Annotated in this window: 52 protein-coding genes, 1 tRNA gene and 1 pseudogene (2 of these 54 running past the window's edge); 25 read left to right on the forward strand and 29 right to left on the reverse strand. The window is 66.4% G+C overall.

Going from position 1 to position 55,764, the window contains the following annotated elements; genetic code table 11:
• The 3 genes from AC30PD_RS02015 to AC30PD_RS02025 form a co-directional block, all read right to left on the reverse strand.
• Positions 1-197: the beginning of an ABC transporter permease gene (locus tag AC30PD_RS02015; protein WP_489533962.1), read on the reverse strand. It extends 1,519 nt beyond the left edge of the window; 197 of the gene's 1,716 nt are visible here — the first part of the coding sequence; it begins with the start codon at positions 195-197; its stop codon lies off the left edge, out of view.
• 18 nt (positions 198-215) lie between these two features.
• Positions 216-1,433: an ABC transporter substrate-binding protein gene (locus AC30PD_RS02020; protein WP_489533963.1), complete on the reverse strand. Its 1,218-nt coding sequence runs from the start codon at positions 1,431-1,433 to the stop codon at positions 216-218.
• Positions 1,434-1,515: 82 nt separating this feature from the next.
• A complete protein-coding gene (locus tag AC30PD_RS02025) occupies positions 1,516-1,959 on the reverse strand; it encodes a DUF1499 domain-containing protein (protein ID WP_489533964.1) in 444 nt (147 codons plus the stop codon).
• A 346-nt stretch (positions 1,960-2,305) separates the two neighbouring features.
• On the opposite strand from AC30PD_RS02025, the pseudogene AC30PD_RS02030 reads away from it, so the two are divergent.
• Together AC30PD_RS02030 and AC30PD_RS02035 are read left to right on the forward strand one after the other, a co-directional pair.
• Positions 2,306-2,578 (forward strand): annotated as a pseudogene (locus AC30PD_RS02030) (sulfonate ABC transporter substrate-binding protein); the annotation flags it as partial.
• Between the two features lie 253 nt (positions 2,579-2,831).
• Positions 2,832-3,845: a sulfate ABC transporter substrate-binding protein gene (locus tag AC30PD_RS02035; protein ID WP_489533965.1), complete on the forward strand. Its 1,014-nt coding sequence runs from the start codon at positions 2,832-2,834 to the stop codon at positions 3,843-3,845.
• Here AC30PD_RS02035 and AC30PD_RS02040 read toward each other — a convergent pair.
• Both AC30PD_RS02040 and AC30PD_RS02045 read right to left on the reverse strand, forming a co-directional pair.
• Positions 3,830-5,314, reverse strand: coding sequence for a UdgX family uracil-DNA binding protein (locus tag AC30PD_RS02040; RefSeq protein ID WP_489533966.1), 1,485 nt, complete (start codon positions 5,312-5,314; stop codon positions 3,830-3,832). The genes AC30PD_RS02035 and AC30PD_RS02040 overlap by 16 nt on opposite strands.
• A gap of 2 nt (positions 5,315-5,316) precedes the next feature.
• On the reverse strand, positions 5,317-6,585 hold the full coding sequence (locus AC30PD_RS02045; RefSeq protein ID WP_489533967.1) for a putative DNA modification/repair radical SAM protein: 1,269 nt from the start codon (positions 6,583-6,585) through the stop codon (positions 5,317-5,319).
• Between the two features lie 141 nt (positions 6,586-6,726).
• On the opposite strand from AC30PD_RS02045, the gene AC30PD_RS02050 reads away from it, so the two are divergent.
• From AC30PD_RS02050 to AC30PD_RS02070, 5 genes are all read left to right on the forward strand, one after another.
• Positions 6,727-7,761 carry a VWA domain-containing protein gene (locus tag AC30PD_RS02050; protein WP_489533968.1) on the forward strand — a complete coding sequence of 345 codons (1,035 nt, stop codon included), beginning with the start codon at positions 6,727-6,729 and terminating at the stop codon, positions 7,759-7,761.
• Between the two features lie 156 nt (positions 7,762-7,917).
• Positions 7,918-8,952, forward strand: a complete 1,035-nt coding sequence (locus tag AC30PD_RS02055; RefSeq protein WP_489533969.1) for a sulfate ABC transporter substrate-binding protein — start codon at positions 7,918-7,920, stop codon at positions 8,950-8,952.
• Positions 8,953-8,961: 9 nt separating this feature from the next.
• Complete coding sequence (cysT, locus tag AC30PD_RS02060; RefSeq protein ID WP_489533970.1) at positions 8,962-9,804, forward strand: sulfate ABC transporter permease subunit CysT; 843 nt, start codon at positions 8,962-8,964, stop codon at positions 9,802-9,804.
• A 7-nt stretch (positions 9,805-9,811) separates the two neighbouring features.
• On the forward strand, positions 9,812-10,720 hold the full coding sequence (cysW, locus tag AC30PD_RS02065) for a sulfate ABC transporter permease subunit CysW (RefSeq protein ID WP_489533971.1): 909 nt from the start codon (positions 9,812-9,814) through the stop codon (positions 10,718-10,720).
• Positions 10,721-10,730: 10 nt separating this feature from the next.
• The gene (locus AC30PD_RS02070) at positions 10,731-11,840 is read left to right on the forward strand and encodes a sulfate/molybdate ABC transporter ATP-binding protein (RefSeq protein WP_489533972.1); all 1,110 of its coding nucleotides are present in this window, start codon (positions 10,731-10,733) and stop codon (positions 11,838-11,840) included.
• Here AC30PD_RS02070 and AC30PD_RS02075 read toward each other — a convergent pair.
• Both AC30PD_RS02075 and AC30PD_RS02080 read right to left on the reverse strand, forming a co-directional pair.
• Positions 11,837-12,781, reverse strand: a complete 945-nt coding sequence (locus tag AC30PD_RS02075; RefSeq protein ID WP_489533973.1) for a CysB family HTH-type transcriptional regulator — start codon at positions 12,779-12,781, stop codon at positions 11,837-11,839. The genes AC30PD_RS02070 and AC30PD_RS02075 overlap by 4 nt on opposite strands.
• 165 nt (positions 12,782-12,946) lie before the next feature.
• A complete protein-coding gene (locus AC30PD_RS02080; RefSeq protein WP_489533974.1) occupies positions 12,947-14,188 on the reverse strand; it encodes a TetR/AcrR family transcriptional regulator in 1,242 nt (413 codons plus the stop codon).
• A gap of 174 nt (positions 14,189-14,362) precedes the next feature.
• Between AC30PD_RS02080 and AC30PD_RS02085 the strand changes: the two genes are divergently transcribed.
• From AC30PD_RS02085 to AC30PD_RS02095, 3 genes are all read left to right on the forward strand, one after another.
• Complete coding sequence (locus AC30PD_RS02085) at positions 14,363-15,127, forward strand: SDR family oxidoreductase (protein ID WP_489533975.1); 765 nt, start codon at positions 14,363-14,365, stop codon at positions 15,125-15,127.
• A gap of 9 nt (positions 15,128-15,136) precedes the next feature.
• Positions 15,137-15,970 carry a Crp/Fnr family transcriptional regulator gene (locus tag AC30PD_RS02090; protein ID WP_489533976.1) on the forward strand — a complete coding sequence of 278 codons (834 nt, stop codon included), beginning with the start codon at positions 15,137-15,139 and terminating at the stop codon, positions 15,968-15,970.
• Positions 15,971-16,143: 173 nt separating this feature from the next.
• Positions 16,144-17,289 (forward strand): ABC transporter substrate-binding protein, encoded by a 1,146-nt coding sequence (locus tag AC30PD_RS02095; RefSeq protein ID WP_489533977.1) that lies wholly within the window; start codon positions 16,144-16,146, stop codon positions 17,287-17,289.
• Positions 17,290-17,305: 16 nt separating this feature from the next.
• Here the strand turns inward: AC30PD_RS02095 and AC30PD_RS02100 are convergent, their stop codons facing one another.
• The 3 genes from AC30PD_RS02100 to AC30PD_RS02110 all read right to left on the reverse strand — a co-directional run bounded on the left by AC30PD_RS02100 (position 17,306) and on the right by AC30PD_RS02110 (position 19,498).
• Complete coding sequence (locus AC30PD_RS02100; protein WP_489533978.1) at positions 17,306-18,097, reverse strand: SDR family oxidoreductase; 792 nt, start codon at positions 18,095-18,097, stop codon at positions 17,306-17,308.
• A 53-nt stretch (positions 18,098-18,150) separates the two neighbouring features.
• Positions 18,151-19,137: a tripartite tricarboxylate transporter substrate binding protein gene (locus tag AC30PD_RS02105; protein ID WP_489533979.1), complete on the reverse strand. Its 987-nt coding sequence runs from the start codon at positions 19,135-19,137 to the stop codon at positions 18,151-18,153.
• A 103-nt stretch (positions 19,138-19,240) separates the two neighbouring features.
• Positions 19,241-19,498 carry a cold-shock protein gene (locus AC30PD_RS02110; protein ID WP_489534115.1) on the reverse strand — a complete coding sequence of 86 codons (258 nt, stop codon included), beginning with the start codon at positions 19,496-19,498 and terminating at the stop codon, positions 19,241-19,243.
• A gap of 207 nt (positions 19,499-19,705) precedes the next feature.
• On the opposite strand from AC30PD_RS02110, the gene clpS reads away from it, so the two are divergent.
• Both clpS and clpA read left to right on the forward strand, forming a co-directional pair.
• Positions 19,706-20,062, forward strand: coding sequence for an ATP-dependent Clp protease adapter ClpS (clpS, locus tag AC30PD_RS02115; protein WP_489533980.1), 357 nt, complete (start codon positions 19,706-19,708; stop codon positions 20,060-20,062).
• Positions 20,059-22,365 carry an ATP-dependent Clp protease ATP-binding subunit ClpA gene (gene clpA / locus AC30PD_RS02120; protein WP_489533981.1) on the forward strand — a complete coding sequence of 769 codons (2,307 nt, stop codon included), beginning with the start codon at positions 20,059-20,061 and terminating at the stop codon, positions 22,363-22,365. Before clpS ends, clpA begins: the two co-directional genes overlap by 4 nt.
• Before the next feature lie 59 nt (positions 22,366-22,424).
• Here the strand turns inward: clpA and AC30PD_RS02125 are convergent, their stop codons facing one another.
• The 5 genes from AC30PD_RS02125 to AC30PD_RS02145 form a co-directional block, all read right to left on the reverse strand.
• Complete coding sequence (locus AC30PD_RS02125; RefSeq protein ID WP_489534116.1) at positions 22,425-23,198, reverse strand: M90 family metallopeptidase; 774 nt, start codon at positions 23,196-23,198, stop codon at positions 22,425-22,427.
• Positions 23,198-23,983 (reverse strand): UDP-2,3-diacylglucosamine diphosphatase, encoded by a 786-nt coding sequence (locus tag AC30PD_RS02130; RefSeq protein ID WP_489533982.1) that lies wholly within the window; start codon positions 23,981-23,983, stop codon positions 23,198-23,200. Before AC30PD_RS02130 ends, AC30PD_RS02125 begins: the two co-directional genes overlap by 1 nt.
• 21 nt (positions 23,984-24,004) lie before the next feature.
• Positions 24,005-24,505: a peptidylprolyl isomerase gene (locus AC30PD_RS02135; RefSeq protein WP_489533983.1), complete on the reverse strand. Its 501-nt coding sequence runs from the start codon at positions 24,503-24,505 to the stop codon at positions 24,005-24,007.
• 2 nt (positions 24,506-24,507) lie between these two features.
• Complete coding sequence (locus AC30PD_RS02140) at positions 24,508-25,041, reverse strand: peptidylprolyl isomerase (protein WP_489534117.1); 534 nt, start codon at positions 25,039-25,041, stop codon at positions 24,508-24,510.
• Between the two features lie 76 nt (positions 25,042-25,117).
• Positions 25,118-25,669 carry a tetratricopeptide repeat protein gene (locus tag AC30PD_RS02145; RefSeq protein WP_489533984.1) on the reverse strand — a complete coding sequence of 184 codons (552 nt, stop codon included), beginning with the start codon at positions 25,667-25,669 and terminating at the stop codon, positions 25,118-25,120.
• A 229-nt stretch (positions 25,670-25,898) separates the two neighbouring features.
• Between AC30PD_RS02145 and cysS the strand changes: the two genes are divergently transcribed.
• The 10 genes from cysS to AC30PD_RS02195 all read left to right on the forward strand — a co-directional run bounded on the left by cysS (position 25,899) and on the right by AC30PD_RS02195 (position 34,755).
• Positions 25,899-27,272, forward strand: a complete 1,374-nt coding sequence (gene cysS, locus AC30PD_RS02150) for a cysteine--tRNA ligase (RefSeq protein WP_489533985.1) — start codon at positions 25,899-25,901, stop codon at positions 27,270-27,272.
• A gap of 5 nt (positions 27,273-27,277) precedes the next feature.
• Positions 27,278-27,949 carry a DNA-3-methyladenine glycosylase family protein gene (locus AC30PD_RS02155; protein ID WP_489533986.1) on the forward strand — a complete coding sequence of 224 codons (672 nt, stop codon included), beginning with the start codon at positions 27,278-27,280 and terminating at the stop codon, positions 27,947-27,949.
• A 39-nt stretch (positions 27,950-27,988) separates the two neighbouring features.
• Positions 27,989-28,960 carry an acetyl-CoA carboxylase carboxyltransferase subunit alpha gene (locus tag AC30PD_RS02160; RefSeq protein ID WP_489533987.1) on the forward strand — a complete coding sequence of 324 codons (972 nt, stop codon included), beginning with the start codon at positions 27,989-27,991 and terminating at the stop codon, positions 28,958-28,960.
• Between the two features lie 11 nt (positions 28,961-28,971).
• Positions 28,972-30,282, forward strand: a complete 1,311-nt coding sequence (gene tilS, locus AC30PD_RS02165; RefSeq protein ID WP_489533988.1) for a tRNA lysidine(34) synthetase TilS — start codon at positions 28,972-28,974, stop codon at positions 30,280-30,282.
• 87 nt (positions 30,283-30,369) lie between these two features.
• Complete coding sequence (locus AC30PD_RS02170) at positions 30,370-31,644, forward strand: aspartate kinase (protein WP_489533989.1); 1,275 nt, start codon at positions 30,370-30,372, stop codon at positions 31,642-31,644.
• 52 nt (positions 31,645-31,696) lie between these two features.
• Positions 31,697-31,789 (forward strand) — tRNA-Ser (locus AC30PD_RS02175).
• Positions 31,790-31,970: 181 nt separating this feature from the next.
• Positions 31,971-32,132, forward strand: coding sequence for a hypothetical protein (locus tag AC30PD_RS02180; protein WP_489533990.1), 162 nt, complete (start codon positions 31,971-31,973; stop codon positions 32,130-32,132).
• Positions 32,133-32,162: 30 nt separating this feature from the next.
• Positions 32,163-32,687 carry a pyridoxamine 5'-phosphate oxidase family protein gene (locus tag AC30PD_RS02185; protein WP_489533991.1) on the forward strand — a complete coding sequence of 175 codons (525 nt, stop codon included), beginning with the start codon at positions 32,163-32,165 and terminating at the stop codon, positions 32,685-32,687.
• Between the two features lie 8 nt (positions 32,688-32,695).
• A complete protein-coding gene (locus AC30PD_RS02190) occupies positions 32,696-33,577 on the forward strand; it encodes a transglutaminase family protein (RefSeq protein WP_489533992.1) in 882 nt (293 codons plus the stop codon).
• 62 nt (positions 33,578-33,639) lie between these two features.
• Complete coding sequence (locus AC30PD_RS02195; RefSeq protein ID WP_489533993.1) at positions 33,640-34,755, forward strand: PA0069 family radical SAM protein; 1,116 nt, start codon at positions 33,640-33,642, stop codon at positions 34,753-34,755.
• Positions 34,756-34,766: 11 nt separating this feature from the next.
• Here the strand turns inward: AC30PD_RS02195 and AC30PD_RS02200 are convergent, their stop codons facing one another.
• The 9 genes from AC30PD_RS02200 to AC30PD_RS02240 form a co-directional block, all read right to left on the reverse strand.
• On the reverse strand, positions 34,767-35,678 hold the full coding sequence (locus AC30PD_RS02200; protein ID WP_489533994.1) for a cation diffusion facilitator family transporter: 912 nt from the start codon (positions 35,676-35,678) through the stop codon (positions 34,767-34,769).
• Between the two features lie 30 nt (positions 35,679-35,708).
• The gene (locus tag AC30PD_RS02205; protein ID WP_489533995.1) at positions 35,709-37,376 is read right to left on the reverse strand and encodes a phosphoethanolamine transferase; all 1,668 of its coding nucleotides are present in this window, start codon (positions 37,374-37,376) and stop codon (positions 35,709-35,711) included.
• A gap of 43 nt (positions 37,377-37,419) precedes the next feature.
• Complete coding sequence (locus AC30PD_RS02210; RefSeq protein WP_489533996.1) at positions 37,420-39,048, reverse strand: response regulator; 1,629 nt, start codon at positions 39,046-39,048, stop codon at positions 37,420-37,422.
• Between the two features lie 118 nt (positions 39,049-39,166).
• Positions 39,167-40,312, reverse strand: coding sequence for a molecular chaperone DnaJ (gene dnaJ, locus AC30PD_RS02215; protein ID WP_489533997.1), 1,146 nt, complete (start codon positions 40,310-40,312; stop codon positions 39,167-39,169).
• 122 nt (positions 40,313-40,434) lie between these two features.
• Positions 40,435-42,390: a molecular chaperone DnaK gene (dnaK, locus tag AC30PD_RS02220; protein ID WP_489533998.1), complete on the reverse strand. Its 1,956-nt coding sequence runs from the start codon at positions 42,388-42,390 to the stop codon at positions 40,435-40,437.
• 88 nt (positions 42,391-42,478) lie between these two features.
• Positions 42,479-43,015, reverse strand: coding sequence for a nucleotide exchange factor GrpE (grpE, locus tag AC30PD_RS02225; protein WP_489533999.1), 537 nt, complete (start codon positions 43,013-43,015; stop codon positions 42,479-42,481).
• A gap of 116 nt (positions 43,016-43,131) precedes the next feature.
• The gene (locus AC30PD_RS02230) at positions 43,132-43,554 is read right to left on the reverse strand and encodes an RNA-binding S4 domain-containing protein (protein ID WP_489534000.1); all 423 of its coding nucleotides are present in this window, start codon (positions 43,552-43,554) and stop codon (positions 43,132-43,134) included.
• On the reverse strand, positions 43,555-44,958 hold the full coding sequence (locus AC30PD_RS02235; protein ID WP_489534118.1) for a sensor histidine kinase: 1,404 nt from the start codon (positions 44,956-44,958) through the stop codon (positions 43,555-43,557).
• 54 nt (positions 44,959-45,012) lie between these two features.
• The gene (locus AC30PD_RS02240) at positions 45,013-45,699 is read right to left on the reverse strand and encodes a response regulator transcription factor (RefSeq protein WP_489534001.1); all 687 of its coding nucleotides are present in this window, start codon (positions 45,697-45,699) and stop codon (positions 45,013-45,015) included.
• A gap of 149 nt (positions 45,700-45,848) precedes the next feature.
• Between AC30PD_RS02240 and AC30PD_RS02245 the strand changes: the two genes are divergently transcribed.
• From AC30PD_RS02245 to AC30PD_RS02255, 3 genes are read left to right on the forward strand one after another with little or no spacing between them, the layout of a single operon-like run.
• Positions 45,849-46,808 (forward strand): Bug family tripartite tricarboxylate transporter substrate binding protein, encoded by a 960-nt coding sequence (locus tag AC30PD_RS02245; RefSeq protein WP_489534002.1) that lies wholly within the window; start codon positions 45,849-45,851, stop codon positions 46,806-46,808.
• Positions 46,809-46,810: 2 nt separating this feature from the next.
• Complete coding sequence (locus AC30PD_RS02250) at positions 46,811-47,305, forward strand: tripartite tricarboxylate transporter TctB family protein (RefSeq protein WP_489534003.1); 495 nt, start codon at positions 46,811-46,813, stop codon at positions 47,303-47,305.
• Positions 47,305-48,792, forward strand: a complete 1,488-nt coding sequence (locus AC30PD_RS02255) for a tripartite tricarboxylate transporter permease (protein WP_489534004.1) — start codon at positions 47,305-47,307, stop codon at positions 48,790-48,792. The genes AC30PD_RS02250 and AC30PD_RS02255 overlap by 1 nt, the downstream gene beginning before the upstream one ends.
• A gap of 9 nt (positions 48,793-48,801) precedes the next feature.
• Here the strand turns inward: AC30PD_RS02255 and hemH are convergent, their stop codons facing one another.
• The 5 genes from hemH to AC30PD_RS02280 all read right to left on the reverse strand — a co-directional run.
• Positions 48,802-49,893: a ferrochelatase gene (hemH, locus tag AC30PD_RS02260; protein WP_489534005.1), complete on the reverse strand. Its 1,092-nt coding sequence runs from the start codon at positions 49,891-49,893 to the stop codon at positions 48,802-48,804.
• A 5-nt stretch (positions 49,894-49,898) separates the two neighbouring features.
• Positions 49,899-50,873, reverse strand: coding sequence for an adenylate/guanylate cyclase domain-containing protein (locus tag AC30PD_RS02265; protein ID WP_489534006.1), 975 nt, complete (start codon positions 50,871-50,873; stop codon positions 49,899-49,901).
• A 120-nt stretch (positions 50,874-50,993) separates the two neighbouring features.
• Positions 50,994-53,219, reverse strand: a complete 2,226-nt coding sequence (gene rpoD, locus AC30PD_RS02270; RefSeq protein WP_489534007.1) for an RNA polymerase sigma factor RpoD — start codon at positions 53,217-53,219, stop codon at positions 50,994-50,996.
• A 337-nt stretch (positions 53,220-53,556) separates the two neighbouring features.
• Positions 53,557-55,392: a DNA primase gene (dnaG, locus tag AC30PD_RS02275; RefSeq protein WP_489534008.1), complete on the reverse strand. Its 1,836-nt coding sequence runs from the start codon at positions 55,390-55,392 to the stop codon at positions 53,557-53,559.
• A gap of 43 nt (positions 55,393-55,435) precedes the next feature.
• On the reverse strand, positions 55,436-55,764 hold the end of the coding sequence (locus AC30PD_RS02280; RefSeq protein WP_489534009.1) for a bifunctional diguanylate cyclase/phosphodiesterase. The gene runs 2,692 nt beyond the window's last position; the window shows 329 of its 3,021 coding nt (coding positions 2,693-3,021); the start codon falls outside the window, past its right edge; its stop codon occupies positions 55,436-55,438.

The following is a 55,764-nucleotide window of genomic DNA, read 5'->3' on the forward strand; positions in this document are numbered from 1 at the left end:
CCCGGCTGCTCCGCCAGCGCGCGCCAAGGCTCGACCGACAGGTACTCCCCACCGATCGCCGGAAGGTAGCCGAAGGCGGGAAGCAAGGTTCCCACCAGCCCCGCCACGACCGGCAGCAGAAACGCCGCGATCGTGATCCACGGCGCAATGGCCCAGACACCGCCCGTCTGCGTGACAGAAGGCGAGCGCGGATTCATAACGTGGTGACCACGACTTCAGCGTGAATAGCGCTTCTCCCACTCGGCGGTGATGCGCGTCATCCAGCTCGGGTGCGGCTCGAGCAGCGGCGAGCCGAGTTCGGCGTTGGTCGGCAGGCCCGGCATGCCGGCCTTCGGCGCGAACATCGCGCGCTGGCTGGCCGGCACCTTCGCCAGATCGAGCACGGTCAGGTTGCCCCCCCAAGCCGGGTCCTGTGCGCGCGCCTGCGTGGCGGGTTCGAGCAGGAAGTCGGCGACGACCAACGCGGCTTCCTTGTGCGCGGCGTTGTACGGGATCGCGACGAAACTCGTGTTGCCGATCGTGCCCCTGGCCATCACGAAGGTGCGCGCGCCGGGCGGCAGCGTCTGGTTCGCGATCGACACGGCCGCCTCGGCCGGGTCGAAGGCCATGTGGATGTCGATCGCGCCGTCGTTCATCAACTGGCGCTCCGCGGGGCCGGTTTCGGGGAACTCCCGGCCCGCCCGCCAGAGCGAAGGTCGCAGCTGGTCGTACCAGGTCCACAGCGGCGCGGTAACCGGTCCGAAGCTGGCGTCGGTCACGGGCTGCTGCAGCACCGACGGATCGGGCAGCAGGTCGTAGAGGGCCTGCTTCAAGAAGGTGGCGCCCAAGAAGTTGCGCACGGTCGGGTGCGTGACGCGCCCGGGGTGCTGGCGCGCGAACGCCAGCAGCGCGGGAGCAGAGGTCGGCATGTCGGCGAGCTTGTGGCGGGCGCTGTCGTAGATGTAGACGAACTGGGCCAGGCGCCAGGGCGCCGCCATGCCGTCGATCGGCACGGTGAAGTCAATCAGGTTGGAGCGCTTGTGTTCGGTGTCGACGTAGCGGTAGTTGGGCAGCGACTGCGTGATCGGACCGTAGAGCAGTCCCTGCGATTTCATCGCAAGAAAATTCGGGCCGTTGATCCAGATCAGGTCGACGCTGCCATTCGCGTTGCGGCCCGCGCTCTTCTCCGCCACCACACGCGTGACCGCCTCGGCGGTGTCTTTCAGCTTGACCTGGCTGACTGTGACGCCGTAGCGCCGCTTTACTTCGTCGCCGACCCAGGCGATGAACGCGTTGGTGCGCTCGTCGCCGCCCCACGCGTTCCAGTAGACCGTCTGCCCCTTAGCGCGCGCCAGAATGTCCGGCCATGGCCGGCTTTCTGGCGCCGCGTTGAGGGGCGCTGCCGCAGCGAGCATGGCGGCGAGAAAGGCGGTGCGGACGATGTTGGGAATCATGGTGGGGAGGAATTCTGGTTGCGCTGGATGTGTTCTTCGGCAGAGCCGGGACGCACCGACGTCGCGCCGAGAAGAGCACGCGTCAGCGCTGGCTCGACTGCTCGAAGCGCTTGGTGAAGTCGCTCATGCGAGATCGGTTCTTACTGAAGTCGAACAGGCCAAACAGGGAACGCGATCGAAAACTGATGAATTGGGCCACCGCGTCGATTCTGAAATCGACCTCGTCCCTGAACCCGACCGGCGTCGTGAAGACCAGCTGCAACCCGAGCGGATCGGCACGGACAATGCTGGCCTCGGGAAAGGTCGCCACGGTGGCCCGGAGCAGTTCCAGCGCTTGCGCCTGTGTGCCGGCAAATCTGAGCGGCATCGGGTCGCCGGTCTCCTGCGAGCTCACGCAGTTGCTTGGAATTGTGCACGTGAGCTGAGCATTGCCGAACACTGTCGAAGCACTCCCACCCAGCAGGACCACCAGTGCCGAGATCCCGCACGCAGACGTCAGTCGAACAAAGTTGAGTGCAAGTGTCATGTCTTAATCGAACATCAACCCGACCCGCAGCCCAAAGAACAGCAGGTTGAAGCTGCGCGTATAGCGCAGATACGGCATTCATTCTGACCGTAGATTGAATGACGTGCACCGCGCAGTTCGACGAGCGACTGCCTCACTGCTTCACGACCGGCTGCAAGGGGTCGATAGCGTTCGTTCCTTCTGGCCGAAACTTGAAAGAGGCAAGTTGACCGAATTCGCCATTCGCACAGCCAGCCCCGCCACCCATAATCGTTTTCCCCCCATCGACAACTGAAACCCTTCGTTGTCGCGGCGCAGTGCGCTCCGTACCGTGTGGTCTTGTTGAACTTTCGGCGGACCCGCCACCATGCGCACACTGCCTCTCGCTTCTACTCGCCGCGCGCTGCTCGGCCGCATCACCAGCACCCTGTTCGCCGTCGCACTGACCGGCGCGAGCACGCTGGCCAGCGCTCAACCCAAGACCGAAACCCTGCGCATCGGCTATCAGAAGAGTGCGAGCCTGTTCGTGCTGCAGAAGGCGCAGGGCACGCTCGAAAAGCGCCTGGCGCCGCTTGGCGTGGACGTGCGCTGGGTCGAGTTCCCGGCCGGGCCGCAGTTGCTGGAAGGGTTGAACGTCGGCTAGGTCGACATCGGTCATGTGGGACGCGATCGAGCAACGGGTGCTTCAGCGTGTGCTCAGCCGGCCGGGCGAAGTGCCCGAGCTGGTGGCGGCGGCTGTGCCCGCCGGTGCGTGGCGCTGGGCCATCTGAGGCTTGCGCGTCTTCTGCATATGCATCGGTGATTTGATTCGTTCCCCGATGCAAGGCGCGTCCATAGCATGGGCTCAGACGGTCGGAACACCGGCCGATGAACCATCAAAGGACGCTTCTCTCATGACGACGGCTCGAACCTTTCTTCGCACCGCGGCCACGCTGGCACTCGCCGCCGCAGCCGGCCTGGCGGCCGCCAAAGACATCACCTTGCTCAACGTGTCTTACGACCCCACGCGCGAGCTCTACCAGGACTACAACGCCGCGTTCGCCAAGTACTGGAAGGCCAAGACCGGCGACAACGTGAGCGTGAAGCAGTCGCACGGCGGTTCGGGCAAGCAGGCCCGCTCGGTGATCGACGGCATCGAAGCCGACGTGACCACGCTGGCGCTGGCCTACGACATCGACGAGATCGCCGAGCGCGCCAAGCTGTTGCCGGCCGACTGGCAGAAGCGCCTGAAGCACAACAGCTCGCCCTACACCTCGACCTACATCTTCCTGGTGCGCAAGGGCAACCCGAAGGGCATCAAGGACTGGGGCGACCTGGTCAAGCCCGGCGTGTCGATCATTACCGCCAATCCCAAGACCTCGGGTGGTGCGCGCTGGGGTTACCTGGCCGCCTACGGCTACGCGCTGAAGCAGCCGGGTGGCAACGACGCCAAGGCCAAAGAGTTCGTCGGCAACTTGTTCAAGAACGTGCCGGTGCTCGACTCGGGCGCGCGCGGTTCGACCGTGACCTTCGCCGAGCGTGGTATCGGCGACGTGTTGCTGGCCTGGGAAAACGAAGCCTGGTTGTCGCTGAAGGAATTCGGCAACGACAAGTTCGACATCGTCTACCCGCCCACCAGCATCCTGGCCGAGCCGCCGGTGGCCGTGGTCGACAAGGTGGTCGACAAGCGTGGCACGCGCGAGGTGGCCAACGCCTACCTCGAATACCTGTACAGCCCGGAAGGCCAGGAGATCGCGGCGCGCAACTTCTACCGGCCGATCGACGCGACGGTGGCGGCCAAGTACGCGAAGAACTTTCCGAAGGTCTCGCTGTTCACGATCGACGAGGTGTTCGGCGGCTGGGCCAAGGCGCAGAAGACGCACTTCGCCGACGGCGGCGTGTTCGACCAGATCTACACCAGGAAATAAGGCTCGTCGCCTGCGAGTGCGAGGTCGGCCAGCCACTGCGCGAAGGCCGCCTCCTGGTCCGCCTTCTCCAGACGAAGCAGGGCCGAAGGGTGGAATGTGACGAGCACGCGCAGCCCGTCTTCGCGCGTGATCCATTGCCCGCGTTCGTGTGTCACGGCCACGTGGCGCCCCAGGAGCGCGCGCGCCGCGGTTGCGCCGAGAGCGATGGCGGCATCTGGTTTCACGATGGCGATTTCACTTTCGAGCCAGTGCAGGCAGGCCGCGGCCTCCTGCTGTGCCGGGGTCTTGTGGATGCGGCGCTTGCCGCGCAGCTCGAACTTGAAGTGCTTGACGGCGTTGGTCAGGTAGAGGCGGTCGCGTGGCCAGCCGAGTTGTTGCAGCGCGCGGTCCAGCAACTGGCCCGCCGGGCCGACGAAAGGGCGGCCCTGCAGGTCTTCGCGGTCGCCAGGCTGTTCGCCCACGAGCATCAGCCGCGCGTGCTCGTTGCCTTCGCCGTGCACGGCTTGTGTGGCGTGCGCGCCGATGGCGCAGCTGCGGCAGAGTTCGGTCGTGCTGCGCAGTTCGGCGAGCGAGCCGGGCGTATGCACGACGACGGGCCGCGCGTCGACCGCGAGCGCCTTCGACAGGGCAGGGCGGCGCCGCGCCGGCTCGCTCGCGGCTTGTTTGACCATCGTGCGTTCGCGTTGCGCGGCACTTGCCGCGAGCGGCTGGATCAACACGGCTTCGGGCAGGTTCTTCCAGTAGCGGCGCGGCATTTCCTTCTGCATCATCGCGAGCTTCAGGCGCGCCGGGTTGAAGATGCTCGCGTAGTAGGTCAGCCACAACTGTTCGGCCGCGTCGGCCGGTGGCGCTTCGCTGCGGTCGGCGCCGGGGCCGAAGCCGAGGGCTCGGCCGTCCCAGTGCACGCAGCGCTCGGGCGTGAGGATGGCCCAGCGCATCTGCGCGAACCGGCGAGCGAAGAAGGGCGCGGTGGCTTCGACGATGTGGTGCTCGGGCTCGAACCAGGCCACGTGCTGCGGCGCTTGCCCGTCGGCGAACGCGAGCGGGCGGAAGCGCACGAAGGCGGTCATCTTGTGCATGTCTCGCCGCACGGCGCGTGCCATCAACTCGAGCTGCTGGCGATCGGCGTCGAGCGGGTCGTGGCGCAAGCTGCGCTCGTGCACCAGGCGCCACAAGTAGCGGTAGAGCAGGCCGAAACGGTTGGGGTCGGAATGCAGCCCGGCACGTTCCGCGACCGGCACGAAGAGCGCAGGCACCTTGACGAGCGAGGCCTGCTCGTCTCCGTTGGTTGTGTCGTCGACGTCAGGCCGATTGCCGAACAGGTCGGGCTCGGCGCGTGTGGCCACGCGCCACTCGAGTTGTGGTGGTTCCACACCGTCGATCAGGCCCTGGCGCGCGTGCCGGCGAAACCCTTCGAGGTCGGTTTCGTCGGCGAGCCAGGCCGTTCGCCCGGCGCTCGGCTTCGTCACGCTCACACGCCGAACAGCGTTCGCTGACGTGGCTGCGGCCTCAAGCGCGTGGCCAGGTCGGCGGCGTCGAGCGGCGTGTCGCGCGCGCCGTGCCCCGGCAGCGTGACGAAGGGCAGCACGTTCTTCAACGCCACGTTGAGCCGCGACAGATCGTCGATGCGCAGCGTGCGAACGCGCCGCGCCTGCAACAAGCGCTTGACCGAGGTGGTGCCGAGCCCCGGCACGCGCAGCAGCACTTCTTTCGGCGCACGGTTCAAGTCGACCGGAAAGCGCTCGCGGTGCGCGAGTGCCCAGGCGAGCTTGGGGTCGATGTCGAGCGCGAGCATGCCGCTGGCCTCGCCGACGATCTCGTCGTGTGCAAAGCCGTAGAACCGCATCAGCCAGTCGGCCTGGTACAGCCGGTGCTCGCGCACCAGCGGCGGCTGCGCCATCGGCAAGGCCCGCGACGCATCGGGGATCGGGCTGAAGGCAGAGTAGTAGACCCGCTTCAGGCCGTAAGAGCCGTACAGGTTGGCGCTCGCCGAGAGGATGCTGCGGTCGTCTGCCGCGTCGGCGCCGACGATCATCTGCGTGCTTTGCCCTGCGGGCGCAAAGCGCGCGGGTTTGGCACGGCGCGGCGCCACCGCCATCTGCGAAGTTGCAGGCGCGGGCTTCGCCGCGGCCTTGGCGTCTTCGATGTGGATGCGCAGGCGCGCCATCGACCGGCGGATCGCCTGGCCGTCTTTTTCGGGCGCGAGCGCGAGCAGGCCTTCGTTGGTCGGCAGCTCGATGTTGATGCTCAGGCGGTCGGCGTAGCGCCCGGCGCGCGCGAGCAATTCGGGGCTGGCCTCGGGGATCGTCTTCAGATGGATGTAGCCGCGAAAGTCGTGCACCTCGCGCAGCACGCGGGCCACTTCGACCACCTGCTCCATCGTGTGGTCGGCGCTGCGGATGATGCCGCTGCTGAGAAACAGGCCCTCGATGCAGTTGCGACGGTAGAAGTCGAGCGTGAGTTGCACCACTTCATCGACCGTGAAACGCGCGCGCTCGACATTGCTCGTGACGCGGTTGATGCAGTACAGGCAGTCGTAGAGGCAATAGTTGGTCAGCAGCACCTTCAGCAGCGAAATGCAGCGGCCGTCGGGCGCGTAGCTGTGGCAGATGCCGGCGCCCTCGGTCGAGCCGATGCCGCGCCCGCCGCGTGAGTCGCGTTTTGTGGTGCCGCTCGAGGCGCACGAGGCGTCGTACTTGGCTGCATCGGCCAGGATCGCGAGTTTGCGTTGAGTGTCCAAGGTGGGTGCCCAATAACTGTATGAATATACAGTGACAGCGACACCGCACGTGGCGCATGGATTTGTTGCCAAGCGTCTGCCAGAAGGCCCGAGGCGGCGATTGCCGCTACGATGAAACATCCCCTGAGCGTGTCGTCAACCATGAACTTCTTGTGGCCCCAGTTGCTGTGGTTGATGCTGGTGCTGCCGCTGCTGCCGGCGTTCTACCTCTGGCTGCTGCGCCGGCGCGGCAAGCCAGCGCTGCGTTACAGCAACCTCGACGTCGTGCGCGCCGCGGCCAGCAACCCGTGGCGGCGGCACGTCCCGCCGGTGCTGCTGCTGCTGGCCTGTGGCTTGTTGTTGTTCGCGCTGGCGCGCCCGGCCGCGCCGGTGACGCTGCCGTGGGCCAGAACGACCATCATGCTGGCGATGGACGTGTCGCTGAGCATGCGCGTGGCCGACGTCCAGCCGACCCGAATGGCCGCCGCGCAAGAAGCGGCGAAGATGTTCCTGCGCGAACTGCCCCGCAACATCGATGTCGGGCTCGTCACCTTCGCCGGCAGCACCCAGGTGGCGCAGCAGGCCACGCTCGACCGCGAGTCGCTGGTCGGCGCGATCGATGCCTTTCAGATGCAACGCGGCACGGCCATCGGCAACGCGATCGTGATGTGCCTGTCGGAGCTCTTTCCCGAGCACGGCATCGATCTCGGAGACATGACCTTCGGGGCACGAAAGATGGCGACCCGCGCCGGTGAGAAGGAAAAGCCGTCGCCGAAGGCGATTGAACTGGTCGCGCCGGGCTCCTACGCCTCTGCCGCCATCATCCTGCTGAGCGACGGCCGCCGCACGATGGGAATCGACACCTTGCAGGCGGCGAAGATGGCCGCCGACCGGGGCGTGCGCATCTACGTGGTGGGCCTGGGCGTGGTCGACGGCGAGGCGTCGATGGACGACGGCATGGCCATGTACATGAAGCTCGACGAACCCACGTTGCGCGAAGTGGCCCGCATGACGGGCGGCGAATACCACCATGCCGGCACGGCAGAGATGCTGCGCAGCGTCTACCGCGACCTCGGTTCGCGCATGCAGATGCAGAAACGCGAGACCGAACTCACCGCGTTGCTGTCGTTGCTGGCGGCGGCCTTCGTGGTGGCCGCGGCCTTGCTGTCGGCGCGCTGGTTCGGGCGCATCGCCTGACCGTTCAGCTGGCGCGAGCCGCCGGGTGAGGGCGCTTGCCGGCGGGGGCAGCCTTAGTCAGTTTGCTCATATGCAAGTTGATTTTGAGTCGTTTGCTGTGGGTGAAGGCGTCTCTAAGATGCGGCGCTTCGCCTCCTGCGGCCCAGACGTCTTCTCATGCGCACCCCCAACCTGCTTCTTTCGACCCGCCGCACCGCTTTGCAACTTGCCGCCGGCACGGCGCTGTTCGGCCTCGGCGGCATCGCGCGCGCCGCGAGCCAGACTTTGCTCAACGTGAGCTACGACGTGTCGCGCGAGTTCTACAAGGACTACAACGCGCTCTTCGCAGCCTACTGGAAGAAAACCGCGGGTGACGACCTCACGTTGAACCAGTCGCACGGCGGCTCCAGCAAGCAGGCGCGCAGCGTGGTCGACGGGCTCGAGGCCGACATCATCACGATGAACCAGGCCAACGACATCGACGTGCTGCACGACCGCGGCAACCTGATCCCGGCCGACTGGGCCAAGCGCCTGCCCGACAACGCGTCGCCGACCACCTCGACCTCGGTGATTCTGGTGCGCAAGGGCAACCCGAAGCAGATCCGCGACTGGGACGACCTGGGCCGCGCCGGCATCTCGGTGATCATCCCGAACCCCAAGACCTCGGGCAACGGCCGCTACACCTACCTGGCTGCGTGGGGCGCGGCGCTGAAGAAAGGCGTGAACCCGGCCGCCGCGCAGGCGCTGGTGCGCCGCATCTTCGCCAACGTGCCGGTGCTCGACGGCGGCGGGCGCGCCGCCACCACCACCTTTGCCCAGCGCAAGCTCGGTGACGCGCTGGCCACCTTCGAAAGCGAAGTGCCGCTGATCCTGCGCGAGTTCGGCAACGACTTCGAGGCGGTGTACCCGAGCTGGAGCATCCTGGCCGAGAACCCGGTGTCGATCGTCGACAAGGTCGTCGACAAGCGCGGCACGCGCAAGGCCGCCGAGGCTTACCTGAAGTACCTGTGGTCCGACGAAGGCCAGGAGCTTGCCGCAAAGCACAGCCTGCGGCCACGCTCGGCCAAGGTGCTCAGCAAGTACGCGAAGCAGTTCCCCAAGCTGCAGCTCTTCACCGTCGACGAACTCTTCGGCGGCTGGAAAAAAGCGCAGAAGGAGCACTTCGACGACGGTGGTCTGTACGACCAGATCGTCGCCAGCGCCAAGCGCTGAAGGCGCGCCGTGTTCCTTTCGCGCACCCTGCTCAAGCGGCACAGCGTGCTGCCGGGCTTCGACCTGGCGCTCGGTTTCACGCTGCTGTACCTCGGGCTGATCGTTCTCGTCCCGCTGTCGGCGGCCTTCCTGAAAACATTCACGATGACCTGGCCGGCGTTCTGGGACGCCGTCACGTCGCCGCGTGTGCTTGCCTCGTACCGCCTGACCTTCGGTGCCTCGCTGGCAGCCGCCTTGCTGAACGCGGTGTTCGGGCTGATCGTCGCCTGGGTGCTGGTGCGCTACGAATTCCCGTTCAAGCGCATCGTCGATGCGCTCGTCGACCTGCCTTTCGCTTTGCCCACCGCGGTGGCCGGCATCGCGCTCACCGCGCTGTACGCAGCCAACGGGTGGATCGGCCAGTACCTCGCAATGGTCGGCATCAAGGTTTCGTACACGCCGCTGGGCGTGTTCGTGGCGCTCACCTTCATCGGCCTGCCGTTCGTGGTGCGCACGGTGCAGCCGGTGCTCGAAGACCTGCAGAAGGAACTGGAAGAAGCGGCGGCCACGCTCGGCGCGAGCCGGGCGCAGACCTTCACCCGCGTGATCCTGCCGATCCTCACACCCGCGTTGCTCACCGGCTTTGCGCTCGCGTTCGCGCGTGCCCTCGGCGAGTACGGCTCGGTCATCTTCATCGCCGGCAACATGCCGATGATCTCGGAGATCACGCCGCTGCTGATCATCACCAAGCTCGAGCAATACGACTACCAGGGGGCGACTGCGATCGCCGTCGTCATGTTGGTGGCCGCCTTCGCCATGCTGCTCGCGATCAACCTGCTGCAGGCCTGGGCGCGCAAGCGGCAAGGGCGCTGAACACACCATGTCGAGCACCACCACCCTGGCCGCAGCGCCCGCCGTGCGCCCGTCCATCGCCCCGCGAATGGCACTGGCCCCCACCGCCGAGCCGCCCTGGGTGCGCCGCGCGCTGATTGTCGTGGCGCTCTCGTTCCTTGCGTTCTTCCTGTTCGTGCCGCTCGCGGCCGTGTTCTTCGAAGCGTTCAAGAAAGGCTGGGGCGTGTACCTCGCGGCCATCACCGAACCCGACGCGGTGTCGGCGATCTGGCTCACGCTGATCGCCGCGGGCATCTCGGTGCCGCTGAACCTGGTGTTCGGCATTGCCGCGGCCTGGTGCATCGCCAAGTTCGACTTCCGCGGCAAGAACGTGCTGCTGACGCTGATCGACCTGCCGTTCTCGGTGTCGCCGGTGATCGCCGGCCTGATCTACGTGTTGATCTTCGGCCTGCAGGGCTGGTTCGGCGAGTGGTTGCGCGACCATGACCTGAAGGTGATCTTCGCGGTGCCCGGCATCGTGCTGGCCACGGTGTTCGTGACCTTCCCGTTCATCGCGCGCGAACTGATCCCGCTGATGCAGGCTCAAGGCCAGGAGCAGGAAGAAGCGGCGCGCGTGCTCGGTGCCTCGGGCTGGCAGATGTTCCGGCGCGTCACGCTGCCGAACGTGAAATGGGCGCTGCTCTACGGTGTGATTCTCTGCAACGCGCGGGCGATGGGCGAGTTCGGCGCCGTCAGCGTGGTCTCGGGCCACATTCGGGGGCAGACCAACACGATGCCGCTGCACATCGAGATCCTCTACAACGAATACCAGTTCGCTGCGGCCTTCGCGGTGGCGTCGCTGCTGGCGCTTCTGGCGCTCGTCACGCTGGTGCTGAAGTACGCGGTCGAGCAGCGCGTCAAGAATCAGAAGCGCAACGCTTCGGGAAGAAACGAATGATGGGCACGCCATGAGCATCGAAATCCGCAACCTGAACAAGCGCTTCGGCAACACCGTGGTCTGCGACAACCTGAACCTCGACATTCCGTCGGGCGAACTGGTCGCCTTGCTCGGGCCTTCTGGCTCGGGCAAGACCTCGCTGCTGCGCATCATCGCGGGGCTGGAACGGCCCGATTCCGGCTCGGTGCTGTTTCACGGCGAAGACGCCACCTTCGACGACGTGCGCGACCGCCACGTCGGCTTCGTGTTTCAGCACTACGCGCTGTTCGGCCACATGAGCATCTTCGAGAACGTGGCCTTCGGCCTGCGTGTGCGCCCGAAAGCCACACGGCCCAGCGAGTCGCAGATCAAGAGCAAGGTGATAGAGCTGCTCAAGCTCGTGCAGCTCGACTGGCTCGCCGACCGCTACCCGCACCAGCTCTCGGGCGGCCAGCGCCAGCGCATTGCGCTCGCACGGGCGCTCGCGGTCGAACCCAAGGTGCTGCTGCTCGACGAGCCTTTCGGCGCGCTCGACGCGAAGGTGCGCAAGGAATTGCGGCGCTGGCTGCGGCGCTTGCACGACGAGATGCACGTCACCAGCGTGTTCGTCACCCACGACCAGGACGAAGCGATGGAAGTGGCCGACCGCGTGGTCGTGATGAACCAGGGCCGGATCGAGCAGGACGGTGCGCCCGACGAGGTCTACGACCACCCGGCCACACCGTTCGTGCTGCAGTTCCTCGGCGACGTGAACCTGTTCCACGGCCGCTTCGGTCACGCGCCCGGCTCGTCGGGTGCGTCGAAGGATTCGCCGGGCGGTTCGGCGTCGGCTGAAGACGTGAGCTATGTGCGCCCGCACGAACTCGAGATCGTGGCCGAGCCCCAGGAAGGCACGCTCGCCGTGACGCTGTCGCAGGCACTCACTGTCGGGCCACAGACGCGCATCGAGTTCAAGCGGCAGGACGACGGCAGCTACGTCGATGTCGAGATGACCCGCAGCGACTACACCGCGTTGCGCGAGCGCCTGGGGCTCACGAACGGCAGCCTCGTGCACCTGAAGCCGCGCCGCATCACGCGCTTTTCGGCCGGCGCCAGCGCTCGCGAAGAAACCGAACTCGCCGACCCGGCGGCGATGATCTAAAGCTCGATGCGCGTGCCCGGCGCGGTGGCCATCGCCCGCTCCACCACCTCACGCTTCAGCGATGACGCGAAGGTCTCGATGAAGTCGTAGACATAGCTTCGCAGGAAGCTGCCGCGGCGCACCGCGAGCTTGGTGAGGTTGATCTCGAACAGGTGGCGCGCGTCGATGGCACGCAGGTCGCGGTCGCGCTCGTCGTCGAACGCGATCGAGGCGACGATGCCCACGCCCAGGCCCAGGCCCACGTAGGTCTTGATCACGTCGGCGTCCATCGCGGTGATCACGAGGTCGATCTCGATGCCGGCCTTGGCGAAGGCCTCGTCGAGGTGGGTGCGCCCGGTGTAGCCGGGGTTGTAGGTGATGATGGGGTACTCGGCCAGCCGCTCCAGCGTGAGCGGCGCGCCGTCGAGCAAGGCATGGCCTGGCGGCACGATCACGCTGTGCGTCCAGCGAAAGCAGGGCAGCGCGACGAGCGCGTCGTAGGTGGCCAGCGCTTCGGTGGCGATGCCGATGTCGGCCTCGCCCGAGATCAGCATCTCGGCCACCTGGTCGGGCGTGCCCTGGTGCAGGTTCAGGCCGACCTGCGGGTAACGCTGGCGAAAGTCGCGCACGGCGCCGGGCAGGGCGTAGCGCGCTTGCGAGTGGGTGGTGGCGATCGAGAGCCGCCCCGAAGCCTGCTGCGTGAACTCTTCGCCGGCGCGCTTCAGGCTCTCGGCATCGTTCAGCATGTTCTCGATGATCGGCACGATCAACGCGCCGACCTCGGTGAGCGAGGTCAGGCGTTTACCGGCGCGCACGAACAGGTCGACACCGAGCTCTTCTTCGAGTTCGCGGATCTGCCGGCTCACGCCCGGCTGCGAGGTGTGCAGCACCTTGGCCACTTCGGTGAGGTTGAAGCCGCAGCGCAGCGCTTCGCGCACGGAGCGCAGCTGTTGAAAGTTCATGGGGTCACGAAGGGCGGGCCAGAGTCGCCGCTGGAACACGGAACAGCGCAGTATCCCGAGAGATCATCGAACAGGGAAGCAAGGAATAGTGCTTTCCTTATTTGAAACACTCATATGGAACACCGCCCTTGGGCGGTGCAGGGCCGCTGGGCGGCGGGCTCGCCTTCAGCCGTGGGCCGGGCAGAGCACCCCTTCGAGGGCCGGCCGCACGTAAAGGCCGGCCACGTTGTCGAGCGTCGCAGTCGGAGCCCAGCGGTGCAGTTCGGCCGCAGCGTTCACAGCCGCGATGGCCGAGAGCGCGGCGATGCCTGGGTCGAGCGGGCGGATCGAGCCGTCCATCATGCCGTCGACGAGCAGGCTGGCCATGCGCTCGGTGAGGCGGCTGAGCGTGAGGTGCACGCGTTCGCGTTGCGCCTGGTCGGGCAGTGCGCTGACCGCCGTGCTGCGCAGCAGCGGGCCTTCGGCGGAGAGCTGGAACCGCACCAACGCACGTGCCACCGCGCCAGCCCGGTTCCAGCCGCTGCCGGGGCCGCCTTCCGCCCGTGCCAGGGCCTGTCGCATCACCGCGAAGCTGCGCTGGAAGCATTCTGAGATCACGTCGTGCTTGTGGTCGTGGTGGTGATAGAACGAGCCTTTGGTCAGGTTGAGACTGGCCGCGATCTTGTCGACCGAGGCACCGCGGTAACCCTGTTCGTTGACCAGCACCGTGGCAGCGCGCAGAAAGGACTCCGAGGTGCTGTCGGCGCCGCTCGCGAGCTGCCAGGCGCTTTCGCCTTCGGTCGTTTGCCAGGCCGCGCCGGGCGCCGCGATGCCGTGCAGCAGGATGTCGCTGACGTGGTCGGCCACACGCGGGTAAACGTCGGTCTCATGGCGCCCGATCCACGAGCGCACACCGTGCGCGACCGACAGCACGATGTGGCCACGCGCGTTCAGGTCGTCGCGCGCGAGCAGGCTCGTTTCTGCGCCTTTTAGCAAACCGCGCACGCGCCTGAACATCGCCGTGTAGGCGGCGAACACTTCGGTCGTCTGCGTGTCGGGCAGAGCACGGATGTCGTTGAAGTGCACGATCGGCGTGTGCCGGCCAGCGTCGATGTCGGCCAGCAACTGCGCATGGAGGCGAAAGAAGGCTTGCACGCGCGTTGCCACGCCGGGCTCTTTCGCAGCAGCAGCGGCGAGTTGGTCGAAGGCCGCGATCGAGCGCAGGAAACACGCCGTCGCCAGGTCTTCTTTCTTGCGGTAGTAGTAGGTCACGCTGTTGGTGACCAGACCCACGCTGGCGGCGATGCCCGAGAGCGTGGCGCCTTTCACCCCCTGATCGTTGAACAGGGTCGCCGCCGCCGACAGGATCGCTTCGCGCTTTTCCTGGTAGCGCGGGGTCTGCGGGCTGGGCAGCGGTGAGGCGGTCATCGGCGGGTATGGTGAAACGAACTGCTGTCGGAGGGAACGTTATCGAACAAAGGGTATGTACCTAACATTCAGTCAGCACCATAGCAGATAACTGGAGTCTTTCCACGATTGGAAAATGCAGTTTGCCAGAGTGCAAGTGCCTCTGCTAAGGTTGCGCGCTGGAAGGAGCCCTCGATGTCCTTGTTTTCCCTCGACGGCCAGGTCGCCGTCATCACCGGTTCCTCGCGTGGCATCGGCCGCGCCATTGCCGAGCGCATGGCCGAGCACGGCGCGAAGGTCGTCATCTCGTCGCGCAAGCCCGAGCCCTGCGCCGAGGTGGCGGCGGCGATCAACGCCACGCACGGTGCCGGCCGTGCGGTCTCGATCCCCGCGAACATTTCGTCGAAGCACGACCTGATGCATCTGGTGGATGAAAGCACGCGCCAGCTCGGGCGCATCGACATCCTCGTCTGCAATGCCGCTTCGAACCCGTACTACGGGCCGATGGCCGGCATCGAAGACGACCAGTTCCGCAAGATCCTCGAGAACAACGTGATCGCCAACCACTGGTTGATCAACTTCACGGCGCCGCAGATGCTGGCGCGCAAGCAGGGCTCGATCATCATCGTCTCGTCGATCGGCGGTTTGCGCGGGTCGCCGGTGATCGGTGCCTACAACGTCTCGAAGGCGGCCGACTTCCAGCTCGCGCGCAACCTCGCGGTGGAGTACGGCCCGAGCAATGTGCGCGTGAACTGCATCGCGCCGGGGCTGATCAAGACCGACTTCGCCAAGGCGCTCTGGGAAGACCCGCAAGCGCTGAAGCAGCGCACCTCCAGCACGCCGCTGCGCCGCATCGGCGAACCCGACGAGATCGCGGGTGCGGCGATCTTCCTCGCCTCGAAAGCCGGCTCGTTCGTGACCGGCCAGGCCCTCGTGGTCGACGGTGGCGTCACGATCTGAAGGCTGGCCATGAACAACCTTGTCTTCGAACGATCCGGCCTCGAGGTCGACACGCCGCGGCGCTCGCCGCTGCTGTTGCCGGCGTCGAGCCGGCCCGTGCACCCGGGTCTGCGGCCGGAAGAAAGTGCGGCCATTCGTTCGGGTGCGTGGCTGTCTACGTTGTCGGAATCGCTGCGCCAGGCCATCCTCGGCCGCGCGCGGGTGCGCCAGCTCGCGGCCGGCACGCCGATCGCGCAGCGTGGCGACGTGCCGGCCCACTGGGTCGGTGTGGCCAGTGGCGCGGTGCGGCTCGGGTCGGGTTTGCGCGACGGGCGCGACTTCACGCTCGAATTCGTCGGCCCGAGCCAATGGTTCGGGGACATCGAGCTGATCGACGACCGGCCGCTCGACCTCGACCTCGTGGCGCATGTGAACTCGACCGTGCTGATGGTTTCCAAGGCCGACCTGCAGCACCTGATCGGCAGCTTCGACGAACTGCGCGACGCCTTGCTGCGTTTGAACTGCCAGCGCCTGCGCCACATGCTGCGTCGCTTCGAAGAGCTGCAGACGCTCTCGCTCACGCAACGCCTGGCGCGCCAGGTGCAGCGCCTGGCGCGCCAGTTCGGCCGGCCGATGGCCGGCGGCGTGAGCATCGAGCTCGGCGTGACGCAGGGCGACCTGGCGGCGATGGTCGGCGGCAGCCGGCAGCGTGTGAACCGGGCCTGGCGCCAGATGGACAAGCTCGGCATCGTGCGGCTCGGCCATGCACGCCTGCTGGTGATCGACGAGGCTGCGCTGGCGGCGGTGGCCGACGGGCAAACCGCACTGCCTGACGCGCTCGGCAGCCCGACGGGCGGCAGCTGAGCGCAGAGCGGCTCGCATGCAGTGGCCGCCCGCGTGAAAAGCATCATCAAGCCCGCTGGTGCATCGGTACAGCCGCGGGCAGCCGAGGCCCACAATTCCGCCCGCACGCTTGTCGTGTGCTCTTGACCGATCGGTTCTGCTCCGACGCCGACGACCTACAGACGGGAGATTCCATGCTGGCATTTGGCCGAATCGCCGCGCGACTCGTTCGTGCGCTGATCCTCGTGACCGCAACGATCGCTGCAGGCGCCGCGCAGGCCCAGGACATCGTCGTCGGCCAGATCGGCCCGTTCACCGGGCTGCCGTCTCCTGACGCGAGCGAAATCAACGCCGGCGTGAAAGCCTACTTCGACCAGGTCAACGAAGCCGGCGGCGTGCGCGGCCGCAAGATCACCCTGTTCACACTGGACGACCAGTTCAAGGGCGATGTCTTCGCCGAGCGCTTCAAGGAAGCGATGGCGCGCAACCCGATCGCCTTGATATCCCCGATCGGCTCGGCGGCACTCAGCAGGCTGTTGAAAGACAAGACGCTCGACCAGGCCGACATCGTGATCGTCAACGCGATACCCGGCACCGAAGCCTTCCGCAGCCCGGGACACTCCAAGCTCTTTCATTTGCGCGCTGGTGACAAGGCACAACTCGACCGCATCGTTCAGCACTGCAAGACGCTGGGTGTGTCGCGGTTGCACGTGTTGCACCAGGACCTTCCGATCGGCGTTTCGGCTGCAGCCGGTGTGCGCGAGACTGCTGCAACGCTCGGCGGTCTGGCCATCACGGCCACGCAGTCCAAGCACGACGACGCGTCATTGCTGGCGGCGGCCACCGAGTCTGCCAAAACCGATCCCCAGGGTGTGCTGGTGGTTGGCAGCCCTAAGTTCATGGCCGACGCCACACTGGCTCTGCGCAACGCCGGCGTGAAACGCGCGGTCTTTGCGCTGTCCTATCTGGCCACCCCACTTGCGGTGAAGGTGATCGGCCTCGAGGGCGCGCGTGGCGTCGCCATCACGCAGACCTTTCCGAACCCGAACGGCCCGAATCTGCCCGTCCAGCGCGAGTTCCAAGCCACCATGCGCAAGTTCAGCCCGAAGATCGAGAGTTACTCGCCGTTCCACTTCGAGGGTTATCTGTCGGCACGCGTGCTCGTTGCGGCCTTGAAGAAGGTGAGCGGGCCCATCACCCCGGCGGCCGTTGCAACCGCGCTGCATGAGATCGGTGTCCAGGACTTCGGGGGCTTTCGCGTCGACTTCACCAAGGGCAACACTGGCGGCAACTGGGTCGACATCGGCGTTGTCTCCGCCAGCGGGCGGTTGGTCTACTGACGGCTGGCAGCGGTCGTCAGCGAGCGACCAGCATCTCCATCACCCTGGCGCGCAGGCGGCGCATGCCACGGAGCCAGCGGTCGTAGTCGGCCGTCTTGCGCTGCAGGAAGGTCAGCACCTCGGCGTGCGGCAGCACGAGGAAGCGCTCTTCGCGCATTGCGTCAACTACCGCGGCCGCCACCGCTTCCGGCGTGACCGCATCGGCGCCCAGGAAGCTGTGGGCGCGCTGGTTGCCGTCCTTGCCCAGCAGCATCGGCGTGAGCACACCTTGCGGGCACAGGCAGCTCACGCGGATGCCCTTGTCGCCATGGGCGATCGAGAGCCACTCGGCGAAGCCGACGGCGGCGTGTTTGGTGACGGAGTAGGGCGCCGCGTTGACCTGGCTCAGCAGCCCGGCGGCCGAAGCCGTCTGCACGAGATAGCCCTCGCCACGCGCAATCATCTGCGGCAGCACGGCGCGCGCCGCGTACACATGGGCCATCAGGTTCACGTCCCAGTGGCGCTGCCATTCGGTGTTGCTCGCGTCTTCGTCGGCGCGCGCGATGATGCCGGCGTTCGAGCAGAACACGTCCACCTGGCCGAAACGTTCGGTGGCGGTGCGCACGAGTTGCTGCATATCGGCTTCCGACGCCACGTTCACGCCCAGCCCCAGGCCGCCGATCGAGCGGGCCACGGCCTCGGCACCGGCGGCGTCGAGGTCGGCCACGACCACGGCACGTGCGCCTTCTTGGGCGAAGCGTTCGCACAGCGCCTTGCCGATGCCCGAGGCACCGCCGGTGACGATCACGACCCTGTTCCTGATGTCCATGCGTGTTGCTTTCGTTCAGGCCGGGGCGGCCAGGTCGAGCCCGCGCGGTGTTGTCACTTCGCGGCCAGGCCCAGGCGCTCGATCAGGGCCTTGTCCTTGGCGAAGGTCTCGCGCGCCCAGGCGGCGTATTCGTCGCCGCTGCGGTACCAGGCGTCCTGGTTGAGCTGGTCGAGCAGCTCGACGTGCTTCGGGTCTTCCATCGCCTTCTTGAAAGCGTCGTGCAGCGTTTTCATCACCGCCGGGTCCATGCCTTTCGGGCCCACCAGGCCATAAGGCGAGTTGCCGACCACGTTGAAGCCGAGTTCCTTGGCGGTGGGCACGGCGGGCCAGCGCTTGGTGCGCTTGTCGCCGAACGTGACGAGCAGGCGCATCTGCCCGCCGTCGACGAACTTGTCCCAGCCACTGGCGTCGCTCGCGGCCATCACGTGGCCACCGAGCAGGGCCTGCATGAGGTCGGCGTTGCCCTTGAAAGGCACGTGGTTGAACTGCACTTTGGCGTTGGTGCTCAGTTCTTCGAGCAGCAGGTGCGGCGAGGTGCCGATGCCGGTCGAGCCGTAGTCGATCTGGCCCGGCGCCTTGCGGGCGGCTTCGACGTACTCGGCGAAAGTCTTGTGCGGCGAGTCGGCCTTGACCACAAAGCCGAAGGTGTAGCCCGACACGCCGAGGATGAAGCTGAAGTCGGTGAGCGGGTTCCAGAGCGTTTTCTGCATGTGCGGGATGCGCAGCATGCCCATCGGGAACTGGGCGATGGTGTAGCCGTCAGGCTTGGCATTGAGCGCCATGTTGCCCGGGCCGGTGGTGCCGCCACCGCCGGGCTGGTTCTGCACGATCACGTTCTGGCCGAGGTGCCTGCTGGCGATCTCGGCCAGCGTGCGCAGATGGCGGTCGGTGGAACCGCCGGCCGGCCAGGGCACGATCAGAGTGACCGGCTTGGTCGGGTAGGCCTGGGCGAAAGCGTTGCCCAAAGGGGCCAGCAAGGTGGTGGCCAAGCCGGCGCAGAGCAGCGCGCGGCGTGAATTCAGGAGCGGTCGGAAGGTCATGGGCATTCGCGGCAATCAAAACGGCATGATTGCGCGGGCCCGCGGGGCTGCACAAGCGGGTCAGCCCGGACGACTTGTCACCTCGGTGACCGGGTGCCGCCCGTCAGGTGGGGCCGGGCAGGGGCACTGGCTCTCCCTCAGGCGGCGCAACCACCGGGTCGATCGAGGCGATGTTCTGCGCCAGCTGACCCTTGGGGCCTTGAACCACTTCGAAGCTCACGCGGCCGCCTTGTTTGAGGGTTCGGAACCCTTCCATCTGGATCGCGGAAAAATGGGCAAACACGTCTTCACCACCGGCTTCGGGTTCGATGAAACCGAAACCCTTGGCGTCGTTGAACCATTTGACTGTTCCGGTGGCCATGGCGAATCTCCATGCTGTGGCGCGGCCCGTTGTCGCCTGGGCATTCTCGCGCCGCGCGAATTCGGCTGTCAAGAATGGTGCGTGGGCACCCGCCCGGTGCCGAATATGCACGCCAGCCGACATTCTTTTCTGCTCTTGTGGATTGGGCGGCAGGTGCAATATGCGTGGGGTAGAAGCGTTCGAGCGTCAACTCGATAGAATGAATCCATGCCCGAAGACAAACCCGTTCCCCCCGCGCCGCCCACGGCCCGGCCAGTGCCCGACGACGGGCAGGGAGCGGTCGTTCTCGAGCGCCAGAGCCAGAAGACCGAGCCGCCCCGCATGTACCAGGTGGTGCTGCTCAATGACGACTACACACCGATGGAGTTCGTGGTGATGGTGCTGCAGGAATATTTCAAACGCGATCTCGAAACCGCGACCCAGATCATGCTGAAGATTCACCATGACGGGCGCGGCGTTTGCGGCGTCTACTCGAAAGACGTGGCAGCGACGAAGGTGGAATTGGTGTTGGCCGCCGCAAGGCGTGGCGGCCACCCGTTGCAATGCATTATGGAGGCCGCATGATTGCGCAAGAGCTTGAGGTGAGTCTGCACATGGCGTTCGTCGAGGCGCGCCAGCAGCGCCACGAATTCATCACGGTCGAGCACCTGCTGATGGCGCTGCTCGACAACCCGTCGGCCGCCGAGGTGCTGCGCGCCTGCTCGGCCAACGTCGATGACCTGCGCAAGAGCCTGCTCGGTTTCATCAAGGAGAACACGCCGACCGTCGGCGGCTCCGACGAGGTCGACACGCAGCCCACGCTGGGCTTTCAGCGTGTGATCCAGCGCGCGATCATGCATGTGCAGTCGACCGGCAGTGGCAAGAAGGAAGTGACCGGCGCGAACGTGCTGGTCGCGATCTTCGGCGAGAAGGATTCGCATGCCGTGTACTACCTGCACCAGCAGGGCGTGACGCGCCTCGACGTGGTGAACTTCATCGCCCACGGCATCAAGAAGAGTGACCCGCCCGAGCCTTCGTCGAAGCCGAGCGAAGGCAGCAGCGGTGGCGAAAGCGAGAAGGAAGAAGGCGACGGCAAAGGCTCGCCGCTCGACCAGTTCACGCAGAACCTGAACCAGCTCGCCCGCGACGGCAAGATCGACCCGTTGATCGGGCGTGAACATGAAGTCGAGCGAGTGATCCAGATCCTGTGCCGCCGGCGCAAGAACAACCCGCTGCTGGTGGGCGAGGCCGGTGTGGGCAAGACCGCCATCGCCGAAGGCCTGGCCTGGCGCATCACGCAGAACGACGTGCCCGAGGTGCTGGCCGATTCGGTCGTGTACTCGCTCGACATGGGCGCGTTGCTGGCCGGCACCAAGTACCGCGGTGACTTCGAGCAGCGCCTGAAGGGTGTGCTCAAGCACCTGAAAGACCAGCCGAACGCCGTGCTGTTCATCGACGAGATCCACACGCTGATCGGTGCGGGTGCGGCCTCGGGCGGCACGCTCGACGCGAGCAACCTGCTCAAGCCCGCGCTCAGCTCGGGTGCGATGAAGTGCATCGGCGCGACCACCTTCACCGAGTACCGCGGCATCTTCGAAAAAGACGCGGCCTTGTCGCGGCGCTTCCAGAAGGTCGACGTGGTCGAGCCCTCGGTCGAACAGACGGTCGAGATCCTGAAAGGCCTGAAGTCACGTTTCGAAGAGCACCACAGCGTGAAGTACGCGCTCGGTGCCTTGCAGGCCGCTGCCGAGCTGTCGGCCAAGTTCATCAACGACCGCCACCTGCCCGACAAGGCGATCGACGTGATCGACGAAGCCGGGGCGGCGCAACGCATCCTGCCCAAGAGCAAGCAGAAGAAGACCATCACGCGCAACGAGGTGGAAGAGATCGTCGCCAAGATCGCGCGCATTCCGCCCGCCAGCGTGTCGAACGACGACCGCTCCAAGCTGAAGACACTCGACCGTGACCTGAACAGCGTGGTGTTCGGCCAGGAGCCTGCCGTCGAAGCGATCGCTGCGGCGATCAAGATGGCACGTTCCGGCCTCGGCCGTCCCGACAAGCCGATCGGCTCGTTCCTGTTCAGCGGCCCGACGGGCGTTGGCAAGACCGAAGTCGCGAAGCAACTCGCCTACATCCTGGGAGTGGAGTTGATCCGCTTCGACATGAGCGAGTACATGGAGCGCCATGCGGTGAGCCGCCTCATCGGCGCGCCCCCGGGCTACGTGGGCTTCGACCAGGGTGGCCTGCTGACCGAGGCCATCTCGAAGAAGCCGCACGCGGTGCTGCTGCTCGACGAGATCGAGAAGGCGCACCCGGATGTCTTCAACGTGCTGCTGCAGGTCATGGACCACGGCACGCTGACCGACAACAACGGGCGCAAGGCCGACTTCCGCAGCGTCATCATCATCATGACGACCAACGCCGGCGCCGAGACGATGAACAAGGCGGTGATCGGTTTCACCAACGCGCGCGAGCAGGGCGACGAGATGGCCGACATCAAGCGCCTGTTCACGCCGGAATTCCGCAACCGGCTCGACGCGGTGGTGAGCTTCAAGGCGCTCGACGAAGAGATCATCCTTCGCGTGGTCGACAAGTTCCTGCTGCAGCTGGAAAGCCAGCTTGCCGAGAAGAAGGTCGAGGTCACCTTCACCGACACGTTGCGCAAGCAACTGGCGAAGAAGGGTTTCGACCCGCTGATGGGCGCGCGGCCGATGCAGCGTCTGATCCAGGACACGATCCGCCGTGCGCTGGCCGACGAACTGCTGTTCGGCCGCCTGGTCGACGGGGGTCGTTTGACGGTCGATGTGGACGCCGACGGCAAGCCGGTGCTCGACATCCAGCCGAACAAGAAGAGCGACAAGCCGAAGGCCGAGCCGGCCACGGCGTGATCACTTGCTGCGCACGACGTGAAAGGGGCCCTCGGGCCCCTTTTTCTTTGACCCGCCTCTTAGTGAAACGTGGCCGGGTCCTGCTGGAAGAACCTGCTCAGCAGCGTGTAGAGCGCAGGGTGCTCGGCCTGGAAGTCACGCGGGGCGACGAAGAACGCTTCTGACGCGACCGCGAAGAACTCTTCAGGCGCTTCGGCCGCATAGGGGTCGAGCAGCGTGTATTCGTCGGCGTCGACGCGATCGCAGAAGCGGTCGTATTCGTCGCCCATGACCGCAAGCCATTCTTCCCGCGAAGCGCGGTCGGGCAGGGCAGGCACCCCGTCGGCCAGGCCGTCGCGCATGTCCATCACATGCACGAACTCGTGGATCACGACGTTGTAGCCCTCGGCGGCCGATTCGCCGGCATCTTCCACATCACGCCACGACAGCATCACCGGGCCGCCGTGCATCGCCTCGCCGGAGAGTTCTTCCTCGAAGTGGTGCACGACCCCATCGTCGTCGACCATTTCGCGCTGCGCCACCACCACGTCGGCGTGCACCACGATGCCGACGAAGCCGTCGTACCAGCCCAGCCCGAGGTGCAGCGCCGGCAGGCAGGCCTGGGCGGCGATGCACACCGCCATCAGGTCGTCGACTTCGAGGCCCTGCACGCCATGGAATTCCTTGTCGTCCAGGAACAGCGTGGCCAGTTCGCGCAATCGTGCCACCTCGGCGTCACTGCGCCACGTGAGGAAGGGGAAACGCGCCAGCGCGAGCTGCCACAGCGCGTCGGGAATCGCGCGGTGCTGCAGCGTTCTGGCATCGCGCCAGCGTTTGAACCAGCCGGCCAAGATCAGCCTGCGTCTTGAGGTGCGATGCGGCGCAAGCCGCCGCGCGTCCAGCGCAGCACTTCGGCCCGAGGTGTTGCAGCGTGGTCGAGGTCCCAGTCGCTCAGCACGTGGCGGGTGAAGCCGGCTTGCAGCAACTGGTCCGCGGGGCGGTGGGTGTGGCCGTGCACGAGCGCGGGCGCATTGGCCACGCGCATCCACTCGAGAGTCGCAGCCGGGTCGAGATCGAACCATTCGCCCTGCATCGTTCCATGGCGGCGCTCGCTCTCGTGGCGCACTTCGCGCGCCAGAGCGCGCCGCTCGGCGAGCGGCCGCGCGAGCACCGATGCTTGCCAGGCCGGGCTGCGCACCATCGTGCGAAACCGCTGGTAGTCGGTGTCGGCGAGGCACAGCGCGTCGCCGTGGCTGAGCAATACACGTTCGCCGAAGGCCGTCACGACGGTGGGGTCGGCGAGGGCTTTCACCTTGCAGGCCGAGAGCATGTCGGCGCCGACCAGAAAGTCGCGGTTGCCGACCATGAACGCGACGGGTCGCGCTTCGGCCGCGCTGCGCAGCACCGCGGCGCACAGCGCTTCGAAGCCCTCGAAGCGTGCGTCGTCGCCGACCCACACCTCGAACAGGTCGCCGAGGATGAACACCGCGTCGGCCCGCGTCGAGCGCATGTAGCGCGCCCAGGCCTCGAAAGCACGCGGTGTGTCGGCGGCCAGGTGCAGGTCGCTGATGAAGTCGATCGCCTGCCAGTCGCCAGGCGCGTCGAAAGCGCCGAGCGCGGGCAGGGCGAGCGCTGTCACCGCCGGCTCTCGTGCGTCAGCTCAGACGCGCGACGCGCGGACGATCGTCACGTCTTCGAGCGGCACGTCGCTGTGGCCGCCCTTGCTGCCGGTCTTGACCTTCTCGATCGCATCAACCACTTCGCTGCCCGACACCACCTTGGCGAACACCGCGTAACCCCAGCCCGAAGCCGTTTCGGCGGTGAAGTTCAGGAAGTTGTTGTCGGTCGCGTTGATGAAGAACTGCGAGCTGGCCGAGTGCGGTGCCGAGGTGCGCGCCATGGCCAGGGTGTAGCGGTCGTTCTTCAGCCCGTTATTGGCTTCGTTGACGATGGTCGCGTTGGTCGACTTCTGCTTCATGCCGGGCTCGAAACCGCCGCCCTGGATCATGAAGCCGGGAATCACGCGGTGGAACACCGTGCCGTTGTAGTGGCCGGCGTCGACGTACTCGAGGAAGTTCTTCGACGAGATCGGCGCTTTCACTTCATCGAGCTGGACGCGGATCGTGCCCTTGCTGGTTTCGAGGTCGACTTGGGTGCTCATGTTCATTTCTCCAGGGTGGCGGTTTTGATGGTGACGGGTTCGACCGGCACGTCACCGTGCGGCCCCTTGTTGGCGGTGGCCACGACGCGGATCTTGTCGACCACGTCCATGCCCGAGACGACTTTGCCGAACACGGCGTAGCCGTTGCCGTCGCGCGCGTTGGCGGCGTCGAGGAAAGTGTTGTCTTTCACGTTGATGAAGAACTGCGCGGTGGCCGAGTTCGGGTCGTTGGTGCGTGCCATCGCGACGGTGCCGCGCTCGTTGTTCAGGCCGTTCTTGCTCTCGAGCGGGATCGGCGCGCGGGTGGGCTTTTCTTTCATGTCGGCGTTCATGCCCCCGCCCTGGATCATGAAGTTCGGGATCACGCGGTGGAACACCGTGCCGTTGTAGTGCCCGGCTTTCACGTACTGCAAGAAGTTGTCGACCGACTTCGGCGCCTTGGCGGCGTCGAGCTCGATCACGATGTCGCCGGCCGAGGTGGCGAGCTTGACCTTCTGTGCGAAGGCCGAAACGCTGGTGCCGAGCGCCGCGGCCATCAGCGCGATGCCGGCCCAGCGGGAAAGGCGGTGTGTCATGGTCTGTCTCCTTCGTGTGAGTGGATTCGGTTCGAACTCATCGCGCCGGCGTGTCGGCGCCCTGCGCGACACGCGGCTTGCTCTTGAACAGTTCGCGCACCAGCGCGAGCTTGGCCGGCACGCTCACGTTGCGCGGGTCGAGCTGCAGGGCACGCGCGTACGACTGCGCGGCGAGCGTGGAGTACACATCGCCCAGGTTCTCGTGCGCGGTGGCATAGCCGGGGTTGGCGCGCAAGGCCTGCTCGAGCGTGGCACGCGCCTTGTTGTAGTCGCCGGTCGCGGCGTAGATGGCGGCCAGGTTGTTGTAGGGCTCGGCGAGGTCGGGGTAGTCTTCGGTGAGCTTCTGGAACAACTCGATGGCCTCGGGGTAGCGCTTGGCGTCGGCCAGCATCACGCCCTTGAGAAAACGCATCGGCGGGTCTTTGGGCGTGAGCGCCAGGAACTCGTCGGCACGTTGCATGGCCGCCGCCGACTGGCCCGAATAGTGCAGGCTGTGCACATCGCTCAGGGCATCGGCGCGCACCGGCAGGCTGGCGCAGAACATCACGAACAGCAACGATCCGGCAAGCAGTTGGGGCAAACGAATCATCGGCGTCCGCAAAGACGAAACTGGCGTGAAAATGTGGTGGGGTTCAGCGCGGATGGCGCGGTGGTCGCGGCCCGCTATACTGAAACGATTGTAGTGCAGGCCTCTCGTTCGCAGGCTTGTGCGGGGCCGGTTGCAGGCGTGTGGCAGCAGCTTCGTCCCACCCCCACCGACCCGACCCGAAGCCCCGCGAGCCCTGTGCTGCAAAGGGCCTGAAATTGCCCATCGGCCCATGTCACTTCGCATTCACAACACCCTGACCAGGGAGCTGGTGAGCTTCACGCCGATCGAACCGGGCCACGTGCGCATGTACGTGTGCGGCATCACCATCTACGACCTGTGCCATGTGGGGCACGCACGCATGATGGTCGCGTTCGACCTGATCTACGGCTGGCTGCGCACGCTCGGTTACCGCGTGACCTACGTGCGCAACATCACCGACATCGACGACAAGATCATCCGGCGCGCGCTCGAGCGCAACATTCCCATTCGGCAGCTGACCGACGAGATGGTGCAGGCGATGTACACCGATCTCGACGCGCTCGGCGTGGCCCGCCCCACGCACGAACCGCGCGCCACCGAGCACGTGCCGCAGATGCTCGCGATGATCGGCGCGCTTGAAGCCAAGGGCCTGGCCTACCGTTCGTCCAATGGCGACGTGAACTATGCGGTGCGCAAGTTCCCCGGCTACGGCAAGCTGTCGGGCAAGTCGATCGATGAGTTGCGTTCCGGCGAGCGCGTGGCCGTGCTGGACGGCAAGGAAGACCCGCTCGACTTCGTGCTCTGGAAGGCGGCCAAGCCCGAAGAACCCGAAGACGCGAAGTACCCGTCGGGCTACGGTGTCGGCCGGCCGGGCTGGCACATCGAGTGCTCGGCGATGGCCTGCGCCTTGCTCGGCGAACAGTTCGACCTGCATGGTGGTGGCATGGACCTGCAGTTCCCGCACCACGAGAACGAGATCGCGCAGAGCGAAGGCGCGAACGGCAAGCCGCCGGCGGCGGTGTGGGCGCACAACGGGCTGCTGAACGTCGACCACGTGAAGATGTCGAAGTCGCTCGGCAACTTCTTCACCATTCGCGAAGTGCTCGAAAAGTTCGATGGCGAGACGATCCGGTTCTTCATGCTGCGCACGCACTACCGCAGCCCGTTCAACTTCAGCGACGTCACCCTCGACGACGCGCGCAACTCGCTGCGCCGCCTGTACACGGCGCTCGACGGGCTCGACGTGCCGGCAGCGCCGGTCGACTGGGCCGAGCCGCGCGCCGCGGCCTTCCGCGACGCGATGAACGACGACTTCAACACCCCGGTGGCGATGGCGGTGCTGTTCGAGCTGGCCGGTGAGGTCAACCGCACACGCTCGCTGGAGTCCGCCGGTTTGCTGAAGAGCCTGGCCGCCACGCTCAACTTTTTGCAGCAGCCGCCGCGGGCCTACCTGCAAGCCGGCAACACGCTGAGTGAGGCCAGCATCGACGAACGCATTGCGGCCCGTGCGGCGGCGAAGGCGGCGCGCGATTTCGCGCTCGCCGACCAGATCCGCCAAGACCTGCTGGCGCAAGGCATCGTGCTGCAAGACTCGCCGCAAGGCACCACCTGGACGAAAGCCTGACCGTGGTGAAAGCCGGCAAAGCAGAGGGCTCGGGCACCGAGCCGGAGATCACGCCCGAGTACTGGGACGAAGCCTGCAAGCACCTCGGCAAGCGCGACCGTGTGATGCGCAAGCTGATCCCGCAGTTCGGCGAAGGCCGCCTGCAAAGCCGCGGTGACGCGTTCACCACGCTGGCGCGGTCGATCGTGGGCCAGCAGATCTCGGTGAAAGCGGCGCAGTCGGTCTGGGACCGTTTCGTGGCGCTCGTGAAAGAACGGTCCACGCGCCTGGCGCCGGCCTCGGTGCTCGCACTCGAAGCGAGCGTGATGCGCACGGCCGGCCTGTCGGCGCGCAAGGTCGAATACCTGAGCGACCTGGCGCAGCACTTCGAATCGGGCACCGTGCATGTGCGCCAATGGCAGCAGATGGACGACGAAGCCATCATCGAAGAGCTGGTCGCGATCCGCGGCATCGGCCGCTGGACGGCCGAGATGTTCCTGATCTTCCACCTGATGCGCCCAAACGTGCTGCCGCTCGACGACCTTGGCCTGCTCAAGGGCATCAGCCTGAACTACTTCAGCGGCGAGCCGGTGTCGCGGGCCGAAGCCCGCGAAGTGGGCGATGCCTGGGCGCCGTTCCGCTCGGTGGCCACGTGGTACATCTGGCGCAGCCTCGACCCGCTGCCGGTAGACTACTGAGCTTCGGAGCCGACCCCTTCGACTTGAAGGATCCAACGAATGAGCAAACGACACTTCCTCGATTTCGAGCAACCGGTCTCGGACCTCGAATCGAAGATCGAAGAGTTGCGCTATGTGCAGAACGAGTCGGCCGTCGACATCTCTGAAGAGATCGACCGCCTCGGCAAGAAGAGCCTGCAACTCACCAAAGACATCTACTCGAGCCTGTCGCCCTGGCAGGTGACGCAGATCGCGCGCCACCCGCAGCGGCCGTACACGCTCGACTACGTGAACGAGCTGTTCACCGACTTTCAGGAGCTGCACGGTGACCGCCACTTCGCCGACGACCAGTCGATCGTCGGCGGCCTGGCGCGCTTCAATGGCCAGGCCTGCATGGTGCTCGGGCACCAGAAGGGGCGCGACACTAAGGAGCGTGGCCTGCGCAACTTCGGCATGTCGCGGCCCGAGGGTTACCGCAAGGCCTTGCGCCTGATGAAGCTGGCCGAGAAGTTCGGCCTGCCGGTGTTCACCTTCGTCGACACACCCGGCGCCTACCCCGGCATCGGCGCCGAAGAGCGCGGCCAGTCGGAAGCGATCGGCCGCAACATCTTCGAGATGGCGCAGCTCGAGGTGCCGATCATCGTCACCATCATCGGCGAAGGCGGCTCGGGCGGCGCGCTCGCCATCAGCGTCGGCGACCAGCTGCTGATGCTGCAGTACTCGATCTATTCGGTGATCTCGCCCGAAGGCTGCGCGTCGATCCTGTGGAAGACCTCGGAACGCGCTTCCGACGCGGCCGAAGCGCTCGGCATCACCGCGCACCGGCTGAAAGCGCTCGGCCTCGTCGACAAGATCGTCAACGAGCCGGTGGGTGGCGCGCACCGCGACACCAAGCAGATGGCGGCTTTCCTGAAGCGGGCGCTGAACGACGCGCTGCGCCAGGTGAGCGACCTGAGCACCAAGGATCTGCTGAAGCGCCGCTACGAGCGGCTCCAGGCCTACGGCCGCTTCAGCGACACCAAGGAAACCTGAGCGCGGCGAAGGTGGGCGAGCGCTCGATTGCAGTCGCCTGGAGTGGTGGCCGCGACTCGACGGCGCTCTTGCACGCGACGCTGATCGAAGCGGCAGCGCTGGGCGCGAAGGTCTTCGCGCTGCACGTGCATCACGGTCTGAGCCCGAACGCCGATGCCTGGTTGGCCTTCTGCGCAGCGCAGAGCGCGCGCTGGGCCAAGCGTGGTCTGCCGATCAGCTTCATCCACACCCGCCTTGCCACGGCGCCCGCGCCGGGCGAGAGCGTCGAGGCCTGGGCGCGGCAAGTGCGCTACCGTGCCCTGCGGACCATGGCGCTGGCCAACGGCGTCTCGGTCGTGTTGCTCGCTCACCATCGGCGTGACCAGGCCGAGACTTTTCTGCTGCAGGCCTTGCGCGGCGCGGGCATGGCGGGGCTGGCCGGCATGCCGGCGAGCGTGGAGCGTGACGGCGTCACCTGGCAGCGCCCCTGGCTCGCGAAAGCGCGCGAAGACATTGAAGCCTATGTGCGGCGCCATCGGCTGAAGCACATCGACGACGAGAGTAATACCGACCGGCGGTTCGCGCGCAACCGCTTGCGCTTGGACGTGTGGCCCGCGCTGTCGCAGGCTTTCGATCAAGCCGAAGCGAGCCTGGCCACAGCGGCCGGCTGGGCGCACGAAGCGCGCAGTGCGCTCGCGGAACTGGCGATGATCGATCTCGGTCAGGTGGCAAACGAGCACGGCCTGCAACTCGCCCCCTGGCTGGCGCTCTCGGCGCCCCGGCGCAGCAACGTCTTGCGTGCCTGGCTGGCGGCGCGGGCCGGGCGCTCGGCCGAGGCCAGCCTGGTCGCGCGGCTGCTGCACGAGCTGCCCGCGGCGCGCAGCGCGCGTTGGCCGGCGCCGGGCGGGGAGTGGCGGCTGTACCGAGGTGTGCTGACGTTCACCGCAGCGAGCCTCACGCCAGTGGCGGCAGCGCCCGTGCGCGAAACGCGGCTCGGCGTGACGCGCACTGGCCGCCACGACTTGCCGGGCTGGGCCGGCTGCCTGCACGTGGAACACACGCCCGGCGACGGCGTTCCTCTGGCCTGGCTGGCCCGCCTGGAGTTGCGGCCGCGCGTCGGCGCCGAACAATTTCAGAGCGGCGTCGGGCGCCCTCCGCGCAGCCTGAAAAAGCAATTCCAGAGCGCCGGCGTTCCCGAATGGGAGCGGGCTGGCCCCTTGCTCTACAGCGGTGGTCAGCTCGTCTTCGTGCCCGGCCTCGGCCTCGACTCGCGCGTGCTCGGCTTGCCCGGGCAAGCGCTGGTCTGCCTGCGCTGGGAAGCGCTGACGCCCGAGGCTGGCTGAGCTTGGTCTGCTGCACCGCAGCAAGCTAGAATCGCAGGCTCGCCTCCGGGCGTGGTGTTCCTTCTGCACGCGATTTCGCACCTTCACATGGCACTCATCGTTCACAAGTACGGCGGCACCTCGATGGGCTCGACCGAGCGCATTCGCCTGGTCGCCAAGCGCGTCGCCAAGTGGGCACGCGCCGGTCACCAGATGGTCGTGGTTCCTTCGGCGATGAGCGGGGAAACGAACCGCCTGCTCGGCCTGGCGAAAGAACTTTCGCCCGCCGCCACCACTGACGAGCTGCTGCGCGAGCTCGACGTGATCGCCGCCACTGGCGAGCAGGTGTCGGTCGGTCTGCTGGCGATCGCGCTGCAGGCCGAAGGCATGCAGGCCGTGAGCTACGCCGGATGGCAGGTGCCGATCGCGACCGATTCTGCGTTCACGAAGGCGCGCATCCAGAGCATCGACGACACACGCGTGCGCGCCGATCTGGCCGCTGGCAAGGTCGTGGTGATCACGGGATTTCAAGGCGCCGACGGCGACGGCAACATCACCACGCTGGGCCGTGGTGGCTCCGACACCTCGGCCGTGGCCGTGGCCGCCGCCATGAAGGCCGACGAGTGCCTGATCTACACCGACGTCGACGGCGTCTACACCACCGACCCGCGCATCGTGGCCGAAGCGCGCCGCCTCACGACCATCAGCTTCGAAGAGATGCTCGAGATGGCGAGCCTGGGCTCTAAGGTGCTGCAGATCCGCTCGGTCGAGTTTGCCGGCAAGTACCGCGTGCCGCTGCGTGTGCTCTCGAGCTTCACGCCCTGGGACATCGACATCGTCGAAGAAGCGAAGTCGGGCACCCTGATCACCTTTGAGGAAGACGAAAAAATGGAACAAGCCGTTGTCTCGGGCATCGCCTTCAACCGCGACGAAGCCAAGATCAGCCTGATGGGCGTGACCGACAAACCCGGCATCGCGCACCTCATTCTCGGCCCGGTGGCCGACGCGAACATCGACGTCGACGTGATCATCCAGAACATCTCGCACGACGGCCGCACCGACTTCTCTTTCACCGTGCACCGCAACGACTACCAGCGCACGCTCGACCTGCTGAAGGCCAAGGTGCTGCCGCTCACCGGCGCCACCGACCTGGTCGGCGACGCGAAGATCTGCAAGGTCAGCATCGTCGGCATCGGCATGCGCTCGCACGTGGGCGTGGCGAGCCGCATGTTCCGGGTGCTGAGCGAAGAGGGCATCAACATCCAGATGATCACCACGAGCGAGATCAAGACCAGCGTCGTGATCGACGAGAAGTACATGGAGCTCGCGGTGCGTGCCCTGCACAAGGCGTTCGACCTCGACCAGCCGCCGGCGGCGCACTGATCGGAAGACCCGCGCGCCGAGGTTAGAATGCGCGCTGATTGCTGATGTGAACGGAGCTGTGACCGAGTGGCCGAAGGTGCTCCCCTGCTAAGGGAGTATGTGGGCAAAACCTGCATCGAGGGTTCGAATCCCTCCGGCTCCGCCAGAAGCGCAAACGAGAAGGCCCCGCAAGGGGCCTTTTTCATGGCCGGGCGGAACGAGCGAAGACGGCGCGGGATGCGCCGTTTTCCGTGGCTCGCATGGCCGTTTGTCTTACGTGGCTCTGCTGACGCCGATTCGATACTTCGTTGCATCGCCCGTCACCCGACGGGCGCCGGAGTTCCGCCATGCCGATGCTTCAAGCCCGTTCGCTCGTCGCGATGCCGCCGTCAGGCGCTTCGCGCCTGACCTTCAGACGCCTGCGCCGCCCGACGCGCCTGCCGACGATCGGCACGGCCACGCCGTGGCAGCAGCTGTGGTCATGGCTGGCGCGAATCGCGGGCCGCTGAGCCCACTCAACCCATTAGACAGGATCACACATGAACGAAGAGACCAGAGTGCCAGGCGACAACGCCGGCGAGCGCGAGAAGCTGTGGGCGTTGATCAAGGACATCCGCTTCGCGATGTTCACCACCCGGCACCAGAACGGCCACCTGCACTCGCGGCCGATGACCACGCAGAACAGCAAGCTCGAAGAAGACTCGAGCCTGTGGTACTTCATGTCGCGCAGCGGCGAGCCGGTGGCTGATCTGACCACCGACCCGGTCGTGAACGTGGTGTACGCCGACCCGGGTGAAGACAGCTACGTCTCCGTCTCCGGCCTTGCCGCGGTGATCGAAGACGCGGCCAAGAAGCGCCAGCTCTGGAGCAAGCTGAACGAAGCCTGGTTCCCCGGTGGTCCGACCGACCCTGATCTCGCGCTCGTTCAGGTGAAGATCGTGCACGCGCACTACTGGGACGTGAAGGAAAGCCAGATCGTCCAGCTGTTCAAGATGGCCAAGGCGGCGATCACGGGCACGCCGCCCACGGGCATGGGCGAGCAGGGCGAGATCCGCATGCGCTGAGCGCGGCCATGTCCGTCTTTTTCGACATCACCCACACCACGCACTACCAGTACCACCAACCGGTGCAGCTGGGCGAGCACCGTGTGATGTTCCGCCCGCGTGGCAGCCACGACCTGCGCGTGCTCGCCACCGACATGAAGGTCACGCCCGAGCCGCTCGACATCCGGCTGATCCAGGACGTGTACTCCAACTCGGTCGCACTGGTTCAGCCACAGAGCCCGGCGACAGAACTGAAGATCGAGTGTTCGTTCTCGGTCGAACACACGGGCACACGTGCCCTCGACCTGCCACTCGATCCGGCCGCCTCGCAGTACCCGTTCGACTACGGCGCAGAAGACCGCATCGCGCTGCAGCACTGCCTGCAACCCTACTTCGACGACCCTTCGGGCGAGCTCGTCGCGTGGGCCCGCCAGTTCATCCGCAGCGACGGGCCGACCGACACGCGCCAGTTGCTCGTCGACATGACGCAGTTCATCCGGCAGTCGATGGCCTACGTGGCGCGGCTCGACGAGGGTGTGCAAACGCCTTACGACACGCTGCGCCTGCAGTCGGGCACCTGCCGCGACTTTGCGACGCTGATGATCGAAGCAGTGCGGCGTCTCGGTTATGCAGCCCGCTTCGTTTCGGGCTACCTGTACACACCCTGGCTCGACAACCCCGACGCACCGGTCGTGGGCGCGGGCGCGACGCACGCCTGGGTTCAGGTCTACCTGCCGGGTGCGGGCTGGATCCCGTTCGACCCGACCAACAACCTGATCGGCGGCACCGACCTGATCCGCGTCGGCGTGGCCCGCCACGCCAGCCTGGCTTCGCCGGTGAGCGGCGCGTGGCACGGCTACCCGGGTGACTTCGGCGGCATGTTCGTCGACGTGCAGGTGCGTCGCCGCTGAGTTGGGCAGGGTTCGCATGGCGGCGCATTGCCGCTCGCAGTAGAACTGTATATATTCACAGTATGCAGTTCGACCCCGACCCTTCGATGCCGGCGCCTGCCTCGCTCAAGGGGCGGGGCACGATCTGGGCGATCGAGCACCGTTTTGCGCGCGACGAGCGCGAGGCCGTCGACGACGGCTGGGGCACGCTCGATCAGCAGTCGCAGGAAGAACACCTGCCGCCCAGCACGCAGATCATCGAAGAGCGCGTCAAGTCGATCCTCGCCAGCAATGACTCGCCCGACATCTCGTTCGACCTGTCGATCAACCCTTACCGCGGCTGCGAGCACGGCTGCGTGTACTGCTTCGCGCGGCCCACCCACAGCTACCTGAACATGTCGCCGGGGCTCGACTTCGAGACCCGCATCGTCGCCAAGGTCAATGCGGCCGAGCGGCTGCGCGAGGCTTTCGCCGGCCGCAGCTACGAGCCGCTGCTGCTCAACATCGGCTCGGCGACCGACGCCTACCAGCCCGCCGAACGCAAGTTGCGCATCACCCGCTCGGTGATCGAGCTGATGGCCGAATGCAGCCATCCTTTTTCGCTCGTCACCAAATCATCGGGCGTGGAGCGCGACATCGACCTGCTGGCGCCGATGGCGGCGCGGCGCCTGGCGGCGGTGTACGTGTCTGTCACGTCGCTCGACGCGTCGCTGTCGCGCATCCTCGAGCCTCGCGCCGCATCGCCGCAGCGCCGGTTGCGCACCATCGAGACACTGGCCAAGGCCGGCATTCCGGTCGGCGTGAGCGTGTCGCCGATCATCCCGTTCATCAACGAGCCCGAACTCGAACGCATTCTTGAAGCGGCCGCGGCGGCCGGTGCCCGGTCGGCGTTCAGCGTCGTGCTGCGTCTGCCCTGGGAAGTGAACCCGCTGTTTCAGCAATGGCTGGCCCGGCACTTCCCGGAACGCGCCGAGCGTGTGATGGCCAGGGTGCGAGAAATGCGTGGCGGCCGCGACTACGACGCGAAGTTCGGCGCGCGCATGCGCGGTGAAGGCGTCTGGGCGCAGCTGCTCACGCAGCGTTTCCAGAAGGCTGCGGCGCGTTTCGGGCTGAACCGCCAGCGCGTCGAGCTCGACCTCACGCAATTCCGCAAACCGCTGCGGGCCCGCGACGACGGGCAGGCCGATCTGTTCGGCTGAACAGTCGTGCCTCAGTCCTTCAGGTCGGGCTCGAAGAAGACCCAGCGCACCTGCGGAAAGGCCTCGCGCAGCCCGCGCTCGACCGTGTTGACCGCCTCGACCAGCGCGACGTCGGTGCCCAGCGGGTGCATGCGCGCTTTCACCGCCACCATGATGTCGCTGCCGAGTTGCTGCGTGATCACGCTGTAGATCTGCGCCACCTGCGGCTGAGCCTGAAGATGCGCACGCATGCGCGCCAGCACCTGTGGTTCGGCGCTCTGGCCGACGAGCAGCGCCTTGACTTCCACACCCACCAGCACGGCCACCAGGATCAGCAGCACGCCGATCGAGATCGAGCCCATCGCGTCCCACATCGGGTTGCCCGTCACCAGCGCCATGCCGATGAAGCCCAGCGCCAGCACCAGGCCGCCGAGCGCGGCCAGGTCTTCACCAAGGATCACGATCAGCTCGCTCTGGCGCGAGGTGCGAAACCATTGCCACAGGCTGAGCGCGCCGCGCTCTTTGTTGATCTCGCGCAGCGCGCCCCACAACGACACCGACTCGGCCAGAACGCCGAACGACAGAATGCCCACTGCGACCCAGGCGTACTTCAAGGGCTCGGTGTCGTGCAACTTGTGCACACCCTCGTAGATGGAGAAGAGGCCTCCCATGCTGAACAGCATCAACGCGACGATGAAGCTCCAGAAGTAGATCGCCCGGCCGTAGCCGAGCGGGTGGTCTTCCGATGCGGCGCGTTTGGCTTCTTTCAGGCCCCAGATCAGCAAGGCCTGGTTGCCACAGTCAGCGAAGGAGTGGATCGCCTCGGCCAGCATCGAGGCCGAGCCGGTGAACACCGCGCCGGCCGTCTTCGCCAGCGCGATCGCGAAGTTGGCGCCGAGTGCGAAGAAGATCGATCTCAGCGAATCGGCTTGAGGTGCAGACATGGCGACGGCGTGGGGAGGCGATGACGACGATTAGGGTGACCGTGTGCGGCAGGCCGCGAAGACGTCGAGGCCGGGCTGGTATTCGCTGGCCGAGATGCCGAGCATGCCCAGGACCGAATGGAACAGGTTGTCGTGGGTGAGCGGCATGTCGCGTTTTTCGCGCAGGCACGCGGTCACCGAAGCCGGCGCCGCCCAAACCACCATCGGCACATGCTTCTGCTCGCGCGGGGCCACGGCGTAAGGCAGGCCGTGCAGATAAAGGTTGTTCTCGCCGAGCGATTCGCCGTGGTCCGACACATAGAGCATCGTGGTCTCGAACTGCGCCGCCTGGCCTTGCAGCCACTGCACCGCCTGCGCGAGCATGTGGTCGGTGTAGACGATCGAGTTGTCGTAGGCGTTCACGAGGCTGGCGCGGTCGCACTGCTGCAGCACGTTGGTGCTGCATTCCGGCATGAACGGCTTGCGGTTTGCCGGGCTGCGCTTGTAGTAGGCGGGGCCGTGGCTGCCCATCTGGTGCAGCACCAGCAGCACGCCACGCTCGCGCCGATCGGCGGGCAGGTCGGCCAGGCGCGCTTCCAGGCCGACCAGCAGCGCTTCGTCGAGGCATTCGCCTTCCTGGCACAACTGCGCACCCGGTGCGGCGCGGCCGGGTGCGGCATCGATGGCGCGCGCAGTGGGAACACGTTTGCACAGCCCTTTGCAACCGGCCTGGTTGTCGACCCAGAGCACGGCCATGCCGGTGCGCTGCACGAGGTCGAGCAGGTTTTCGGAGTTGGCCTCGCGGCGCTCGAACTGCTTCTTGCCCAGATGCGAAAACATGCAGGGCAACGAGGCCGCCGTGCTGGTGCCGCACGAGCTCACTTCGCGGAAGCTCACCACGTCGAGCGCGGCCAGCGCCGGGTTGGTCGGCCGCTCGTAGCCGTTGAGCGAGAAGTGGTCGGCACGCGCGGTCTCGCCCACCACCAGCAACACCAGAGGCGGCCGGGCACCGGCGGCGCGGGGCGCGATGCGCGCGTCGAGACCGATCGGCTGCGGCGGCCCGGCCGGCTGGGCGGTGCTCTGCAGGCCGATGTCGGCGAGCGCGTAGAACGAGTTCAGCGGGTTGATCAGATAACGCATCGTCTTGTGGTTGCGCATCGTGGCCGACAGGTCGGCGAAGAGCGCGAACAACAAGGCGGCGAACACGGCCAGTGCCACGAACAGGCCGAGCGCGTTGCGGCCGAGTTGGGCCGCCGCGCCCAGGCGCTGCAGCGGTGCACGCCACAACACCACCAGGGGAATGCCGGCGAGAACGGCCACGCCCACCAGCAGACGCCAGCTCAGCAGGTCGCGCACTTCGCGCGGGTCGGTCTGAACCACGTTGACCATCATGGTCGAGTCAATCACCACGCCGTAGGTGCCCATGAAGTGCGCGCCGAACGCGGCCGCCAGCACGAACAGCGCGATCACCGGCTTGACGGTGAAGCGCCAGGCCACGAAGGCGAGCAGCGCAGTGAGCAGCGCGGCGATCATCAGGCCGAACCCGACGATGAAGAGTGCGCCTCGACCGGAGCCGGTTTCAGGCAACGCCAGCAAGGCGCGCCAAAGAGGCCAGTTGGCGAAGGAGGCGATCCACACGGCGGCGGCCACCGCCAGGGTCATCGGGTTCCAGCCGTCGCGTGCAGAAGGCGAGCCGGAGGTCGGGAAGCGCATCGTCATGCGCGGTATTGTCGTCGCAAGCCCGGGCGCTCCCGGGCCGGGCTCAGCTGCGGATCATCACGCCGCCCGCGGCCCGGTTCGCCGCGCCGCCGAGAGCGACCTGGGTGCCCTTGGCGCAGAACCTGCGGCGCAGGTCTTCGACCTTTTCGATCATGGCGGCGCTGGCCTCGATCTTCGCGCCGTGGCGGGTCAGCACCTTGCCGGCAAGCTCGACGAGCTTGGCGTTCAGGGTTTCGGTGCCTCGCTGCATCAGGCTCTTCACCGCGTCGGCGTGGCGGCCCTTGATGCTGTGCGACATGGCCTGCTCGGCGAGCAGGTTGATGTCGGTGTGCCCGGCGCGGACCAAGGCCACGTGCGGCTCGTGTTCCTGCAGCGATTTGCACAACATGTCGGCCGACGCTTTCGAGACGCAGAATCGCTGCGCGATGGTGCTGATCCACGCGTCGGCTTCGGTGAGCTGGATCTCGGTGCTGCGCAAGCGCGCCAGCACGGCCAGGAAGTTGCTCGCGGCCTCGAAGTCGAAGTCTTCCTGCGAGATGCAGGCGGCCAGGCGCCGCACCTGCGCCACGCAGCTGGCGACCTGGCGTTCGATCAGTGCCTTGAAGACTTCAGACGTGGTCACGAAACGCTGCAGCCGCACGTTGTCGGGCTGGCGTTCGAGCGCGAGCCGCAGGTGATCGTGGTTGCGGTTGAAGGCCTTGTTGTCGCGCTTGTCGTACAAGGTCATCGCCAGCAGCACCAGGCTCTGGCAGTCGAAGGTCTTCGATGTCAGGCCGATGCGCACGCTGCGCTCGAGCGCTTCGGCGGCCTCGTCGCCGTGGCCCATGTAGAAGGCCAGCATGCCCTGCTTCTGCAGGCGCGCGATGCTTTGTGGCGTGATGCGCGTGGCGCAGCGAAAGGTCTCGAGCGCGGCGTCGAGGTCACCTTGTTCCACCTGCACCCGGCCCATCACGTCGTAGGCGTCGGCAAAGCCGGGCTGGCTGCTGATCAGCGCTTCGAGCATGCTGGTGGCCTGGGTCAGATCGCCGGCCTCGACTTCGGCGCGGGCGATGCCCAGCCGCGCCCAGGGCAGGGCCTTGGTCTTTTCCACGGCTTCGTAGAGCGTGCGGGCGGCGGCGTGGTCACCGAGCCGGATCAGCAGTTCGGCGCCGATGCGCGCGGCGTACAGCCAGTATTCGTCGCGCGCATCGAAGCGCGCGCGGCAGAGCTGGGCGGCGAGCGCGAAGTCGTCGTTCTCGATCGCCTCGAAGATGGTGCGCAGCGTGGTCTTGCGGTGGCGTGCCTGCACCAGGCGGGCTTCGAGCGCCAGGCCGGTGTGCGGTTTGAGCAGGTAGCTGTCGAGCGCCGATTCGGCGGCTTCGGCCACCATCGGGTAAGAGGCTTCTCCGGTGACCATGATGAACACGGTCGAGTAGGGCAGCAGGTTGGCGCGGCGCAGGTCGTCGAGCAGGTCTTGCCCGGTCAGCGGGCTGGAGGCGAAGTGGTAGTCGCACAGCACGATGTCGAAGACCTGGTTCTCGAGCACGCTGCGCGCGTCGGGAACCCGGCTCTTCTGCACGATCGTGCCCACGCCCATGTCGCGCAGCATGCCGGCCTGCAGGCTGCGCAGGGCGGGGTTGCTGTCGACGATCAGGGCGCGGCAATTGCCTACGTCGGGGTAGATCTTGTTCATGCGGCGAGACAGGGCACCAGCGGTGGCGGGGCGATTCCCCGTTCCTGCTTATCGGCACGCCCGCCGCGTTCTTGACCCTGCCCGACCCGCTGCTCTCGCCGTGGGCAGGGCGACCGGGTTACTTGAACAGGTCTTTGACCCGATCAGACCAGGTCTTCGAGGTCGGCGAATGCCGATCGCCCGCCTTGCGGAAGGACTCGTCCAGCTCTTTCAGCAGCTTGCGCTGGTGCTCGGTGAGCTTGATCGGCGTTTCGACCGACACGTGGCAGTACAGGTCGCCAGGGTAACTGGAGCGCACGCCCTTGATGCCCTTGCCACGCAGCCGGAAGGTCTTGCCGTGCTGCGTGCCTTCGGGCAATTCGATCTCGGCCTTGCCACCCAGCGTGGGCACCTCGATGCCGCCACCGAGCGCGGCCGTGGTCAGGCCGACCGGCACGGTGCAGTGCAGGTCGTCGCCGTCACGCTCGAAGATCTCGTGCTGCTTGATGCGGATCTCGATGTACAGGTCACCCGCCGGCCCGCCGTTCGTGCCCGGCTCGCCGTTGCCGCTGGAGCGGATGCGCATGCCTTCGTTGATGCCGGCGGGGATCTTGACTTCGAGCGTCTTGTTCTTCTTGACCTTGCCCTGGCCGTTGCAGGTGGTGCAGGGCTCGGGAATGATCTTGCCGGTGCCGTGGCAATGCGGGCAGGTCTGCTGGATGCTGAAGAAACCCTGGCGCATGTGCACCGTGCCCGCGCCGTTGCAGGTGCTGCAGGTCTTGGGCTGGGTGCCGGGTTTGGCGCCACTGCCCTTGCAGGTCTCGCAGCTTTCGTAGGCAGGGATGCGGATCTGCGTTTCCTTGCCCGCGGCCGCCTCTTCGAGCGTGATCTCCATCGCGTAGCTCAGGTCGCTGCCGCGGAACACCTGCTGCCCGCCCGGGCCGCGGCGCTGGCCGCCGGCACCACCGAAGATGTCGCCGAAGATGTCGCCGAAGGCTTCGGCAAAGCCGCCCATGCCTTCGCCGCCAGCACCGCCGCCGCGGCTCATGTTGGGGTCGACGCCGGCGTGGCCGTACTGGTCGTAGGCAGCGCGCTTCTGGCTGTCGGAAAGCATCTCGTAGGCTTCCTTGGCCTCCTTGAACTTTTCTTCGGCCTTCTTCGCGTCGTCACCCTGGTTGCGGTCGGGGTGGTGCTTCATCGCGAGCTTGCGATAAGCCTTCTTGATGTCGTCTTCGCTGGCGTTCTTGGGCACGCCCAGCGTTTCGTAAAAGTCACGTTTGGCCATGAAATTCAGGCTCCGGCAGGTTCTTCATTCGTACGCGCTTCAAACACCAACGCCGGTTTCAGCCGAAGACTGCCTTTTGCAAAGCAGCTCCGCCCGAAACCGGCGAGGGTTGGTGAAAAGGCTCAGCCCTTCTTCACTTCCTTGAACTCGGCGTCGACCACGTTGTCGTCGTCGGCCGCCTTGGCCGAGGCGCCTTCGGCGTGCGGCGCGTCAGCGCCACCACCGGCTGCCGCACCCGCCGCCGCTTGCGCCGCCTGCGCTTCGGCGTAGACCTTCTCGCCGAGCTTCTGGCTCGCGGTCATCAGCGCTTCGGTCTTGGCTTCGATCTGTGCCTTGTCTTCGCTCTTCAGCGATTCTTCGGCGTCTTTCAGCGCGGCCTCGACCTTCTCTTTCTCGCCCGCTTCAAGCTTGTCGCCGTGCTCGGACAAGCTCTTCTTCACGCTGTGGATCATCGCGTCGGCAGAGTTGCGCGCCTGGATCAGCTCGAGCTTCTTCTTGTCGTCGGCCGCGTTGACTTCGGCGTCCTTGACCATCTGCTCGATCTCGGCCTCGGTCAGGCCCGAATTCGCCTTGATGGTGATCTTGTTTTCCTTGCCGGTGCCCTTGTCCTTCGCGCCGACGTGCAGGATGCCGTTGGCGTCGATGTCGAAGCTCACCTCGATCTGCGGCATGCCACGCGGGCTCGGCGGAATGCCTTCGAGGTTGAACTCGCCCAGGCTCTTGTTGCCCGAGGCCATCTCGCGCTCGCCCTGGTAGACCTTGATCGTCACGGCCGGCTGGTTGTCGTCGGCGGTGGAGAAGGTCTGCGCGAACTTGGTCGGGATGGTCGTGTTCTTCTTGATCATCTTCGTCATCACGCCGCCGAGCGTCTCGATGCCCAGGCTCAGCGGGGTCACGTCGAGCAGCAGCACGTCCTTGCGGTCGCCGGCCAGCACCTGGCCCTGGATCGCGGCGCCCACGGCCACGGCTTCATCGGGGTTCACGTCCTTGCGCGGTTCCTTGCCGAAGAATTCCTTGACCTTCTCTTGCACCTTGGGCATGCGGGTCATGCCACCGACCAGGATCACGTCCTGGATGTCGGAGACGCTCAGGCCCGAGTCCTTGATGGCGGTGCGGCAGGGCGCGATGGTGCGCTCGATCAGGTCTTCGACCAGCGCTTCGAGCTTGGCGCGCGAGAGCTTGATGTTCAGGTGCTTCGGGCCCGAGGCATCGGCCGTCACGTAGGGCAGGTTGATGTCGGTCTGCGCACCGCTCGAGAGTTCGATCTTGGCCTTTTCGGCCGCTTCTTTCAGGCGCTGCAGCGCGAGCACGTCTTTGCCGAGGTCGACGCCTTGCTCTTTCTTGAACTCGGCAATGATGTAGTCGATGACGCGCTGGTCGAAGTCTTCGCCGCCCAGGAAGGTGTCACCGTTGGTGGCCAGCACTTCGAACTGCTTCTCGCCGTCGACGTCGGCGATCTCGATGATCGACACGTCGAAGGTGCCGCCGCCCAGGTCGTACACGGCGATCTTGCGATCACCCTTTTCGTTCTTGTCGAGGCCGAACGCGAGCGCGGCCGCGGTCGGCTCGTTGATGATGCGCTTCACGTCGAGGCCGGCGATGCGGCCGGCGTCTTTGGTCGCCTGGCGCTGCGCGTCGTTGAAGTAGGCCGGCACCGTGATCACGGCTTCGGTGACGGTTTCACCGAGGTAGTCTTCGGCGGTCTTCTTCATCTTGCGCAGGATCTCGGCGCTGACCTGTTGCGGCGCGAGCTTGTTGCCACGCACCTCGACCCACGCGTCGCCGTTGTCGGCCGCGGCGATCTTGTAGGGCATCAGGTCGATGTCTTTCTGCACTTCTTTCTCGGTGAACTTGCGGCCGATCAGGCGCTTCACCGCGTACAGCGTGTTCTTCGGGTTGGTGACGGCCTGGCGCTTGGCAGACGCGCCGACGAGGATCTCGCCGCCGTCCTGGTAGGCCACGATCGACGGCGTGGTGCGTGCACCTTCGCTGTTCTCGATGACCTTGGTGGTGTTGCCTTCCATGATCGAGACGCACGAGTTCGTGGTGCCGAGGTCGATGCCGATGATTTTTGCCATGATTGAATCTCCTGAGAGCTGGATAAGATTGTTCTTAACGTGTGGATAAGCTGTGGGCTTTCAAGGCGCTTCTGTGGACTGTTCAGTCTCAGGAAGACGCTGCCACGGTGACCAGCGCCGGGCGCAAGACCCGGTCGGCGATCGAATAGCCTTTTTGCAATACGGCGACCACGGTGTTCGGCTCCTGCGCAGCCGGCACGACGCTGATGGCCTGGTGCTGGTGCGGGTCGAACTTGGCGCCGGCGGCCGGGTTGATCTCGAGCACCTTGTTGCGCTCGAGGGCCGAGACCAGCTGGCGCAGCGTGGCGTGCACGCCTTCGAGCAACTGCTCGGGCGTGGCGCCGGGGATCAGGATCGCGGCCTCGAGGCTGTCTTTCACAGGCAGCAGGCTGTCGGCGAAGCCTTCGACGGCGTACTTGCGGGCCTTGGCGATCTCGTCTTCGGCACGGCGGCGGATGTTCTCGGCCTCGGCCTTGGCGCGCAAGTAGGCGTCGGACACCTCGGCGTGTTTGGCCTCGAGTTCCTGCAGCCGGGACTCGGGGTTCTGGGCTGCAGGAGCTTCTGCGGCCGCAGCCGCGGCATCGGCCATTTCGGGGCTGGAAGGGTTGGTTTCGTTCTGGTTCATGGTCGTGCTCAGTTCTTCAGCCCCGCACATGGGGCGGGAGCCCACAGTTTCAAGAGGGGATTGCAACGGATCTGCGCTGGCCGGGCAAAAACGTGCCGGAGCAGGGCGCGGTCGTTTCAGTCGGGGTCGCTCGACGCGCTCCAGCGGTTCCAGTCGGCGAGCTGGCGGCGGTCGCGCTTGGTCGGGCGGCCCTGGTCCAGCGCCAGGGCTGGCTCGGTACCAGAGCGCCGCTCCTGGGCTGCTTTTTCGCGCAGGGCGACGCTCTCAGGCGTTTCTTCGTAGAGCGCCTGCGCCACCGACGCCGGGCCGCGCTGCAGGCTCAGCGCCTTCACGATCAGCGTGCGTGTGACCGGCCCCTGCCGCAGCTCGATCCGGTCGCCCGGGCGCAACTCGCGCGAAGCCTTGGCCGTCTGGCCGTTGACCTCGACCCGGCCCTTGTCGATCTCGTCGGCCGAGAGGCCTCGGGTCTTGAAGAAGCGTGCGACCCAGAGCCATTTGTCGAGCCGCACACGCTCGGTTGTCGTGAACTTGTCTGTCATCTAGACCCGATTGTCGGCCAGCGGCAAACGCACGGTGGCGTCGAGCCCCGCAGGTGTGGCGCCGCCGCCGCGGTTGTCGAGAGCGATCTGGCCACCGAGTGAAGCGACGATCTCGTTGCAGATCGCCAAGCCGAGCCCGGAACCGCGCTGCGGGTTGTCGGCACCCAGGCCGCTGGTGAAGGGCTGGAACAGGTGCTGGCGCTGTGCTGCCGAGATGCCGGGGCCGCTGTCGGAAACGGTCAGCACGGCCTGGTTCGCCAAACGCTCGACCCGCAGCGCCAGGCGCGATTCGTCGGGGCTGAACTTGAGCGCGTTGTGCAGCAGGTTGCGTGTGAGCTCGCGCAGGGCCCATTCGTGCGCGCGCACCGGCGCACTGTCGGTTTCGAGCGAAAAGTCGAGCCGCTGCTCGGCGATCAGCGGCGCCAGGTCGAGCGCGACGGCACGCGTGACCGTGGCCCAGTCGACCACGCCAGCGTCGCCTTGCTGGCGCAACTGCTCCACCTTGGCCAGCGCCAGCATCTGGTTCGCCAGTTCGGTGGCGCGGGCCACGGTGTGGCCGATCTCGCCGAGCGCCTGCGCCGGTTCCACGTCGCCGCGCTGCGCCGACTGCACCTGGGTCTTCAACACGGCGAGCGGCGTGCGCAATTGGTGCGAGGTGTCGCGCACGAAACGCTTCTGGTGTTCGAGCAGGTGCCCCAGGCGCGCCATGACGGCGTTGGTGGCGTGCAGCAAGGGCAGCAACTCGCGTGGCGCATCGGCACGGGCGATGGGTGCGAGGTCGTTGGCGCTGCGCGCGTTCAGGTCGGCGCTCAGGTCGCGCACCGGCTGGGTGGCGCGCTGCACGACCACCACGACCACGAGTGCGATCACGGCCACGAGCGCGGCCTGGCGCCACAGCGTGTCGATCAGGATCTGGCGCGCCAGCGTCTCGCGCAGCTCCAGCGTTTCGGCCACCTGGATCGTGGCCATGCCGCGCCCTTCGGGCCCAGCCACCGGTTGCAGCAGCACGGCCACGCGCACCGGTTGATCGCGATAGCGGTCGTTGTAGAAGTCGACCAGCGCGGAGTAGGCCGCCTTCGTCGGAAGGCTGCCGTGCCAAGCTGGCAGGTCGGCGTAGCCCGACACCGCTTCGCCTTTGAACCCGGTGACCTTGTAGAACATGCGGCTGCGGTTGTCGGCTTCGAAAGGCTCGAGCGCGGCGTAGAGCACATTGGCGCTGAGTTGCGCGGCGTCGCCTGCGCCGCTGACCTGCAGCAGTTCGCCGATCGACTTGGCCGAAGCGAGCAGAGTGCGGTCATAGGCGATGTCGGCCGAGCGCAGCGCCTGCCGGTACAGGCTCACGGTGTTGATGGCCACGATGGCCAGCACCGGCAGAAGAATGCCGAGCAACAACTGGCTGCGCATCGACAGCCGGCGCGGGGCCGCGGACAGGTCGCTCACCAGTTGCGCACCCGGCACTTACGCCTGGGGCTTCAGCAGGTAGCCGAGCCCGCGCAGCGTGACGAGTTGCGCGCCGGTCGAGGCGAGCTTCTTGCGCAGGCGGTAGGCCACGACCTCGATGGCTTCAGCCTGCAGGTGCGCTTCGCCGGGGAACACCAGTTCGAAGAGGCGCTCTTTCGCGACGGCGTGGCCGGGCCGGTCGAGCACCGCGCGCAGCAGCGCGCTTTCGCGCGGCGGCAGGTCGAGCGGCTCGCCCTGAAAGTAGACCGCGCCGCTCGTGGTGTCGGCACGCAGCCCGCAGTATTCGGGCTCGAGCGTGTCGCCACGGGCTTCGGTGTCGGTGGCGCCGGCACGGCGCGCCAGGGCCCGCACGCGCGCTTCGAGCTCGTCGAGGTCGAAGGGCTTGGGCAGGTAGTCGTCGGCGCCAGTGTTCAGCCCGAGGATGCGATCGCCGACCGTGCCGCGTGCGGTGAGGATCAAGACCGGCGTGGCCAGGCCTTCGGCGCGCGCGGCGGCGAGCACCTGCAGCCCGTCCATGCCTGGCAGGCTCAGGTCGAGCACGACCACATCGGGCACGCTGGCACGCCAGCGGTCGAGCGCACGCGCACCGTCGCCGCAGGTCACGACCTGCATGCCGCGGCGCTGGAAGCTGCGTTGCAGCGTGGTCTGCATGGCCGGGTTGTCTTCGATCAACAGGAGCTTCATGGCACGGGTGGGGCAGGCGCAGTCTCGGGCATCCGCACAGGCGGCGTACAGGCGGTGCCTCAGCATTTTCCCTAGGCGTTTGGACAGCCGACTGACAGCTTTTGGCGCCAGTATCCAAGGGTGTGCATTCTGCGTCGAAGGAGACAACCATGCGTCGCGATACTTTCCTGAAGTCCCTGGCCGCGCTCGCCGCGGCGGGCATGTTGCCGTCGCCCGCATCGGCGGCGGCCAATCTGAAAATGATGATCCCGGCCAACCCCGGTGGTGGCTGGGACACGACCGGCCGTGCCCTCGGCAAGGCGCTGCAGGAGTCGGGTGCAGCTTCGTCGGTGAGCTACGACAACAAGGGCGGCGCCGCCGGTGCTATCGGCCTGGCGCAGTTCGTCAACGGCAACAAGGGCGACGCCAACGCGCTGATGACCATGGGCGCGGTGATGCTCGGCGGCATCATCACCGGCAAGCCGCCGGTGTCTCTGTCGCAAGCCACGCCGCTGGCGCGCATCACGAGCGAATACAACGTGTTCGTGCTGCCGGCCGATTCCAAGCTCAAGACCATGAAAGACGTGGTCGAGCAGATGAAGAAAGACCCCGGCAGCGTGAAGTGGGGCGGCGGTTCGCGTGGATCGACCGAGCACATCGCCGCGGCCATGATCGCGCGCGAAGTCGGCGTCGACCCGGCGAAGATCAACTACGTGGCCTTCCGTGGGGGTGGTGAAGCCACCGCCGCCATTCTGGGCGGCAACGTCACGGTCGGCGGCAGCGGCTACAGCGAGTTCGCCGAATACATCACCACCGGCAAGATGAAGGCGATCGCCGTCACGTCCGACACCCGCATCAAGGGCGTGGACGCGCCGACGCTCAAAGAGCAGGGCATCAACGTCGTGATCGGCAACTGGCGTGGCGTGTACGGCGCCGCCGGCATCACCCCCGAGCAGCGCAAGGGCCTGATCGAGATGATCGTCAAGGCGACCAAGACCAAGGCCTGGGCCGAGTCGCTCGAGAAGAACGGCTGGACGCCCGCGCTGATGACGGGCGCCGAGTTCGAGACCTTCGTCGACAACGAGTTCGCTTCGTTGCGCGCGGTGATGGCGAAGTCGGGAATGATCTGACGATGAAAGCGCCGCAGACCTTGGTGGGGGCGGGCACGCTGGCCACCGGCGCGATGTTCGTGGCCGGGGCGCTGACGATCAAGTCCGACGCCGGCTATTCCGGCGTCGGGCCGAACTTCCTGCCGTGGGTCGTGGGCCTCGCCTTGCTGGCCTGCGGTGCCTTCCTGATCTACGAGGCGCGCAGCGGCGGTTACCGCGACATGGAAGAGCCGAGTGGCGCTGCCACGTCGCACTGGCCGGGCTTCGCCTGGGTGTCGGCGGGCATTCTCGCCACCGCGGCCCTGATCACGACGCTCGGTTTCATCTTGAGTTGTGCGCTGTGCTTCGTGCTGGCCGTGCGCGGCTTCAAGTCGGCCGAAGACCGGCTCGACCTGAGCCCGCGCGCGTGGCTCGTCGACGCCGCCATCGGGCTGGCGATCGCAGCGCCGGTGTACTGGATGTTCACGCAGTTGCTGGCGATCAACCTGCCTGGCCTCACTTCGACAGGGTGGTTGTGATGGACATCTGGAACCAGTTGGTCCAGGGCTTCCTGACAGCCGGCACACCCATCAACCTGCTGTGGTGCCTGTTCGGCTGCACCATCGGCACGGCTGTCGGCGTGTTGCCCGGCATCGGGCCCGCCACCGCGGTGGCGATGCTGCTGCCGATCACCTTGAAGGTCGACCCCACGGCGTCGATGATCTTCTTCTCGGGCATCTACTACGGCGCGATGTACGGCGGCTCGACCACTTCGATCCTGCTCAACACGCCGGGTGAGTCTGGCTCCATGGTCACGGCCATGGAAGGCAACAAGATGGCCAAGAGCGGGCGCGCCGGCGCGGCGCTGGCCACGGCGGCGATCGGTTCGTTCGTTGCCGGCACGATCGCGACCGTGCTGGTCACGTTCTTCGCACCCGTGGTCGCCACCTATGCGATCCGGCTCGGCCCGCCCGAATACTTTTTGCTGATGGTGCTGGCCTTCTGCACCGTGAGCGCAGTGCTCGGCAAGAGCACGCTGCGTGGCTTGACCTCGCTGTTCATCGGCCTGGCGATGGGCCTCGTGGGCATCGACCAGATCTCGGGCCAGGCGCGCTACACCGCCGGTGTGCCGGAGTTGCTCGACGGGCTCGAAGTGGTGCTGATCGCGGTCGGCCTGTTCGCCGTCAGTGAAGCGCTCTACAACGTCATGTACGAAGGCCGCACGGTCGAGACGCAGAACAAGATGAGCAAGGTGCACATGACCGCGGCCGAGTGGAAGCGCTCCTGGCCGGCCTGGCTGCGCGCGACGGCCATCGGCTTTCCGTTCGGCACCATTCCGGCGGGCGGCAGCGAAATCCCCACCTTCCTGAGTTACGCGACTGAGAAGAAGCTCTCGAAGAACAAGGAAGAGTTCGGCACCACCGGTGCGATCGAGGGCGTGGCCGGCCCGGAAGCCGCCAACAACGCGGCGATCACGGCCACGCTGATCCCGCTGCTCACGCTGGGCATTCCCACCTCGAACACCACGGCGATCCTGCTCGGCGCGTTCCAGAACTACGGCATCCAGCCCGGCCCGCAATTGTTCGAGAAGAACTCGGCCCTGGTGTGGGCGCTGATCGCTTCGCTCTACATCGGCAACGTGATGCTGCTGGTCTTGAACCTGCCGCTGGTCGGCCTCTGGGTCAAGCTGCTGAAGATCCCCAAGGCCTACCTGTATGCGGGCATCCTGATCTTCGCGACGGTGGGTGTCTACGGCATGCGCCAGTCGGCGTTCGACCTGGTGCTGCTGTACGTGATCGGCCTGCTCGGCGTGGTGATGCGGCGCTACGACTTCCCGACCGCGCCGGTGGTTGTCGGCATGATCCTCGGGCCGCTGGCCGAAGCGCAGATGCGCAACGCGCTGTCGATCGGCGAGGGCAAGTGGGGCGTGTTCCTCGAGCGCCCGGTGTCGCTGGCATTGATCGTCATCGTGCTCGCGGTGCTGGTCTTGCCGCGGCTGATGAAACTGCGCAAGGCGCGCGCCTGATCGATCGGCTCAGGCGCTGGCGCCGCGTTCCAGCGCCTGCTGGCGCTGGGCTTCAAGCGCGGCGGCATCGGGCACCACGGTGCTCGGCCAGCCCTGCAGGTGCTGGATGCTGATGGCCGAGAGCGCCGCGATCCACTCGTGCTGGTCGTTCAGACAGGCGATGTGGTGAAACTCGGCGCCACCCGCGTGCAGGAAGGCTTCACGCGCTTCCATGTTGATCTCTTCCAGCGTTTCGAGGTTGTCGGAGGTGAAGCCGGGGCACATCACGTCGACCCGCTTCACACCCGCTTTGGCCATCTCGATCAGCGTGGGTTCGGTGTAGGGCTGCAACCACTCGGCCTTGCCGAGGCGGCTTTGAAAGGTGACGGTCACGAACTCGGCCGGCAGGCCGAGCCGTTCGCGCAGCAGCCGCGCGGTCTTCAGGCATTCGCAGTGGTAAGGGTCGCCGAGGCTCAGCGTGCGCCTGGGCACGCCGTGAAAGCTCAGCACGAGTTTGTCGGGACGGCCGTGCGTCGCCCAGTGATCGTTGACGCGCTTGGCCAGCGCGCCGATGTAGCCGGCGTCGTCGTGGTAGCGGTTGACGAAGCGCAGTTCGGGCACGGTGCGCGAGCGCTGCGCCCAATCGCACACCGCGTCGATGATGCTGGCGGTGGTGGTGCCTGAATACTGCGGGTACAGTGGCAGCACCAGCACGCGGCTCACGCCCTCGGTCTTCAACTCGTCGAGCACGCGGGCGATCGACGGGCCGCCGTAGCGCATGGCGACCCGCACCGTGACCCGGTGGCCACGCTCGCCGAGGTAACCACCGAGCAGCTTGGCCTGCTTGTCGGTCCAGACCTTCAGTGGCGAGCCTTCGGGCGTCCAGATGCTCGCGTATTTCTTCGCCGATTTGGCCGGCCGCACCCGCAGGATCACGCCGTGCAGGATCAGCAGCCACAACAGGCGCGGCACCTCGACGACACGCGGGTCGCTCAGGAACTCGGCCAGAAAGCGCCGCAGCGCCGGTGCCGTGGGCGCGTCGGGCGTGCCCAGGTTGCAGAGCAGGATGGCGACGCGCGGGGCAGTGCCGTGCGCGTGCGAAGGTTCGGGGGTGAAGGCCATTCGACTCAGAACTGCGAATCGAACTCTGGCGGGAATTGCTTCTGCGTGTCGGCGAACTTCAGGATCTCGAAGCGCACGCTCGGGCTGGCGGCTTCCGAAGGCGGCGCGCCCAGGCCGATCATGCCGCTGCCGTGCAGCGTGCAGGCGCCACGCCGCAGGCTGATGATTTCCGGGTCGTGGTCGAAGCGCACGTAGGTGCCGTTGTAGCTCAGGTCGATCAGCTGGAAGGTGCCGCCGTGCCAGTCGATGCGCGCGTGCGAACGCGAGACGCGGTTGTCGTCGATGATGTAGGTGGCCTGCGGGCTGCGGCCCAGCACCACCGGCAGGCTCGTGCCGGCGTAGATGCGGCTCTGGTCGAGCCAGGTCAGGCGGATGCCCTCGGGTTCGGGCACGCTCGGGGCGATGTCGCCGAAGGCCGTGACCGCCGTGTCGCCGAAGCGGCGCACCGGCTCGAACAGGTGCACGTGCACCGGTTCGACGCGGCCACGCAACTGCAGGCGGTCGAGGCTGCGAAAGCGCGAGCGCATCCAGTCGTCGAGCCCTTCGACGACGTTGGCGGTGGCGAGCGTTTCGTTGTCGCCGGCGTGGTCGAGCAGGCGCGCCGCCACGTTCACGGCGTCGCCGAACAGGTCGCCCGACATCTCGATCACCTCGCCGAGCGCCAGGCCAACCTGCAGCTTCAGCGGCGCCATGCGGATGCCCATCGAATGGCCGGGTTGGCCGGGCGTGCCGATGCGCTCCAGCGACTCGTGCATGTCGTCGGCGGCGGCCACGGCAGACGAGGGCGCGGCGAAGACCGCCATCAGCCCGTCGCCGAGGGTCTTGACGACCTGGCCTTCGTGCACCGAGACGATGCGTGCGATCAGCGCCACGCTTTGCGTCACGACCGCCGTGGCGTCGGCGTTGCCGAGCGTTTCGTACATCGACGTGCTGCCGCGCAGGTCGGCAAACAGCACGGTGCGTTCAACGATCTGGGTCATTCGGAAGGGACGTGGCAGGCCAAGTGCGCGAGTTTATAGCGCTGCGTTCCCGCGCCATCCTGAAGCCCATGAAAAAGGGCTCCGACGGAGTCTCGGAGCCCTGGTGTCACAACGCCGCGCTCACAGCGTGTCGAGGTAGGTGCGCAGCTTGTCAGAGCGGCTCGGGTGCTTGAGCTTGCGGATCGCCTTGGCCTCGATCTGGCGGATGCGCTCGCGCGTCACGTCGAACTGCTTGCCCACTTCTTCGAGCGTGTGGTCGGTGCTCATCTCGATGCCGAAGCGCATGCGCAGCACCTTGGCTTCGCGCGGCGTCAGCGAGTCGAGGATGTCCTTCACCACGTCGCGCAGGCCGGCCTGCATGGCGGCCTCGATCGGCGCGGTGTTGTTGGTGTCTTCGATGAAGTCGCCCAGGTGCGAATCGTCGTCGTCGCCGATCGGCGTTTCCATCGAGATCGGCTCTTTCGCGATCTTCATGATCTTGCGGATCTTGTCTTCAGGGATCTCCATCTTCTCGGCCAGCGTGGGGGCGTCGGGCTCGAAGCCGAACTCCTGCAGGTGCTGGCGGCTCAGCCGGTTCATCTTGTTGATCGTTTCGATCATGTGGACCGGGATGCGGATCGTGCGCGCCTGGTCGGCGATCGAGCGCGTGATCGCCTGGCGGATCCACCACGTCGCGTAGGTCGAGAACTTGTAGCCGCGGCGGTATTCGAACTTGTCGACCGCCTTCATCAGGCCGATGTTGCCTTCCTGGATCAGGTCGAGGAACTGCAGGCCGCGGTTGGTGTACTTCTTGGCGATCGAGATCACGAGGCGCAGGTTGGCCTCGATCATTTCCTTCTTCGCGTCGCGGCTCGCCTTCTCGCCTTCGTTCATGCGCTTGTTGATGCGCTTCAGGTCTTCGAGCGGCACCACGGCCTTGGCCTGCTGGTCGGTCAGCTTCTTCTGCAGTTCCTGAACCGGCGGCAGGTTGCGCGCCAGCACCACGCTGTAGGGCTTGTTCGCCGCCACTTCCTTCTCGGCCCACTTCAGGTTCAGGATGTTGGGCGGAAAGTGCTTGACGAAGTATTCCTGCGGCATGCCGCACTTGTCGACCATGATCTTGCGCAGCTCGCGTTCGTAGCGGCGCACGTCGTCGACCTGCGAACGCAGGATGCCGCAGAGCTTCTCGATGGTCTTCACGGTGAAGCGGATCGTCATCAGCTCGTTGCTGATGGCCTGCTGCGCCTTGTTGTACGAGGGCGACTGGTAGCCGTCTTTCTCGAAGGCCTTGCGCATCTTGTCGAAGTTGATGCGCAGGGTCTCGAACTTGGCCAGCGCCGAGACCTTCAGCTCTTCGAGCTTCTTGGTCAGCGCCTTGCTGCCGCCCTGGCCGTCGTCGTCGTCTTCTTCGTCGAAGAAGTCGACGTCTTCTTCGGCCACGTAGTCGTCGGCCTCGTCTTCGGAGACGAAGCCGTCGACGGCTTCCGAAATCTTCATCTCGCCCGAGCCGATGCGGTCGGCGTAGCTGAGGATCTCGGCGATCGTGGTCGGCGACGCGCTGATGGCGTACATCATGGCCTGCAGGCCGCCTTCGATGCGCTTGGCGATCTCGATCTCGCCTTCACGCGTGAGCAGCTCGACGGTGCCCATCTCGCGCATGTACATGCGCACCGGGTCGGTCGTGCGGCCGAACTCGGAGTCGACGGTCGAGAGTGCCGCTTCGGCGGCTTCTTCGGCTTCTTCTTCGGTCGCCGTGGTCGCGCCGCCCCCGGCGATCAGCAGCGTGGCGGCGTCGGGTGCTTGCTCGTACACGGCGATGCCCATGTCGTTGAGCATCGACACGATGGCTTCGAGGATTTCGTCGTTGACGAGCTTCTCGGGCAGGTGATCGTTGATTTCCTGGTGTGTGAGGAAACCACGGGTCTTGCCCATCTTGATGAGCGTCTTCAGCTCCTGGCGGCGCTTGGCGGCTTCTTCTTCGGTGAGCGCGGTTTCTTCCAGGCCGAACTCGCGCATCAGCGCGCGTTCCTTGGCCCGCGACACCTTCATGCGGAGCGGCTTGGCCTTGACCTTGGCCTCGCCCTCCGGGGCGGCGTCGACTTCGGGTTCACCTTCCAGATCGGATTCGAGGTCGGAGAGGTCGACGTCGGACTCTTCAGAGTTCTTCGACTTTTCGTCGGCCTTGGGCTTGCGGCCGGGCTTGCCCTTGGCTTCGACCGCCTTGGCTGCGGTCTTCGCGGCCGGCTTCGCAGCGGTTTTCGCCACCGCAGCCGGTTTGGCGGCCTTCTTCAGTTCTTCGGGCTTCGCTGCCTTGGCTGCGCTGGCGGCTTTAGGGGCAGGGGCGGGGGCGCTCTTCTTCGCGGTCATGCAAATCCTCGGATGGTGTGGGGCCTGTCGTCACCAGGCCCGGTCATTCAGTTGCGCGTGTTGACGCGAAATTCAAGCCCGGGAGAGGCCGACTCGCGACAAGCCGATGCATTGCCGGCACGCTGCTCGAAACCCGAAGGTTCATGGCACGGTGGCCGACATGGAGCGGGCAAGTTCGGGTGAACATTTGGAGTGCAGCCCTTGCGGGAAAGGTTGGCCTGAAATCCACGAAGGAAACCCTGGTTCAGAGGGTGGCCGGGGCCCGGAGGTGCTGCTGTCACGCTTGCCGCGCTTACGTCAGCCGAGGATTATACCTTTTGTTGCCAGCGACAACGGGTCAAACGTCGGCCGGTGCACGGGCCAGCAGCGCTTTCAGGCGCGAGCGGTCGGCCATCAGCTGCAGGCTGCGCGCCTGGGCGTCGGGCGAGAGCGTTCCCGACTGGAACAGCAATTCGAGCTCGTCTTCCAGGTCTTTCAGGCGCAGCCGGTCGAGCACCAGGCGCAACTCGTGCCCGAGGTCGGCGTGGGGTTCCGGGTCGTGGAACTGCGCGATCCGGTCGATCACCGCACCGCCCTGAGCGTGCTGCTGCGCAACGACGCGCAGCTCTGCGAGCAGGGCCGGTGGTGCGAGCGGCCCGTGTTCGTGCAGGCTGCGTTCGATGCAACCGAAGAACAGGTCGTACGGTGCGGCCTTGGCGGCCAGTTCGTCGTGGGCTTCGCCATCGAGCGCGGACCACAGGTCGCACTGGTGCAACAGAAGCCAGATCGCTCGGTCGAGCAGGTTGGCGGCACCCTTGCTGACCCGGCTGGCGATGCGCCGGGCCGGCCGCTCGGCAACTGCGTTGGCACCGCGAGCCGGCGCGGCGCTGCCCCACAAGGCTTGCAGTTCGCTGGTTTCGAGCCGGCCGATGCCGGCCAGCTCGCCGATCATCTGGCGTTTCAGCGCGCCGTCGGGCAGCGCCGACCAGAGTGGCTTGGCGTTCGCCAGCATGTGGGCGCGGCCCTCGGCGGTGTCGAGGTCGTGGCCGGCGCCGGCGGCTTCGGCGATCTGGCGCGACAGCGGCACGGCAGCGCTCACGCAGGCTTCGAAAGCCTCGGCGCCGAACTCGCGCACGTAGGAATCGGGGTCGTGTTCGGCCGGCAGGAACAGAAAACGCACGCTGCGCGTGTCGGTGGCATGCGGCAGGCTTGCCTCGAGCGCACGCCCTGCAGCGCGGCGGCCGGCGGCGTCGCCGTCGAAGCTGAAGACGACCGAATCGGTGAAGCGGAAGAGCTTCTGCACGTGCTCGGCGGTGCAGGCGGTGCCGAGCGTGGCCACCGCATTGCCGAAGCCCGACTGCGCGAGCGCCACCACGTCCATGTAGCCCTCGACCACCAGCGCATAGCCGCGCTGGCGCAGCGCGGCGCGCGCCTCGTGCAACCCGTAGAGCTCGCGCCCTTTGCTGAACACCGGCGTCTCGGGCGAGTTCAGGTACTTGGGCTCACCCTTGTCGAGCACGCGTCCGCCGAAACCGATCACTTCGCCTTGCACCGAACGGATCGGGAACATGATGCGGTCGCGGAAACGGTCATACCTCTTCCGATCGGATTCGTCCGCACCTTCGTCGCCTTGCACGATCACCATGCCGCTTTCTTCGAGCAGCGGGTCGTCGTAACTCGGAAACACGCTCGCCAGGCCACGCCAGCCGTCGGGCGCGTAGCCGAGCCCGAACTGCGCGGCGATCTCACCACTCAAGCCGCGGCCTTTCAGGTAGTCGATCGCGCGCGGGCTGCCCTTGAGCTGGCGGCGGTAGTGTTCGGCGGCCTTCGCCAGCACGTCGTTGAGCGTGGCCTGGCGCTGCTTCTGCGCTGCCGCGCGTTCACGTTCAGCCGGTGTGCTCTCGTCTTCGGGCACCGTCATGCCGACCTGCTGTGCCAGGTCGCGCACGGCGTCGATGAAGCCCAGCCCGGAGTGCTCCATCAGAAAGCCGACCGCGTTGCCGTGCACCCCGCAGCCGAAGCAGTGGTAGGTCTGGCGCGTCGGGCTGACGATGAAGCTCGGTGACTTCTCGCCGTGGAACGGGCACAGGCCCTTGTGGTTGATGCCGGCCTTCTTCAGCTGCACGTGCCGGCCCACCACCTCGACGATGTCGACGCGGGCGAGCAGGTCGTGGATGAAGGCGGGCGGGATCACCCAAAGAGTCTACGGCAGCGCCTGCGCGCAGGCCGCAGGCTCGTCACATGGTGAGCTGGCCGAGCTGGCTGGCGATGCCGCGGTAACCGCGCACCCAGCCGGGCACTTCGTCGGCCGGCATGGCCGCGGCGATGCCGTTGCCCTGGCCGACGTCGCAGCCGATCTGGATCAGCTTGGTCGCCTGCTCCGGCGTTTCCACGCCTTCGGCGACGACGGTGCAGCCGAAGGTCTGCGACAGGCCGATCACGCCTTCGACGATGGCCAGGTCTTGCCGGTCGGAGAGCATGTTGATCACGAAAGAACGATCGATCTTCAGCATGTCGATCGGCAGGCGTTTCAGGTAGGTGAAGGTGGAATAACCGGTGCCGAAGT

The organism is Rhizobacter sp. (assembly GCF_032229685.1).
Lineage (GTDB): Bacteria > Pseudomonadota > Gammaproteobacteria > Burkholderiales > Burkholderiaceae_C > LMDS01.

Excerpts from the sequence above, each read along its gene's own strand:
- AC30PD_RS02020 (WP_489533963.1), bottom strand. The coding sequence starts at position 1,433 with ATGATTCCCAACATCGTCCGCACCGCCTTTCTCGCCGCCATGCTCGCT.
- AC30PD_RS02025 (WP_489533964.1), bottom strand. The coding sequence starts at position 1,959 with ATGACACTTGCACTCAACTTTGTTCGACTGACGTCTGCGTGCGGGATC.
- AC30PD_RS02035 (WP_489533965.1), top strand. The coding sequence starts at position 2,832 with ATGACGACGGCTCGAACCTTTCTTCGCACCGCGGCCACGCTGGCACTC.
- AC30PD_RS02050 (WP_489533968.1), top strand. The coding sequence starts at position 6,727 with ATGAACTTCTTGTGGCCCCAGTTGCTGTGGTTGATGCTGGTGCTGCCG.
- AC30PD_RS02055 (WP_489533969.1), top strand. The coding sequence starts at position 7,918 with ATGCGCACCCCCAACCTGCTTCTTTCGACCCGCCGCACCGCTTTGCAA.
- cysW (WP_489533971.1), top strand. The coding sequence starts at position 9,812 with ATGTCGAGCACCACCACCCTGGCCGCAGCGCCCGCCGTGCGCCCGTCC.
- AC30PD_RS02070 (WP_489533972.1), top strand. The coding sequence starts at position 10,731 with ATGAGCATCGAAATCCGCAACCTGAACAAGCGCTTCGGCAACACCGTG.
- AC30PD_RS02075 (WP_489533973.1), bottom strand. The coding sequence starts at position 12,781 with ATGAACTTTCAACAGCTGCGCTCCGTGCGCGAAGCGCTGCGCTGCGGC.
- AC30PD_RS02080 (WP_489533974.1), bottom strand. The coding sequence starts at position 14,188 with ATGACCGCCTCACCGCTGCCCAGCCCGCAGACCCCGCGCTACCAGGAA.
- AC30PD_RS02085 (WP_489533975.1), top strand. The coding sequence starts at position 14,363 with ATGTCCTTGTTTTCCCTCGACGGCCAGGTCGCCGTCATCACCGGTTCC.
- AC30PD_RS02090 (WP_489533976.1), top strand. The coding sequence starts at position 15,137 with ATGAACAACCTTGTCTTCGAACGATCCGGCCTCGAGGTCGACACGCCG.
- AC30PD_RS02095 (WP_489533977.1), top strand. The coding sequence starts at position 16,144 with ATGCTGGCATTTGGCCGAATCGCCGCGCGACTCGTTCGTGCGCTGATC.
- AC30PD_RS02100 (WP_489533978.1), bottom strand. The coding sequence starts at position 18,097 with ATGGACATCAGGAACAGGGTCGTGATCGTCACCGGCGGTGCCTCGGGC.
- AC30PD_RS02105 (WP_489533979.1), bottom strand. The coding sequence starts at position 19,137 with ATGACCTTCCGACCGCTCCTGAATTCACGCCGCGCGCTGCTCTGCGCC.
- AC30PD_RS02110 (WP_489534115.1), bottom strand. The coding sequence starts at position 19,498 with ATGGCCACCGGAACAGTCAAATGGTTCAACGACGCCAAGGGTTTCGGT.
- clpS (WP_489533980.1), top strand. The coding sequence starts at position 19,706 with ATGCCCGAAGACAAACCCGTTCCCCCCGCGCCGCCCACGGCCCGGCCA.
- clpA (WP_489533981.1), top strand. The coding sequence starts at position 20,059 with ATGATTGCGCAAGAGCTTGAGGTGAGTCTGCACATGGCGTTCGTCGAG.
- AC30PD_RS02135 (WP_489533983.1), bottom strand. The coding sequence starts at position 24,505 with ATGAGCACCCAAGTCGACCTCGAAACCAGCAAGGGCACGATCCGCGTC.
- AC30PD_RS02140 (WP_489534117.1), bottom strand. The coding sequence starts at position 25,041 with ATGGCCGCGGCGCTCGGCACCAGCGTTTCGGCCTTCGCACAGAAGGTC.
- AC30PD_RS02145 (WP_489533984.1), bottom strand. The coding sequence starts at position 25,669 with ATGATTCGTTTGCCCCAACTGCTTGCCGGATCGTTGCTGTTCGTGATG.
- cysS (WP_489533985.1), top strand. The coding sequence starts at position 25,899 with ATGTCACTTCGCATTCACAACACCCTGACCAGGGAGCTGGTGAGCTTC.
- AC30PD_RS02160 (WP_489533987.1), top strand. The coding sequence starts at position 27,989 with ATGAGCAAACGACACTTCCTCGATTTCGAGCAACCGGTCTCGGACCTC.
- AC30PD_RS02170 (WP_489533989.1), top strand. The coding sequence starts at position 30,370 with ATGGCACTCATCGTTCACAAGTACGGCGGCACCTCGATGGGCTCGACC.
- AC30PD_RS02180 (WP_489533990.1), top strand. The coding sequence starts at position 31,971 with ATGCCGATGCTTCAAGCCCGTTCGCTCGTCGCGATGCCGCCGTCAGGC.
- AC30PD_RS02185 (WP_489533991.1), top strand. The coding sequence starts at position 32,163 with ATGAACGAAGAGACCAGAGTGCCAGGCGACAACGCCGGCGAGCGCGAG.
- AC30PD_RS02190 (WP_489533992.1), top strand. The coding sequence starts at position 32,696 with ATGTCCGTCTTTTTCGACATCACCCACACCACGCACTACCAGTACCAC.
- AC30PD_RS02195 (WP_489533993.1), top strand. The coding sequence starts at position 33,640 with ATGCAGTTCGACCCCGACCCTTCGATGCCGGCGCCTGCCTCGCTCAAG.
- AC30PD_RS02200 (WP_489533994.1), bottom strand. The coding sequence starts at position 35,678 with ATGTCTGCACCTCAAGCCGATTCGCTGAGATCGATCTTCTTCGCACTC.
- AC30PD_RS02205 (WP_489533995.1), bottom strand. The coding sequence starts at position 37,376 with ATGACGATGCGCTTCCCGACCTCCGGCTCGCCTTCTGCACGCGACGGC.
- AC30PD_RS02210 (WP_489533996.1), bottom strand. The coding sequence starts at position 39,048 with ATGAACAAGATCTACCCCGACGTAGGCAATTGCCGCGCCCTGATCGTC.
- dnaJ (WP_489533997.1), bottom strand. The coding sequence starts at position 40,312 with ATGGCCAAACGTGACTTTTACGAAACGCTGGGCGTGCCCAAGAACGCC.
- dnaK (WP_489533998.1), bottom strand. The coding sequence starts at position 42,390 with ATGGCAAAAATCATCGGCATCGACCTCGGCACCACGAACTCGTGCGTC.
- grpE (WP_489533999.1), bottom strand. The coding sequence starts at position 43,015 with ATGAACCAGAACGAAACCAACCCTTCCAGCCCCGAAATGGCCGATGCC.
- AC30PD_RS02230 (WP_489534000.1), bottom strand. The coding sequence starts at position 43,554 with ATGACAGACAAGTTCACGACAACCGAGCGTGTGCGGCTCGACAAATGG.
- AC30PD_RS02235 (WP_489534118.1), bottom strand. The coding sequence starts at position 44,958 with ATGCGCAGCCAGTTGTTGCTCGGCATTCTTCTGCCGGTGCTGGCCATC.
- AC30PD_RS02240 (WP_489534001.1), bottom strand. The coding sequence starts at position 45,699 with ATGAAGCTCCTGTTGATCGAAGACAACCCGGCCATGCAGACCACGCTG.
- AC30PD_RS02245 (WP_489534002.1), top strand. The coding sequence starts at position 45,849 with ATGCGTCGCGATACTTTCCTGAAGTCCCTGGCCGCGCTCGCCGCGGCG.
- AC30PD_RS02250 (WP_489534003.1), top strand. The coding sequence starts at position 46,811 with ATGAAAGCGCCGCAGACCTTGGTGGGGGCGGGCACGCTGGCCACCGGC.
- AC30PD_RS02255 (WP_489534004.1), top strand. The coding sequence starts at position 47,305 with ATGGACATCTGGAACCAGTTGGTCCAGGGCTTCCTGACAGCCGGCACA.
- hemH (WP_489534005.1), bottom strand. The coding sequence starts at position 49,893 with ATGGCCTTCACCCCCGAACCTTCGCACGCGCACGGCACTGCCCCGCGC.
- AC30PD_RS02265 (WP_489534006.1), bottom strand. The coding sequence starts at position 50,873 with ATGACCCAGATCGTTGAACGCACCGTGCTGTTTGCCGACCTGCGCGGC.
- rpoD (WP_489534007.1), bottom strand. The coding sequence starts at position 53,219 with ATGACCGCGAAGAAGAGCGCCCCCGCCCCTGCCCCTAAAGCCGCCAGC.